The sequence below is a fragment of the Polaromonas sp. CG_23.6 genome, from assembly GCF_029892315.1.
GTDB lineage: Bacteria > Pseudomonadota > Gammaproteobacteria > Burkholderiales > Burkholderiaceae_C > Polaromonas.
In genome coordinates this window covers 1,309,137-1,364,005 of record NZ_JARXUY010000001.1, presented here as the reverse complement: position 1 = coordinate 1,364,005, position 54,869 = coordinate 1,309,137, and the positions used below count along the sequence as shown (strand labels likewise).

At 59.5% G+C, this 54,869-nt stretch carries 59 protein-coding genes and 2 tRNA genes (2 of these 61 cut by a window edge); 27 read left to right on the top strand and 34 right to left on the bottom strand.

Annotated elements, in window-relative coordinates; genetic code table 11:
• The 4 genes from clsB to hrcA form a co-directional block, all read right to left on the bottom strand.
• Positions 1-546 carry the 5' end (the start) of a cardiolipin synthase ClsB gene (gene clsB / locus H4V98_RS06465; protein ID WP_280757351.1) on the bottom strand. Its footprint begins 690 nt before the window's first position, so only the first 546 of its 1,236 coding nucleotides appear in the window; the start codon lies at positions 544-546; its stop codon lies beyond the left edge, outside the window.
• Positions 547-690: 144 nt separating this feature from the next.
• On the bottom strand, positions 691-1,158 hold the full coding sequence (gene nudB, locus H4V98_RS06460) for a dihydroneopterin triphosphate diphosphatase (RefSeq protein WP_196861474.1): 468 nt from the start codon (positions 1,156-1,158) through the stop codon (positions 691-693).
• A 269-nt stretch (positions 1,159-1,427) separates the two neighbouring features.
• Positions 1,428-1,504: transfer RNA gene (locus H4V98_RS06455), tRNA-Ile, on the bottom strand.
• 24 nt (positions 1,505-1,528) lie between these two features.
• On the bottom strand, positions 1,529-2,542 hold the full coding sequence (hrcA, locus tag H4V98_RS06450; protein ID WP_196863107.1) for a heat-inducible transcriptional repressor HrcA: 1,014 nt from the start codon (positions 2,540-2,542) through the stop codon (positions 1,529-1,531).
• 48 nt (positions 2,543-2,590) lie between these two features.
• Here hrcA and H4V98_RS06445 point away from each other — a divergent pair, with 48 nt between their 5' ends.
• The 3 genes from H4V98_RS06445 (at position 2,591) to rapZ (ending at position 6,144) form a co-directional block, all read left to right on the top strand.
• Entirely contained in the window at positions 2,591-3,469 is an 879-nt protein-coding gene (locus tag H4V98_RS06445) for an NAD kinase (RefSeq protein ID WP_196863106.1), read from the top strand.
• A 34-nt stretch (positions 3,470-3,503) separates the two neighbouring features.
• Positions 3,504-5,165 (top strand): DNA repair protein RecN, encoded by a 1,662-nt coding sequence (gene recN / locus H4V98_RS06440; protein WP_196863105.1) that lies wholly within the window; start codon positions 3,504-3,506, stop codon positions 5,163-5,165.
• Positions 5,166-5,286: 121 nt separating this feature from the next.
• Positions 5,287-6,144: an RNase adapter RapZ gene (rapZ, locus tag H4V98_RS06435; protein ID WP_196863104.1), complete on the top strand. Its 858-nt coding sequence runs from the start codon at positions 5,287-5,289 to the stop codon at positions 6,142-6,144.
• Positions 6,145-6,292: 148 nt separating this feature from the next.
• On the opposite strand, the gene mutY is transcribed toward rapZ, so the two are convergent.
• The 3 genes from mutY to mutM form a co-directional block, all read right to left on the bottom strand.
• Entirely contained in the window at positions 6,293-7,450 is a 1,158-nt protein-coding gene (gene mutY / locus H4V98_RS06430) for an A/G-specific adenine glycosylase (protein ID WP_196863103.1), read from the bottom strand.
• Positions 7,447-9,435: a dynamin family protein gene (locus H4V98_RS06425; protein WP_196863102.1), complete on the bottom strand. Its 1,989-nt coding sequence runs from the start codon at positions 9,433-9,435 to the stop codon at positions 7,447-7,449. Before H4V98_RS06425 ends, mutY begins: the two co-directional genes overlap by 4 nt.
• Before the next feature lie 67 nt (positions 9,436-9,502).
• A complete protein-coding gene (gene mutM, locus H4V98_RS06420) occupies positions 9,503-10,318 on the bottom strand; it encodes a bifunctional DNA-formamidopyrimidine glycosylase/DNA-(apurinic or apyrimidinic site) lyase (protein ID WP_280757350.1) in 816 nt (271 codons plus the stop codon).
• Between the two features lie 122 nt (positions 10,319-10,440).
• Between mutM and H4V98_RS06415 the strand changes: the two genes are divergently transcribed.
• The 7 genes from H4V98_RS06415 to pth all read left to right on the top strand — a co-directional run bounded on the left by H4V98_RS06415 (position 10,441) and on the right by pth (position 16,610).
• Entirely contained in the window at positions 10,441-12,237 is a 1,797-nt protein-coding gene (locus tag H4V98_RS06415; RefSeq protein ID WP_196863100.1) for a tetratricopeptide repeat protein, read from the top strand.
• A gap of 15 nt (positions 12,238-12,252) precedes the next feature.
• On the top strand, positions 12,253-12,765 hold the full coding sequence (locus tag H4V98_RS06410; RefSeq protein WP_196863099.1) for a lipoprotein insertase outer membrane protein LolB: 513 nt from the start codon (positions 12,253-12,255) through the stop codon (positions 12,763-12,765).
• A gap of 43 nt (positions 12,766-12,808) precedes the next feature.
• Positions 12,809-13,702, top strand: a complete 894-nt coding sequence (gene ispE, locus H4V98_RS06405) for a 4-(cytidine 5'-diphospho)-2-C-methyl-D-erythritol kinase (RefSeq protein ID WP_196863127.1) — start codon at positions 12,809-12,811, stop codon at positions 13,700-13,702.
• Between the two features lie 75 nt (positions 13,703-13,777).
• Positions 13,778-13,854 (top strand) — tRNA-Gln (locus H4V98_RS06400).
• Positions 13,855-14,069: 215 nt separating this feature from the next.
• Positions 14,070-15,044: a ribose-phosphate pyrophosphokinase gene (locus H4V98_RS06395; protein ID WP_196863098.1), complete on the top strand. Its 975-nt coding sequence runs from the start codon at positions 14,070-14,072 to the stop codon at positions 15,042-15,044.
• Between the two features lie 109 nt (positions 15,045-15,153).
• Positions 15,154-15,810 carry a 50S ribosomal protein L25/general stress protein Ctc gene (locus tag H4V98_RS06390; RefSeq protein ID WP_196863097.1) on the top strand — a complete coding sequence of 219 codons (657 nt, stop codon included), beginning with the start codon at positions 15,154-15,156 and terminating at the stop codon, positions 15,808-15,810.
• Positions 15,811-15,950: 140 nt separating this feature from the next.
• Positions 15,951-16,610 (top strand): aminoacyl-tRNA hydrolase, encoded by a 660-nt coding sequence (gene pth / locus H4V98_RS06385; protein ID WP_196863096.1) that lies wholly within the window; start codon positions 15,951-15,953, stop codon positions 16,608-16,610.
• Positions 16,611-16,693: 83 nt separating this feature from the next.
• On the opposite strand, the gene H4V98_RS06380 is transcribed toward pth, so the two are convergent.
• The 5 genes from H4V98_RS06380 to H4V98_RS06360 form a co-directional block, all read right to left on the bottom strand.
• Positions 16,694-16,963, bottom strand: a complete 270-nt coding sequence (locus H4V98_RS06380) for a YfhL family 4Fe-4S dicluster ferredoxin (RefSeq protein WP_196863095.1) — start codon at positions 16,961-16,963, stop codon at positions 16,694-16,696.
• A gap of 4 nt (positions 16,964-16,967) precedes the next feature.
• Entirely contained in the window at positions 16,968-17,465 is a 498-nt protein-coding gene (gene coaD / locus H4V98_RS06375; RefSeq protein ID WP_196863094.1) for a pantetheine-phosphate adenylyltransferase, read from the bottom strand.
• 99 nt (positions 17,466-17,564) lie between these two features.
• Entirely contained in the window at positions 17,565-18,239 is a 675-nt protein-coding gene (gene rsmD, locus H4V98_RS06370) for a 16S rRNA (guanine(966)-N(2))-methyltransferase RsmD (RefSeq protein WP_196863093.1), read from the bottom strand.
• Entirely contained in the window at positions 18,236-19,591 is a 1,356-nt protein-coding gene (locus tag H4V98_RS06365; RefSeq protein ID WP_196863092.1) for a pitrilysin family protein, read from the bottom strand. The genes rsmD and H4V98_RS06365 overlap by 4 nt, the downstream gene beginning before the upstream one ends.
• Positions 19,592-19,620: 29 nt before the next feature.
• The gene (locus H4V98_RS06360; protein ID WP_196863091.1) at positions 19,621-21,123 is read right to left on the bottom strand and encodes a pitrilysin family protein; all 1,503 of its coding nucleotides are present in this window, start codon (positions 21,121-21,123) and stop codon (positions 19,621-19,623) included.
• A 28-nt stretch (positions 21,124-21,151) separates the two neighbouring features.
• On the opposite strand from H4V98_RS06360, the gene ftsY reads away from it, so the two are divergent.
• From ftsY to rpoH, 3 genes are all read left to right on the top strand, one after another.
• Complete coding sequence (gene ftsY, locus H4V98_RS06355) at positions 21,152-22,339, top strand: signal recognition particle-docking protein FtsY (protein WP_196863090.1); 1,188 nt, start codon at positions 21,152-21,154, stop codon at positions 22,337-22,339.
• 86 nt (positions 22,340-22,425) lie between these two features.
• Positions 22,426-22,728, top strand: coding sequence for a hypothetical protein (locus tag H4V98_RS06350; protein WP_280757349.1), 303 nt, complete (start codon positions 22,426-22,428; stop codon positions 22,726-22,728).
• A 557-nt stretch (positions 22,729-23,285) separates the two neighbouring features.
• Complete coding sequence (rpoH, locus tag H4V98_RS06345) at positions 23,286-24,224, top strand: RNA polymerase sigma factor RpoH (protein WP_196863125.1); 939 nt, start codon at positions 23,286-23,288, stop codon at positions 24,222-24,224.
• Positions 24,225-24,301: 77 nt separating this feature from the next.
• Here the strand turns inward: rpoH and H4V98_RS06340 are convergent, their stop codons facing one another.
• From H4V98_RS06340 to H4V98_RS06320, 5 genes are all read right to left on the bottom strand, one after another.
• Positions 24,302-24,934, bottom strand: a complete 633-nt coding sequence (locus tag H4V98_RS06340) for an SCO family protein (protein WP_196863089.1) — start codon at positions 24,932-24,934, stop codon at positions 24,302-24,304.
• Positions 24,931-25,848 (bottom strand): heme o synthase, encoded by a 918-nt coding sequence (cyoE, locus tag H4V98_RS06335; RefSeq protein WP_196863088.1) that lies wholly within the window; start codon positions 25,846-25,848, stop codon positions 24,931-24,933. Before cyoE ends, H4V98_RS06340 begins: the two co-directional genes overlap by 4 nt.
• Positions 25,845-27,029, bottom strand: coding sequence for a COX15/CtaA family protein (locus H4V98_RS06330; protein WP_196863087.1), 1,185 nt, complete (start codon positions 27,027-27,029; stop codon positions 25,845-25,847). The genes cyoE and H4V98_RS06330 overlap by 4 nt, the downstream gene beginning before the upstream one ends.
• A gap of 142 nt (positions 27,030-27,171) precedes the next feature.
• Entirely contained in the window at positions 27,172-27,804 is a 633-nt protein-coding gene (locus H4V98_RS06325; RefSeq protein WP_196863124.1) for a hypothetical protein, read from the bottom strand.
• Between the two features lie 99 nt (positions 27,805-27,903).
• Entirely contained in the window at positions 27,904-28,650 is a 747-nt protein-coding gene (locus H4V98_RS06320; protein ID WP_196863086.1) for an SURF1 family protein, read from the bottom strand.
• A gap of 18 nt (positions 28,651-28,668) precedes the next feature.
• Between H4V98_RS06320 and H4V98_RS06315 the strand changes: the two genes are divergently transcribed.
• Positions 28,669-28,890, top strand: a complete 222-nt coding sequence (locus H4V98_RS06315) for a twin transmembrane helix small protein (protein ID WP_196863085.1) — start codon at positions 28,669-28,671, stop codon at positions 28,888-28,890.
• A 90-nt stretch (positions 28,891-28,980) separates the two neighbouring features.
• Here H4V98_RS06315 and H4V98_RS06310 read toward each other — a convergent pair whose 3' ends face one another.
• From H4V98_RS06310 to H4V98_RS06275, 8 genes are all read right to left on the bottom strand, one after another.
• Entirely contained in the window at positions 28,981-29,865 is an 885-nt protein-coding gene (locus H4V98_RS06310) for a cytochrome c oxidase subunit 3 (RefSeq protein WP_196863084.1), read from the bottom strand.
• A gap of 56 nt (positions 29,866-29,921) precedes the next feature.
• Positions 29,922-30,128: a DUF2970 domain-containing protein gene (locus H4V98_RS06305; protein WP_196863083.1), complete on the bottom strand. Its 207-nt coding sequence runs from the start codon at positions 30,126-30,128 to the stop codon at positions 29,922-29,924.
• A gap of 2 nt (positions 30,129-30,130) precedes the next feature.
• Positions 30,131-30,709, bottom strand: coding sequence for a cytochrome c oxidase assembly protein (locus H4V98_RS06300; protein ID WP_196863082.1), 579 nt, complete (start codon positions 30,707-30,709; stop codon positions 30,131-30,133).
• A 33-nt stretch (positions 30,710-30,742) separates the two neighbouring features.
• Positions 30,743-30,853, bottom strand: a complete 111-nt coding sequence (locus H4V98_RS06295) for a cytochrome oxidase small assembly protein (RefSeq protein WP_231374682.1) — start codon at positions 30,851-30,853, stop codon at positions 30,743-30,745.
• Positions 30,854-30,870: 17 nt separating this feature from the next.
• On the bottom strand, positions 30,871-32,505 hold the full coding sequence (ctaD, locus tag H4V98_RS06290) for a cytochrome c oxidase subunit I (protein WP_196863081.1): 1,635 nt from the start codon (positions 32,503-32,505) through the stop codon (positions 30,871-30,873).
• Between the two features lie 94 nt (positions 32,506-32,599).
• Positions 32,600-33,787 (bottom strand): cytochrome c oxidase subunit II, encoded by a 1,188-nt coding sequence (gene coxB, locus H4V98_RS06285; RefSeq protein WP_196863080.1) that lies wholly within the window; start codon positions 33,785-33,787, stop codon positions 32,600-32,602.
• 132 nt (positions 33,788-33,919) lie between these two features.
• Entirely contained in the window at positions 33,920-34,414 is a 495-nt protein-coding gene (locus H4V98_RS06280) for a DUF2244 domain-containing protein (protein ID WP_196863123.1), read from the bottom strand.
• 194 nt (positions 34,415-34,608) lie between these two features.
• A complete protein-coding gene (locus H4V98_RS06275; RefSeq protein ID WP_196863079.1) occupies positions 34,609-35,511 on the bottom strand; it encodes a methyltransferase domain-containing protein in 903 nt (300 codons plus the stop codon).
• Positions 35,512-35,668: 157 nt separating this feature from the next.
• Here H4V98_RS06275 and H4V98_RS06270 point away from each other — a divergent pair, with 157 nt between their 5' ends.
• Both H4V98_RS06270 and H4V98_RS06265 read left to right on the top strand, forming a co-directional pair.
• Positions 35,669-36,313 carry a ComF family protein gene (locus H4V98_RS06270; protein ID WP_348535219.1) on the top strand — a complete coding sequence of 215 codons (645 nt, stop codon included), beginning with the start codon at positions 35,669-35,671 and terminating at the stop codon, positions 36,311-36,313.
• Positions 36,314-36,415: 102 nt separating this feature from the next.
• Positions 36,416-36,895: a tRNA (cytidine(34)-2'-O)-methyltransferase gene (locus tag H4V98_RS06265; RefSeq protein ID WP_196863078.1), complete on the top strand. Its 480-nt coding sequence runs from the start codon at positions 36,416-36,418 to the stop codon at positions 36,893-36,895.
• Between the two features lie 25 nt (positions 36,896-36,920).
• On the opposite strand, the gene H4V98_RS06260 is transcribed toward H4V98_RS06265, so the two are convergent.
• Entirely contained in the window at positions 36,921-37,376 is a 456-nt protein-coding gene (locus tag H4V98_RS06260) for a MaoC family dehydratase (RefSeq protein ID WP_196863077.1), read from the bottom strand.
• A gap of 206 nt (positions 37,377-37,582) precedes the next feature.
• Here H4V98_RS06260 and kefC point away from each other — a divergent pair, with 206 nt between their 5' ends.
• Positions 37,583-39,421 (top strand): glutathione-regulated potassium-efflux system protein KefC, encoded by a 1,839-nt coding sequence (kefC, locus tag H4V98_RS06255; protein ID WP_196863076.1) that lies wholly within the window; start codon positions 37,583-37,585, stop codon positions 39,419-39,421.
• A 101-nt stretch (positions 39,422-39,522) separates the two neighbouring features.
• Positions 39,523-40,467: a delta(1)-pyrroline-2-carboxylate reductase family protein gene (locus tag H4V98_RS06250; RefSeq protein ID WP_196863075.1), complete on the top strand. Its 945-nt coding sequence runs from the start codon at positions 39,523-39,525 to the stop codon at positions 40,465-40,467.
• A 55-nt stretch (positions 40,468-40,522) separates the two neighbouring features.
• On the opposite strand, the gene H4V98_RS06245 is transcribed toward H4V98_RS06250, so the two are convergent.
• A complete protein-coding gene (locus H4V98_RS06245; RefSeq protein WP_196863074.1) occupies positions 40,523-41,278 on the bottom strand; it encodes a sulfite exporter TauE/SafE family protein in 756 nt (251 codons plus the stop codon).
• A gap of 110 nt (positions 41,279-41,388) precedes the next feature.
• Here H4V98_RS06245 and H4V98_RS06240 point away from each other — a divergent pair, with 110 nt between their 5' ends.
• Positions 41,389-42,030 (top strand): trimeric intracellular cation channel family protein, encoded by a 642-nt coding sequence (locus H4V98_RS06240; protein WP_196863121.1) that lies wholly within the window; start codon positions 41,389-41,391, stop codon positions 42,028-42,030.
• An 80-nt stretch (positions 42,031-42,110) separates the two neighbouring features.
• Here H4V98_RS06240 and H4V98_RS06235 read toward each other — a convergent pair whose 3' ends face one another.
• The 5 genes from H4V98_RS06235 to H4V98_RS06215 form a co-directional block, all read right to left on the bottom strand.
• Positions 42,111-43,130 (bottom strand): tripartite tricarboxylate transporter substrate binding protein, encoded by a 1,020-nt coding sequence (locus H4V98_RS06235; protein WP_196863073.1) that lies wholly within the window; start codon positions 43,128-43,130, stop codon positions 42,111-42,113.
• A gap of 141 nt (positions 43,131-43,271) precedes the next feature.
• On the bottom strand, positions 43,272-44,006 hold the full coding sequence (locus H4V98_RS06230; RefSeq protein WP_196863072.1) for an SDR family oxidoreductase: 735 nt from the start codon (positions 44,004-44,006) through the stop codon (positions 43,272-43,274).
• Positions 44,007-44,011: 5 nt separating this feature from the next.
• Positions 44,012-45,214, bottom strand: a complete 1,203-nt coding sequence (gene pcaF, locus H4V98_RS06225; protein WP_196863120.1) for a 3-oxoadipyl-CoA thiolase — start codon at positions 45,212-45,214, stop codon at positions 44,012-44,014.
• Positions 45,215-45,269: 55 nt separating this feature from the next.
• Positions 45,270-45,923, bottom strand: a complete 654-nt coding sequence (locus H4V98_RS06220; RefSeq protein WP_196863071.1) for a 3-oxoacid CoA-transferase subunit B — start codon at positions 45,921-45,923, stop codon at positions 45,270-45,272.
• A 9-nt stretch (positions 45,924-45,932) separates the two neighbouring features.
• A complete protein-coding gene (locus tag H4V98_RS06215) occupies positions 45,933-46,652 on the bottom strand; it encodes a 3-oxoacid CoA-transferase subunit A (RefSeq protein ID WP_196863070.1) in 720 nt (239 codons plus the stop codon).
• 137 nt (positions 46,653-46,789) lie between these two features.
• On the opposite strand from H4V98_RS06215, the gene H4V98_RS06210 reads away from it, so the two are divergent.
• The gene (locus H4V98_RS06210) at positions 46,790-47,626 is read left to right on the top strand and encodes an IclR family transcriptional regulator C-terminal domain-containing protein (RefSeq protein WP_196863069.1); all 837 of its coding nucleotides are present in this window, start codon (positions 46,790-46,792) and stop codon (positions 47,624-47,626) included.
• 51 nt (positions 47,627-47,677) lie between these two features.
• Here H4V98_RS06210 and H4V98_RS06205 read toward each other — a convergent pair whose 3' ends face one another.
• Positions 47,678-47,899, bottom strand: coding sequence for a hypothetical protein (locus tag H4V98_RS06205; protein ID WP_196863068.1), 222 nt, complete (start codon positions 47,897-47,899; stop codon positions 47,678-47,680).
• Positions 47,900-48,094: 195 nt separating this feature from the next.
• Between H4V98_RS06205 and H4V98_RS06200 the strand changes: the two genes are divergently transcribed.
• Entirely contained in the window at positions 48,095-48,529 is a 435-nt protein-coding gene (locus tag H4V98_RS06200; RefSeq protein ID WP_196863067.1) for a DUF1841 family protein, read from the top strand.
• 89 nt (positions 48,530-48,618) lie between these two features.
• Here H4V98_RS06200 and H4V98_RS06195 read toward each other — a convergent pair whose 3' ends face one another.
• A complete protein-coding gene (locus H4V98_RS06195; RefSeq protein ID WP_196863066.1) occupies positions 48,619-49,296 on the bottom strand; it encodes a c-type cytochrome in 678 nt (225 codons plus the stop codon).
• 133 nt (positions 49,297-49,429) lie between these two features.
• Here H4V98_RS06195 and H4V98_RS06190 point away from each other — a divergent pair, with 133 nt between their 5' ends.
• The 6 genes from H4V98_RS06190 to H4V98_RS06165 form a co-directional block, all read left to right on the top strand.
• Complete coding sequence (locus tag H4V98_RS06190; protein WP_196863065.1) at positions 49,430-50,272, top strand: MoxR family ATPase; 843 nt, start codon at positions 49,430-49,432, stop codon at positions 50,270-50,272.
• Between the two features lie 16 nt (positions 50,273-50,288).
• Complete coding sequence (locus H4V98_RS06185) at positions 50,289-50,522, top strand: hypothetical protein (protein ID WP_196863064.1); 234 nt, start codon at positions 50,289-50,291, stop codon at positions 50,520-50,522.
• Positions 50,523-50,626: 104 nt separating this feature from the next.
• Positions 50,627-51,226, top strand: a complete 600-nt coding sequence (locus H4V98_RS06180) for a GNAT family protein (RefSeq protein WP_196863063.1) — start codon at positions 50,627-50,629, stop codon at positions 51,224-51,226.
• 14 nt (positions 51,227-51,240) lie between these two features.
• Positions 51,241-52,464 (top strand): VWA domain-containing protein, encoded by a 1,224-nt coding sequence (locus H4V98_RS06175; protein WP_196863062.1) that lies wholly within the window; start codon positions 51,241-51,243, stop codon positions 52,462-52,464.
• A gap of 155 nt (positions 52,465-52,619) precedes the next feature.
• Positions 52,620-54,488 (top strand): BamA/TamA family outer membrane protein, encoded by a 1,869-nt coding sequence (locus H4V98_RS06170; protein ID WP_280757348.1) that lies wholly within the window; start codon positions 52,620-52,622, stop codon positions 54,486-54,488.
• Between the two features lie 98 nt (positions 54,489-54,586).
• On the top strand, positions 54,587-54,869 hold the beginning of the coding sequence (locus H4V98_RS06165; protein WP_231374679.1) for a translocation/assembly module TamB domain-containing protein. It continues 3,695 nt past the right edge of the window; only the first 283 of its 3,978 coding nucleotides appear in the window; it begins with the start codon at positions 54,587-54,589; its stop codon lies beyond the right edge, outside the window.

Here is a 54,869-nt window from a genome sequence, read left to right as displayed (position 1 = left end):
TCTTTGTCGCGCGCTGTAGCCAGCTTGCACACGCCACCATAAAAGGGCCATGGCATCAGTCGCTTCAACCGCCAGGGGGCCCGTCAGGATCACGGCAAAATCAAACCGTGGCGCCTGCAGTTCGCCGTGATTAGGATCATAAAAATCGTCCAGCACGTTAATGCCGCCGCAAAAAACAATCCGCTCATCCACCACGCACAGCTTGCGGTGCAGCCTGCGCCAGCGTTCGGGCAACAAAAATCCCAGACTTGACCCTACAGGAGAGTATCTACACCATTGAACGCCTGAACTGGAAAATTTTCGCAGCCAGTCATCCGGCAATGGTCCACTACCGACCGCATCAACCAGAACCTGAACCGTTACACCGCGTTTGGCCGCCCGCACGAGGGCATCGGCCACAACGGCGCCAGCCCCATGAAAATCAAAAATATAGGTTTCAAGCTGTATCCATTTCACGGCACCGTCGAAGGCCTGAACAAGTGCCGGAAACAATGCCTGACCACCTTGAAGCAATTGAAATGTTTCGGATTGGATCGAAGTCGCCATCAGTGTATGAAAAAAGTTTCGGGAAAAACTTCATGTCCCTGGGAGAACGGAAAATCAATTGACATTGCGGTATTGGAAGCGAGAAACATGAGGGTTGTCTGCAACGTTAACGCCGTGAAAATTCGTGGATGCTGCCGCACCTGATCAATCGATTGAATCCCTGAATCTCGGCAACATCAAGATGGCCTCGGCATTGGAGGGAGAAAAGCATTGTTCCGCAGCATTGCGATGCGCCAGCCATTGCGAAGCTGTATGTTCGCGGGGACTGAGTCTGACTGTACAGCTTTGAGGCAGGTGCAAACCAAAGACATGCTCGGTATTGCGCGTGATGCCGGGTGCATAACGATGGCGCCAAGCGGGATAAATGTCGTACACATTTGAAAGGCCCCAGTTTCGAATTTGGGATGGCGCGGCAATAATACCGGTTTCTTCTTCGACCTCACGCAGCGCTGTTTCCAGCAACGGCTCGTCTGGCGTGTCTTTTGAGCCGGTCACGCTCTGCCAGAAACCCGGATGGTCAGCACGTTCGATCAAAAGCACATCAAGTCGAGACGTGAAAATGATGACCAGAACCGACTCTGGAATTTTGAATGAGGAAATTTTTGAATCCATGATCGATTATTGCGGCTTGGCAGAGGCTTGCCTGGCTTGCTACTGGTCAAGGATTAACAGAATTGAATCGGCAGGTTCAACAATTCACGGTAAATCAGATCGCCAGCATATTGTGCTGGCAGCGACTGTTGCTGCTGGGGCTTGTTTACTGAATTGCAGGTGCCAGTATGGAACACTGCACAAAAAACATATTGATCGCCAGTCAGGCTTTGAGCATCAAAAACAAAAAAGCCCGCTATTTTTAAATAGCAGGCTTTCCATATTTGGCGTGGTGGGGCGTCACGGACTTGAACCGTGGACCAAAGGATTATGAGTCCTCTGCTCTAACCAACTGAGCTAACGCCCCTTCCACTGGCAGATTGTAGTGTCTCTATTTGCTGTGACTGAGCGCTGTACTGACCAGTTTGGACGTGATATCAACAATCTGGATCATTTTTTCATAGGGCATGCGCATTGGCCCGATTACCCCCAGTGTGCCGACAACCTGACCATCGACTTCGTACGGTGCGGTCACCACCGACAATTCATGGAAGGGAATGACCTGGCTTTCGCCGCCGATGTAGATGCGTACCCCCTCGGCGCGGCTGGAAACATCAAGCAGGCGCATCAGTTGCGCCTTTTGCTCAAACAGGTCGAACAGCTTGCGAAGGTTGTCCATGTCGCCTGAAAAATCACTGACCGCCAGCAGGTTTCGCTCGCCTGAAACGACCACCTCATCACGCGACTCAATGGCTTCTGAGCTAACCACGACCGCTTCCTGCATCAGGGAAGCGATTTCTCCCCTGAGCACTTCCACTTCATTTTTCAGCCGTTCCCGCACTTCTTCGAAAGCCATGCCGGCATAGTGAGAATTCAGAAAATTCGACGCTTCGATCAATTGCGAGGCGGTGTAGTCGGTTTCGGTGAAGATGACGCGGTTCTGCACATCGCCGTCGGGCGACACGATGATCACCAGAAAACGCTTTTCAGACAGGCGCAAAAATTCGATATGCCGGAATACTGAAGTCCGGCGCGGTGCCATCACCACGCCGACAAATTGGGACAGGCTCGACAGCATGTGCGCGGCATTGCTGATCACCTTGAGCGGCTGGTCAGGTGCAATACGTGCCATCTGGCTGGCCACCGTCAGGGGGTCACGCTGCGTGGTCAGCATAGTGTCGACAAAAAGGCGATAGCCCCGTGCCGTCGGAATGCGTCCAGCGGACGTGTGCGGGCTGACGATCAGACCGAGATCTTCCAGGTCGCTCATCACGTTACGGATCGTGGCGGGCGACAACTCCAGGCCTGAAGCCTTGGAAAGCGTGCGCGAACCGACCGGCTGGCCGTCCGCAATATAGCGTTCAACCAGCGCTTTCAACAACAAACGGGCGCGACTATCAAGCATGGGGACATTCTACGAAGCTTGGTTGGCAGGTTGTGATGTAATTTGACGATGAAGTCGCAATTCCGCCATGTCGCACTGATCGGCAAGTACCAGGCCCAAGGCTCCCGTTCAGCCTTGGAACACATTGCGCATTTCTTGGGCTCGCAGGGTTGTGAGGTGGCACTGGAGGAGGACACGGCGCGCAATACCGGCTTGAGCCAGTTCCCGACGCTTGATGCGGCCGGAATTGGCGCGCAGTGCGATTTGGCCTTGGTGGTGGGCGGTGACGGCACCATGCTGGGCATTGGGCGCCTGCTGGCCCAGTTTGGCGTGCCCGTGGTTGGCATCAACCAGGGGCGGCTGGGCTTCATCACCGACATTGCTTTTGAAGATTACCAAGATACCCTGACGCCGATGCTGCGCGGGGAATTCGAGGAAGACCGGCGCTGGATGATGCAAGCCAAGGTCATGCGCGATGGCCATTGCGTTTACAGCGCCACGGCCATGAATGATGTCGTGGTCAACCGGGGAGCGACCTCAGGCATGGTCGAGCTGCGCGTCGAAGTCGATGGTCGGTTCGTTGCCAACCAACGTGCCGACGGCCTGATCATTGCGTCACCTACCGGTTCAACGGCCTACGCGCTTTCAGCGGGCGGTCCTTTGCTGCACCCTTCGATTGGCGGCTGGGTGCTGGTGCCCATTGCCCCGCATAATTTGTCCAATCGGCCTATCGTGCTTTCAGACACCGGGGAAGTTGCTATTGAAATGGTAGCGGGTCGGGACGCAAGTGCCAGCTTTGACATGCAGTCGCTGGCCAGTTTGCTGCATGGTGACCGGATCACCGTCAGGCGTTCAGAGTTCCAGATGCGCTTTTTGCATCCCAAGGGCTGGAGTTACTTTGACACGCTGCGCAAAAAACTTCACTGGAACGAAGGCGTCGTGGGCTGAGCGCTACCGCTTTTGCATTGAACTGCACCAAGATATGAGCATCAAAAGCATTGCCCTGCGGGATTTCGTGATCGTGCGCGAACTCGATCTTGACCTGATGGACGGATTCACCGCACTGACCGGCGAAACCGGCGCCGGCAAGTCGATCCTGGTGGGCGCCCTGCAACTGGTGCTCGGCGCACGTTCCGACGCAGGGGTGGTGCGCGAAGGCGCCGGGCGCTGCGAGATCAGTGCCGAATTCGACAGCCCTGCCCGGCTGGCGCCATGGCTTGAGCAGGCCGGCCTCGAGTCCGGCGACACCCTGCTGCTGCGCCGCACGGTGGATGCGCAGGGCAAGAGCCGGGCGTGGATCAACGGCAGCGCGGTCACCGTCACCCAGCTCAAGGACATCGGCAGCCAGCTGGTGGACATTCATGGCCAGCATGCCTGGCAAAGCCTCACGCGCCCGGACGCCGTTCGCGGCCTGCTGGACTCGTACGCAGGGGTTTCGACCGACCTGCTTTCGTTGCGCTGGCAGGAATGGCGCATGGCGCAAAAAACCCTCGCGCAGGCGAAAGATGCCCAGGAGAGCCTGGAACGTGAACGCGAACGGCTGGCGTGGCAGATTGGGGAACTGGGCAAACTGGCACCCGGCGAGCAGGAATGGGAAGAACTGAACACCCAGCATGGACGGCTGTCAAACATGCAGGACTTGCGAGAAGCCGTGCAAACAGCGGTCGACGCCTTGCGAGAGGCCGATGACAATGCCCTGACGCTGCTGAGCCGCGCCATTCAGGCGCTGGAAAACCAGGCCCAGATAGAGCCGGAATTCAAGGAGCTTGCCGCAGTCTTGCATACGGCCATGGCGCAAATGGACGACACCGTACATTCTTTGCGTGCCTATGCCCGGGACGCCGAACTCGACCCCCTGCGGCTGGCCGAACTGGACGAACGCTTGGCGCAATGGATCAGCCTGGCGCGCCGTTACAAGCGGGCACCTGCCGAACTGCCTGAACTGCTGGCATCTTGGAAGGCTGAGATGCGTGCACTGGACGAGGCCGCTGACCTGGTTCAGCTTGAAAACAAAGAGGGCTTGGCCAAAGCCGGGTACATGAAGGAGGCCGGCGAAGTTTCGCACCTGCGAAGCCTGGCAGCGCCCTTGCTGGCCAACGCCATTACCCAAGCGATGCAAGGCCTTGGCATGCAAGGCGGCAGCTTTGAAGTTGTGCTAGCCCCAGCGGAACAGCCGGCGCAGCATGGGCTGGAGCAAGCCGAGTTCCTGGTTGCCGGACATGGCGGCAGTACCCCCAGGCCGGTGGCCAAGGTGGCTTCGGGAGGCGAGCTGTCCCGCATCGCGCTGGCCATTGCCGTCACCACCAGCCAACTGGGGCAGGCCCAGACCCTTATTTTTGACGAGGTGGATTCCGGCGTGGGCGGCGCAGTCGCTCAAACTGTTGGCCGGCTGATGCGTCAACTCGGCCAGGACCGGCAGGTCATGGCAGTGACGCACTTGCCACAGGTGGCAGCGTTTGCCAACCAGCATCTCGTGGTGTCAAAACGCTCGGAACACGGCACCACGTTGAGCAGCGTCGAGCATGTAACCGGCCAAGTGCGCGTGACCGAAATTGCACGCATGCTGGGAGGGGAACGCCTTTCGGGGACCACGCTTGCACATGCCACCGAAATGCTGGGGCAATCCCCTAAAGAGGGGACATAACGACATGGCTTGATACCATCAGGGCCATGAACATTTGTCTGCTGAATTACCTGGATACGCCCTGCCGCCATGACCGTTTAAAGGCAAAACGCCATTCGTTACGTGCCGAAAGGTTGATGTGATGGAAATGATTCTTATCACCGGCATGTCGGGCTCGGGCAAGTCGGTTGCGCTTCATGCGCTTGAAGATGCCGGTTATTACTGCGTGGACAATCTTCCGCCAGAACTGCTTTCACCCTTTGTAGCCTTGAAGCGGCCGCACAATGCCTCAAAGCTGGCCATCGCCATGGATGTCAGGAGCGCAACGTCGCTGCCGCTGGTGCCGCAGCAGCTCAGGGAGTTGAAAGCCCAGGGGGTGCAAGTCCAGTCGCTCTTCCTTGATGCCAACACCGACACGCTGGTGCGGCGATTTTCAGAGACCAGACGCTTGCATCCGCTGTCAAGAATCGACGCCACCGACCAGCATCGGGCACTGGTCGATGCCATCGAACTTGAAAGAACGCTGCTGGCTGAGATGCGCGAACAGGCGCATGTGATTGACACCAGCATGATCCGGTCGGCCCAGTTGCAAGGCTATGTGAAATCGCTGCTTCAGCATCCTGGACGTCAACTGACCCTGGTGTTTGAGTCGTTTGCCTTCAAGCGCGGCGTGCCGCTGGATGCCGATTACGTGTTTGATGTCCGCATGCTTCCCAACCCTCACTACGAGGCAGGGCTGCGGCACCAGACGGGCCGTGACAAACCAGTGGCAGATTTTTTGAGGTCGCATTCGGAGGTGGACGACATGTTCCGCCACATCGAGCAATTCCTCAGTCACTGGCTGCAGGCCCTGGTGCGCGACCACCGGAGCTACGTCACGGTGGCGGTAGGCTGCACGGGCGGCCAGCACCGTTCGGTTTACCTGGTGGAGACGCTGGCAGCGGCCTTTGGCAAGGATTGGCCAACGCTGAAACGGCATCGCGAACTTGAAGCGGGTTGATCCGCCGGGCTCAACCTTTGCGCGATATCTCCCTGTCATTGTCTGACGGCGCTCGGTATGCCTGATTTCTTATTGCTACATAATTCATAGCTGTAAAAACATACTGGTATTGCGCAAAAATCTTTCTCTTCTTAAAAAAACTTACTGGTTAAGCCTTGATCGCTCCAAACGACGGGTCGGCGCTATCTTGCGACAGCAGCTTGCGAATGGGCGCGGGCAGACCCAGCGCAGGCCATGCCTGCGGACTGAACCAGGCGGCCGGACGGCTCTCGGACACCATCGACGCAGGCATGGGCTGATCGGCCTGAAAACCTGCAATCCACGGCGACAAATACAGATCCTTGTGCGTCAGGACATGGACAAAGGCCGGCAGGGCCTCGACACGGCCCTCAAGGCTTTCAGGCAGAAGCGACTTGAACGCGTCATCGCTGTCAAACACCGGCAGGCAATATAACCCGCTCCAGATACCGGTCGCAGGACGCTTTTCAAGCCACACTGAACCGTCGGGTCGTTGGGCCCACAACAGGCTGAACGACTGGGCGCTGCGCTTGAGCTTGCGGGTCTTGACCGGGTATTTTTCAGGCTTTCCCTGTGCGCGTCCAAGACACAGCGCCTGCACCGGACACAGCAGGCACTTGGGCTGCCGGCCGGTGCAGATGGTGGCACCCAGGTCCATCAGTGCTTGGGTGTAGCGCGGCATGGCCTGCGCCAGGTCTTCATGCGGGAGCAACTCGGTGGCCAGGTTCCAGAGCGCTCGTTCCTGGGCAGCCTGCGCCATATCACCAGAAAATCCCAGTACCCGCGTGAGCACCCGCTTGACGTTCCCGTCCAGAATGGCGACCCTTTCTCCAAAGCAGAATGAGGCGATGGCAGCGGCAGTCGAACGGCCGATGCCCGGCAAGGTCTGCAGTTGCCCGGCCGACGCTGGAAACTGCCCGTTGTGCAGCGACATCACATCCTGCGCACACCGATGCAGGTTGCGCGCGCGGCTGTAATACCCCAGCCCGCTCCACAAGCTCATCACCTCGTCGTCAGAAGCAGCAGCCAGATCGCCCACAGTGGGAAAACGCTGCAAAAACCGGTCGTAATACGTCAGCACCGTGACGACCTGGGTCTGCTGCAGCATGATTTCGGACAGCCAGACCCGGTAGGGATCGCGTGTGTTTTGCCATGGCAGGCTGTTGCGACCATGGGTTTTCTGCCAATTCACGATGTCATTGGCGAACGAAGACGGAAGGCTTGCGCCAGCCTCAAAAGGTTTGCCGGTTGGAAGCCGTCCAGCGCTATCTGATGTACTTTGCGTCATGCCAATTCAGCCAAAGGTGTGTGCGCAGCATGACCTGCACAGTCTGGGAGTGGTTGCAGCGCAAATGGCAAAGGCTCCATATTTAGAAGCTGCGAGGTCAAGTCTCCAAGCATGGTTTCCATGGCTCGAAGCCGGATTAGCTGCTGATTTATTTCGGAAATTCGTTCATCCAGCATTAACGCGGCCTGATCAATGCGCGCGATGGCATCGAGGCGCTTGTCAAAACTCTGGCGCCTTTCGCGCATTTGTGCATCGAGTTGTGCAGATGCTGACTGGTTCCACAGTTCAACTTCGCCCAGAGCGGACTCAAAAACCATGCGCATGCGGCCGCTCAGTGCACGCACAAGTCTGTCTGAAAACCCGGCCTGCGCCATCCGCATCACATTGCCCAAACTGATGTATTGCAAATGGCTGCGCTCGATCAGTTCGAGGTCCTGCACAGACTGCTTCATGTCGGGCGCCCGCCCTGCCTTTAGTGAAAAACCAAACTCTGCGTTGATCTGCCCGAAGGACGAATCCAGCATTGCCTGTATTTCAGCCATGGTCGTTTGCGCCTGGTGCAACGTTTTGCGCAAGCCTGAAAACGTTTCTGAATAGGTTTTTTTCAGGCGCAGCTTGATGCCGGGCTGCTTGAGCGCAGCGGTCAAGCCGGCAAGTTCTGCCCTGAGCGTCGGCAGGCCCAGCAAATGGACAACATCGCCCAGCAAACTGTTGTGCACTGTACGAATCGCATGCAGCCTGGCACTGCTGCCTGAAAACTCGGCCTGCTCGTGCTCGATCCGCTTGCGCATGCGCTGGATGACCGAGCTGTGTTTCCCCCGCAATCCGCGCAGTTCCAGCATCTGATCGGTCTGGTCACGACGGCGCATGGTTAATGCGCGTGCGGCCTCGTTGTTCAATTCCTGAATACTGGCGGCGACAGCCGTGCGCAGAATGTTCTGCCTCTGTCCTATCAAACTTTTTGCCAGGGCCAATTCAAGCACTGGCAACTGGCTGGCCTGCAACAGCACATCGTCATGCGTGATTTTGGCAACCAGCCCCTTTTGTGCCGATACGGCCAGCACCTGCGAACACTGCAATCCCAGGATCTCGGCCGAGCGTGCACTTTTTCGGTCGATCTGCGCCTGGACCTGTTCAGGCGTGCTCAGCGCATCCCATAAGGTGTCGATCTTGTTGAGCACGACCAGCCGGTTGTCACTGCCAGTTGCGCCGTTGTCCAGATGCTCCTGCCAGATGGACAGGTCAGACCGGGTCACACCCGTGTCGGCCGCCAATACGAATACCACGGCATGCGCCTGCGGAATCAGGCTGACGGTCAGTTCAGGCTCCGCGCCGATGGCATTGAGCCCCGGGGTGTCAAGAATTACCAGCCCCTGCTTGAGCAGGGGATGCGCAATATTGACCAGTGCATGGCGCCATTTCGGCACCTCGACCCGGCCATCGGCCGCTATTGGCGGATGGTCTTCAGACCGGTCGTCATTCCAGAAGCCGAGGGCGCGTGCCTTTTCAAGCGTCACATGCTGCACTTCGGCGGCTTTCTCGAATGCCTCTGCCAACTGGGCGGGATTGTCCACCTGAAGCTCAATCTGAAACCATTTTTGAGGCATCAGACGCCACGCCATCAGGGCCTGCGGCTGCATTCGCGTTTCGATGGGCAACAAGCGCAGGCAAGGCACCATTTCAGGGTCATAGCCCAGTTCGATCGTACACATGGTGGTCCGCCCGGCACTGGCCGGCATGATGCGGCGACCATAGCCAGCGAAGAAAATGGCGTTGATCAGCTCGGACTTTCCACGGGAGAACTCTGCCACAAATGCCACCATGACCTTGTCGGAGCGCACCTGCGCCTGCAGTCTGAGCATCCGGTCTTCCATCGCAGCGTTGAGCAGGCCCTGCTCTTTCACCCACTCGGCAAACCGTTTGAGGCGCAAGGCGAAATCACGCCGCCAAGCGCCTTGCTGGTCAAATTGTTCGTTGAAAGACATGCGCTGTGGTCATAAAAATGGTCGAGGCAATATAGCACCCGGGTCCCAGCCGACCACGTTTAAAAACTCAGGCTTTTTGACAGATGGCGCAATAAAAAGTGGAGCGCTGGCCCTGCCGAATACTCTTGATCGGCGCAGCGCAAACCTTGCACGGCAAGCCGGCCCGGTCATAAACCATGGCGTCAAGCTGAAAATGGCCCGCCTCGCCATCGGCGTTGGAAAAATCCCTGAGGGTGCTGCCGCCCTTGGCCACAGCATTTGTCAACACCGTCTGAATGGCGTGATGCAAAAGGGCAGCGCGCGGCTTGCTGATCCGCGATGCACGGGTGGTGGGGCGGATGCCCGCCAGAAACAAGGCTTCGGAGGCATAGATGTTTCCGACACCCACCACCGCATGGCCCGCCAGCAACAAGGGCTTGATGGCGGTATTGCGCACGTTGAGCCACTGATGAAAAACCAGCGCGTCAAACGCCTCGCTGAGCGGCTCGGCACCCAGCCGACCCAGCAGCTTTTGCGCCGCAGCATCAGCTTCACCCGCCGCATAGACCACGGCCCCAAAGCGGCGTGAATCGTGCAACCGCAAGGTGCCCAGGCTGGTCACCAGGTCAAAATGATCATGCTTGCCCGGCGCCGGCAAATTGGCGCCAAAGCTGAGGCTGCCCGACATGCCCAGGTGCATCAGCAGCAGGCCTTCGCTCAAGTCCAGCAGAAGGTACTTGCCCCGGCGGCGCACGGCCAGCACCTGCTGGCCATGCAGCTGCGCGCCCTCGCAGCCCAAAGGCCAGCGCAAGGGTTTTCCCACCATCACGAATTCGATGCGGGCGCCTGCAATGCGACTGGCAAAACTCAGGCGGGTGACTTCGACTTCGGGCAGTTCAGGCATGTGTTTAAAACTCTTCGGAAAAACATGAGGCTTGCAAAGCCGGGCACAAGAGGCGTCACTTTTGGTATCTGGGTGCATGACCAGCGCAAAGCGCCAGCAGAAGCCTTCAATTATCATGGGCGATGAAGAAAAAATCCGGCTTTGCTTTTGCCTGTCTGTGCCTTGTTGCCCCGTTGGTGCTGGCGCAGGCCAGAACGCCCGAGACCCCTACACCTGCCAAACCTGCCACCGTAGCGGGTCTTTCGGAAGACAAGGCGGCGCAAGCATCGGCAAGCGTGTCTTCGCTGGACGGCGAGTTGTTCTATCAGGTATTGGTTGGCGAGCTGACGGCGCAGGAGGGCGAAGCTGCCGCAGGCTTTGCCCTGCTGCTCGACGCAGCCCGGAAAACCGGCGATGCCCAGCTTTACCAGCGGGCCAGCGACATTGCGCTGCAGGCTCGCTCGGGCGATGCAGCGTTGCAGGCCGCGACGGCATGGAAGCAGGCGTTGCCTGCGTCCCGGGAGGCCAATCGCTATGTCCTGCAGATCCTGGTTGCGCTGAACCGCGTTGCCGACACCGTCGAGCCACTGAAAACCGAGATCAGGATGGTGCCCGATGCCGAACGTCTGGCCATGCTGGCGGCCATACCGCGCATTTATGTCCGCGCCAGCGATCGCAAGCTGGCGGCCAGCGTGGTCGAAACCGCTCTGGCCGACTACCTGACGCCTACCGCTTCGGCAAGCGCCGCCTGGACCACGGTCGGACGGATGCGACTGGCAGCGGACGACCAGCCTGGCGCCTTTGAAGCGGCTCAACGCGGCCAGGCAGCCGATCCACGTGCCGAAGGCCCGGTGGTGGTAGCGCTCGAACTGTTTGACCCAAAGCGGCCCGAAGCCGAAGCACTCGTCAGAAATTACCTGGCCGGTGGCCAAAGCCCGTCCACGGCGCTGCCTGAAATCCGCATGGCCTATGCCCGCGTGCTGCTTGATGCGCAGCGCTATGCCGAAGCGACTGCGCAGTTGCAGATCGTCACGCAAGAAAAATCTGACTATCCCGAAGGCTGGCTGGTGCTCGGTTCGTTGCAGTTGCAGGACAACCAGCTGGAAGCCGCCCAGGCTTCGCTGGAGCGTTATGTTGCGCTGGCCGCACAGGCCCCCCAGATCGAACGTAACCCCGGCCTGGCACAGGCTTATCTCTTGCTGTCGCAACTGGCCGAAAAGCGCAAGGACTATGCGGCGGCCGAAAGCTGGCTCGTCAAGATTGAAAACGCCGCCGACCTGGTGCAAGCACAAATTCGCCGGGCCTCCATTTTGGCCAGACAGGGCAAGATGGAAGAAGGCCGCAGCCTGATTCGTACGCTGCCCGAACGAACGGATGAAGAAGCCAGGCTGAAACTCAATGCAGAAGTAGGCCTGCTGCGCGAGTTCAAGCAGTACCGTCAGGCCCGCGAACTTCTGGCGCAGGCACTGGTCAAAACCCCCGAAGATACCGACCTGCTGTACGAGCAGTCGATGGTGGCTGAAAAGCTCGGGCTGGCCGACGAAATGGAGCGGCTGCTGCGCCAGGTGATCCAGCTCAAGCCAGACCACCATCATGCCTACAACGCGCTGGGTTATTCACTGGCCGATCGCAATGTCCGGCTCTCCGAAGCGCGCGATCTGATACGAAAGGCCATCGAGTTCGCGCCAGCCGACCCTTTCATCAAGGACAGCCTGGGTTGGGTTGAATTTCGCCTCGGCAACTCTCTTGAAGCCGCGCAAATTTTCGAAGCCGCTTTCAAAGCCAAGCCCGACGCTGAAATTGCCGCGCACTACGGCGAAGTGCTTTGGAGTCTGGGGCAGCGAGACCGCGCGCTGGCCATCTGGAAAGAAGGCCAGCTCATCAACGCCGACAACGAAACGCTGCTTGAAACGCTTAAACGCTTCAAGGTGACGCCATAAAAACAGGGATCCGCCTTGCACTTTACCCACCGGCTGCGCGCCCTGCTTCTTCCCGGATTTCTTTTTGCTATCATTTTAATAGCTGGCTGCGCACGTCCAGTAAGCGGCACAGCCTTAAATTACTCAAAAATCGAGTTCTGGACAGGTCGTATCAGCCTGAATATCAAAAGCGAGCCTGAGCAGTATTTCTCTGCAGGCTTTGAACTCAAGGGCAAGTCCGAGCGCGGTGAACTGACGCTGATCAGCCCGCTGGGCAATGTGCTTGGCGTGCTGCGCTGGGCACCCGGGGAAGCCGAACTGGATTCGGGCAACAGCAACATCCAGCGCTTTGACTCGGTCGATGCCCTCATGGCGCAGACCACGGGCGCAGCTGTTCCACTGGCTGCGCTGTTCGCCTGGCTGCAGGGCGACAACGCCACAGCCAGTGGCTGGTCAGCCGATCTTTCGAGGCAAAGTGAAGGCCGCATCGCCGCCACCCGTATGCAGCCCCTGCCCCAGGCGGATCTTCGTGTGGTGCTCGACCAATAGCACCTCGCCTGACTGCCCAACCCCTGTTCTGAAGGTTTCCCGCGTGACGCGTTTTCCACTTTCCTCGCGACCGCTTAAGGCCCTGTATGACGTGCCGGCGCCGGCCAAGCTCAATTTATTCCTGCACATCACCGGCCGTCGGCCCGACGGCTACCATCTGCTGCAATCGGTTTTCATGCTGATCGACTGGTGCGACACACTGCATTTTGAACTGCGCACTGACGGGAAGATCAGCCGTACTGACCTGAAAAGCGACCATGGCGCTGAATCCGACGCACTACCAGACGAAGATTTGGCTGTGCGCGCCGCCCGCTCCTTGCAGGCAGCTTGCGGCACATCGCTGGGCGTTCATATAGGCTTGGAAAAAAATATTCCGTCGCAAGCTGGCATGGGCGGCGGTTCGTCGGATGCGGCCAGTTGCCTGCTCGCGCTGCAGCGGCTGTGGGGCGTTCGTCTGCCCGAAAAAGACCTACAAACTTTGGCGCTTTCATTGGGCGCAGACGTTCCTTTCTTCCTTTCGGGCGGCCATGCCTGGGTCGAGGGAATTGGCGAGAAAATCACGCCGCTTGCTTTGCCATCTGCGCGGTTTTTGGTGGTTAAAACACCTGCGGGGGTGTCAACGCCAGAAATTTTTAAGGCTTCAAGCCTGAAACGTGACACAGCGACTGCTACAATGCTAGGCTTTGCTGCATATGCTGACGGACAGGGTTTTAACTTTGGCCATAACGACTTGCAGCCGGTAGCGCAAAAGCTTTGCCCGCAGATTGGCCAGTCACTTGAGTGGTTAGAATCGCAGCAGCTTTCAGGACGCATGACCGGCTCGGGAAGTGCTGTATTTGCACAGATTTTTGAAGAGACTGACTTGTTAGATGCCCCTGGCGGCTGGCTGGTTCGCAAGTGCAAAAATCTGGAGATGCATCCTCTGGCGAGTTGGTAAACTACCGGCTTTCTGGAATGCGACTCGCAAGCAACGGTTATAGGTCGGTTGTTGGCAACAACAACTGTCCTGTGTAGGGGTGTCGCCAAGTTGGTTAAGGCACTGGATTTTGATTCCAGCATTCGCAGGTTCGAATCCTTCCACCCCTGCCAAATTTCCAGACCTGCCAGTTGCAGGTCTGAGTTGATCCAGGCGCTGCATGGTTGCAGCGCTTCCAGACCCGCAAGTGGCGGGTCTGTGTGTTTAGAAAGACTGCAACGCAACTCACTGCCAAGTCCGCGTTGCACATTGCTTTCAGTGCGTATTTTGCTTCGATAAATAGTTCACTCCACTTTCAAGTCCGTCCGCAGCCGGACTTCATACGCAAATGCATCACCCCGACTTCATGGTTTTCACCGGCAATGCCAATCCTGACCTGGCCGCAGAAATTGCCCATAACCTGGGCATTTCACTGGGCACCGCCCATGTGGGACGATTTTCAGATGGCGAAGTCACTGTCGAAATTCAGCAAAATGTCCGTGCCCGCGACGTGTTCGTGGTGCAGTCGACCTGCTCGCCGACCAATGACAACCTGATGGAACTGCTCATCATGGTGGACGCGCTCAAGCGCTCATCGGCTGACCAGATCGCCGCCGTGATCCCTTATTTTGGCTATGCCCGGCAAGACCGCCGTCCGCGTTCGGCGCGCGTTCCCATCACCGCCAAGGTGGTGGCCAACATGCTGCAGGCTGTTGGCGTCACCCGCGTCCTGACCATGGACTTGCATGCCGACCAGATTCAGGGGTTCTTCGATATTCCGGTGGACAACATCTATGCTTCGCCCGTGCTGCTGGGTGATCTGCGGCAGAAAAACTACACCGACCTGATGGTCGTGTCGCCCGACGTTGGCGGCGTGGTGCGTGCCCGTGCCCTGGCCAAGCAACTCGGTTGCGATATGGCGATTATCGACAAGCGCCGCCCCAAGGCCAATGTGTCCGAAGTCATGCACGTGATCGGCGACATTGAAGGCCGCAACTGCGTGATCATGGACGACATGATCGACACCGCCGGCACCCTGGTGAAAGCGGCCGAGGTGCTGAAAGAGCGCGGTGCCAAGAAAGTCTATGCCTATTGCACCCACCCGATCTTCTCGGGACCGGCCATTCAGCGCATCACGGAGGGCGATGCACTCGATGAAGTCGTGGTCACCAACACCATTCCGCTAAACGCCAACGCGTTGGCCTGCAAAAAAATTCGCCAGCTCTCCGTGGCGCCGCTGATTGCTGAAACCATGCAGCGCATCGCCAAGGGAGAGTCCGTCATGAGTTTGTTCTCGGATCAAGACCAGCCTGATCTGATCTGAAGCAAAAAAGCCGGCTGCTCAGCCACAGAACCTTTCGAGGCTTGAAATTTGAGCAGTCTTTTGAAGTCAGGGTGAGACTGGTCGCGGTCCGCCCATTTTGGAGAAGATTATGAAATTCGTCGCTTTTGAGCGCGCAAAGCAGGGCACGGGTGCGAGCCGCCGTCTCCGCATCACCGGCCGCACGCCCGGTATTGTTTATGGCGGAACCGCCGAGCCGATCCTGATCGAAATCGATCACAACGCCTTATGGCACGCCATCAAGAAGGAAGCTTTCCACGGCGCCATTCTTGAGATGGAACTGGCCGGCACGGAACACAAGGTTCTGCTGCGTGACCTGCAAATGCACCCGTACAAGCAGCAAGTCCAGCACATCGACTTCCAGCGCGTTGAAGCCCGCACCCGCATGACCGTCAAAGTACCCGTGCATTACAGCGGCGAAGAAGAATCCCCAGCCGTCAAAACGGAAAACTGCATCGTCAACCATGTGTTGACCGAAATGACTGTTTCCTGCTTCCCGGCCGACATTCCTGAATTCATCGCCGTTGACCTGAGCGCACTGACCAAGAGCAGTTCGCTGCGCGTCAAGGACGTTTCGCTGCCAAAGGGTGTGAAAGCTGTTGCCAAAGGCCAGGTCAACCCTGTCATGGTCTCGGTGACGCCGATTGTCGAAGAAGTCGAAGCCGCACCTGTCGAGGCTGTGGATCCAAAAGCCAAGCCTGGCGCAAAGGGCGGCAAGCCTGCAGCAAAACCTGCAGCCAAGAAGTAATTCCCGGCTTGCGGCATCAGCCTGAAAAAGGCTGTGCCCAGGAAAGTGGCCCTTACCCTTTCACAAGGCTAAGGGCTTTTTTTATGCGCGGGTGCTTCTGCTACGCTGTACCGCCCTCCCCTTTCTTTATTGCATACCCCATGATCAAGTTGTTTGTCGGCTTGGGCAACCCAGGCCCGGATTACGAAGCGACGCGCCACAACGCCGGCTTCTGGTGGATCGACGCGCTCTCGCAAGAACTGAAGGCGCCACTCGGCCTCGACAAAAACTACCACGGCCAGGTTGCACGCACCACGGTCAATGGCCAGACCGTCTGGCTGCTCAAGCCACTGACCTTCATGAACCTGTCGGGCAAGTCAGTGGCGGCATTGGCGCGATTTTTCAAGGTCTTGCCCGGCGAGGTGCTGGTCGCGCATGACGAACTCGACATCGTTCCCGGCCAGGTCAAGCTCAAGTTTGGCGGCAGCCATGCCGGGCACAACGGCCTGCGCGACATTCATGCACAACTGGGTTCGGCCGATTACTGGCGCCTGCGCATCGGCGTGGGACACCCGGGCGTGAAGGCTGAAGTCATCAACTGGGTGCTGAAAAAGCCTTCGCAGGAACACCGCGTGGCCATCGAGGACTGCATCGTGCGCAGCCTCAAAGCCGTTCCCGACCTGCTCAGGGGCGAAATGGAAAAGGCCACGATGCTGATTCATACCAGCCAGCCGCCGCGCCCGAAACCGCCCAGGATGACGACGCTGCCGGAGGGTGCGGCCAGCGACACTGCTGCAAACGTATCAAAGCCGACGTCATGATTACTATTATTTTGATAGCTTCTTGAGCTTACTGAATGTGCGCAAAGTGCCTATTTGATGCATAAAATGCAGCACCAGCGGCCTCAGCGTACCAACACCACCGGGATCACCGCTTGAAGCCGGTTGTATTTTTCCCAAAGCGTTTCCCGGGTTTCGCGGTGCTGCGGGTCCACAGGAATGCATGCCACCGGGCAGACCTGCACACACTGCGGCTCGTCGAAGTGGCCGACGCATTCGGTGCATTTGTTCGGGTCGATCTCGTAGATCTCGGCACCCAGGAAAATCGCCTCGTTCGGGCATTCGGGCTCGCACACGTCGCAGTTGATGCATTCGTCGGTGATCAAGAGGGCCATTGCATCAATCTCCCTGTTTCGCGTGAACGGATGCCAGCGCGGCTGCAACGGACGGGCTCACCATCGGGCCGACATCGCCACCGAGCTTGCTGATCTCGCGCACCAGTGTGCTGCTGATGCAGGCCAGCGGCGCCTCGGGCAGCAGGAACACGGTTTCGACCTGTGGACGCAGCTTGCGGTTCATGGCGGCCATCTGGGCCTCGTAGTCAAAGTCGGTAAGGTTGCGAATGCCGCGCACCACGGCACAGGCGTCTTGCACGGCGCAGAAATCCATGATCAGGCCGTCAAATGGCAGCACCCGGATTCCCGCTATGCTTTCAGTAGCATCTCGCACTTGCTGGACACGCGTATCCAGTGAAAATAGTGTCTTTTTGTGATGGGCAACGGCCACCGCGATGACCAGCTGGTCAAACAGCCCGGCGGCGCGGCGCACCACGTCGCCATGGCCGAGAGTGAACGGATCAAAAGTGCCGGAATAAACAGCAATGCGGGGGGTGGACATGGGCCGAATTATGCCCTTGCCCCGCGCCTGGGCCACCCCGGCACCGGGTGCAACCCTGCAGCCCATGCGGACGCTTGAGGCGCTTGCACCCGACCCGGCTCAGCCCGGCACGGGCTCGGCCGGCAGATCGCTTTTGACCAGCAAATGAAAATGCACAGCACCGGCCTTGGCGCTTCGGTGGACCTTGAGCCCCAGCGGCAGCAGCTCGTCGTCCTGCCAGGCACGGGGCGCCTCCAGGTACACCAGGCCGGTCGGGCTGATCGCCTGGGCTGCGGCCTTGAGCGCCGACTCGAACACGCTGGAGTCGAAAGGCGGATCGATCAACACCAGCTGCATGCTGCCGGCGTCCAGCCGCTTGAGCGCGCTCAAGCCGTCGCCGCGCTCAATGCGCACCGCGTCGGTCTTGAGCCTGGCCTGCACCGCCTTGAGCTGCACCACCAGGCCGGGGTCCTGCTCGCACAGCAGCACGTCGGCCGCGCCGCGCGAGGCGGCTTCAAAGCCCAGTACGCCGGTGCCGGCGAACACGTCGGCGCAGCGCCAGCCGGTCAGGTCCTGGCCCAGCCAGTTAAACAGCGTTTCCCGCACGCGGTCGGGCGTGGGACGCAGGCCGGGATGGTTCGGCACGGTGAGTTTGGTGCGCCGATACTGTCCGCCAATGATGCGGATTTCGCCGGACGGCTTGAGGTGGGCCGTGCCCTTGGGCTTGACGGTGTGAGCCTTGGCCGAAGGCTTGGCGGCGGGCTCGGGGGCGATGGGTTTGGGTGTGTATTTCATTTTGCGGCTCCGAGAATAACAGTCACCATTTTGTCGGGCTGGACTTTGCGCGCAAAAGCCGCCTTGATATCGGCCACGCTGACTTTTTCGACCTGCTGCGTCCAGGTGTCGAGGTAGTCGAGCGGCAAGTCGTTCCAGGCAATGCCGGCCAGGTTGGCCAGCAGCTTGCGGTTGCTGTCAATGCGCAGCGCAAAGCCGCCCACCAGATTGTCCTTGGCCGCCTTCAGTTCGGCCTCGGTCGGGCCGCTGGCGACAAAATCACCTACCACCTGGCGCGCGATCTGGACCGCCTGCGCCGCCTGGTCGGGCCGGGTCTGCAGGCCGACGGTGAAGCTGCCGGCATGCAGGCCGGGCGAGAATGCGCTGGAAATGCCATAGGTCAAGCCGCGTTTTTCGCGCACTTCGTTGGTCAGGCGCGAGACGAAACCGCCGCCGCCCAGAATATAGTTGCCGACCGTCATCGGGAAGTAATCAAGGTCGGCACGCTTGAAACCGGGCTGACCGATCAGCACCTGCGCCTGCGCCGAATCAAAGGGAATGGTGATGTTTTCTGCTTGCGCGAGTGGCGCCACGTCGGGCACGGCCGGCAACGGCGGCAGGCTGGCGCAGGACACCGAAGGCAAGCGTGACAGCAAGCGCGCCGCCATGGCATCGGCCTGCGCCCGGGTCACGGCACCCACCAGGCTGACGCGGGCGCGGCAGGCGACCACGCCGACGGCATGCGCGGCCTGCAAATCTGCAACGCTGATGTTCGCCAGCGTCGCCTCGGTCATTTCATAGCCATACGGATGGTTGCCATACACCGCCTTGGCGTAGGCCCGGCCCACAACGCTGGCCGGACGGGTGTAGGACTCCTTGAGCGCGGCATCCAGGCGCTGGCGTTCGCGTTGCCAGACCGCATCGGGATAGGCCGGCTCGGCAATCTGGCGCGCTGCCAGCGCCACGGCCTGGTCAAGCAGGGCCGGGTCGGTCAGCGAGCGCAGTGAAAAGCTCATGCGGTCGGCCGAAGCACCGGCGCCAAAGTTAGCACCCAGATCGGCCCAGGCCTCGCCCAGGGCGTTTTCATCCAGCGCCGGAGCGCCGTCTTTTTCGCGCACGCCTTTTTCCAGCATGTTTGCGGTCAAGCTCGCCAGTCCGGCCTGGCCGGGAGGGTCGCGACGGCTGCCGGCGTCAAAGTCAAGCTGCACGTCGACCATCGCAATGGCCGGGCTTTCCACCAGATAGACCTGCGCGCCGCTGGCCTGCGTCCAATGCTGGACAGGAATCGCCGCCTGTGCAGAATTATGAACAAAAAGGCCTGTTGCGCATACTGCCATTGCACAAGCAGCTATTTTTTTAGTAGCAATCGTCATAAAGATATTCTTTCGATTCAGGAAACCGTTCAACGCATCTCGGCACTGGCCGCCGCGTTGGCAGGGCGCGGCTTGGGCTTGGACGCCAGCGGCTGGGGCAACAAGGTGGACACGGTCATCTGGTCGTCGCCAAAGTACTTGCCGGCCACGGCCTGCACTTCGGCAGACGTCACCGTGCGCAGCTGGGCAATCAGGCGCGTGCCAGCGTCGAGCGGCAGGCCCTGGACCCAGTTGGAGCCCAGTTCTCGCGCCTGGCTGAACACCGAGTCGAGCTTGTAGGTCTCGCTGGCCACCCACTGCGTCTTGACGCGCTGGAGTTCGGCCTCACTCACGCCGTCACGCGCCACCACGGCGACCTGCTGGCGCAGGGCGTCGGCCACTTGCTGCGTGGTTTTGCCATCGGCGGGCACGCCGTTCAATGTGAACAGCTGCGGCCCCCGGCCAATCAGGCCGCTGGAAGCGCCGGCGCTGTCGGCCACGCGGCCGTCTTGCTGGCCCCGTCCCTGCACCAGCGCGCGCTCCAGCCGTGCGCCGCTGTAGCCGTCCAGCACGGCCGACAGCACCGTCAGCGCCAGCGCCTCGCGGCTGGCGGCGGCGGTGGGCGATGCGGCACCCACCGCAACGGCCAGATCGGCCGGCTGCACCTTGGGCACCTTGAACGCCATGCTCACATAGGCCTGGCTGGCGGGCGCCTTGAGATCGATGCGGCGCATGCCCGCCTGCTCGGGCTCGGTGCGCGGCTTGCGCACGGGCACGGGACGCGCAGGAATGGCACCATAGTATTTTTCGGCCAGTTTCCTGACCTGCGCCACGTTGACATCGCCGGCCACCACCAGCGCCGCGTTGGCCGGAACATACCAGCGCTGGTAGAAGCTGCGTACATCGTCCGGCGTCATGGCGACCAGGTCGCTCATCCAGCCGACGATGGGGCGGCGGTATGGAGACGCCAGAAAGGTGATGGCGCTGGCCTGTTCATGGAGCATCGCGTGTGGCGACTCCTCGGTGCGCATGCGGCGCTCTTCCTTCACCACCTCGATCTCGCGCTTGAATTCTTCGTCAGGCCACTGGCTGTGGCCAAAACGGTCGGACTCCAGACGCATCACATCTTCAAGCTTCGCCGCCGGAATTTGCTGGTAGTAGCCAGTGCTGTCGCTGCTGGTAAAGGCATTCTCCTGACCGCCCAGGGCCGCCACGCGCCTGGAAAACTCGCCCGCCTTGACCTTGGGTGTGCCCTTGAACATCATGTGTTCGAGCGCGTGGGCGACGCCTGACGTGCCGTCAACCTCGTCCATGGCACCCACCCGCACCCAGAGCATATGCGCCACCGTCGGCGCGCGGTGGTCGGGCTTGACGATGACCGTCAGGCCGTTGGCCAGCGTGAACTGCTCGACTGTCGCGGGCGCCTGGGCAAAAGCTGCCTGACCCAGGCCGGCGGTCAGGGCAGCCGACAGCAGCAGCCCTGTAAAACCGCTCGCCGGGCGTTGAAAAAACAATACGGGGGGCTTTACGCCCATCTGCTTGAGGTGTTTCATAGAATGGTGGACTCTACAAGATCAACCAATGTTCAGTTTCTTCAAAAAAAAATTACGCCCTGCCCCGCCGCCTTCGACTGTCGAGGTGCCTGCGCCATCGGTACGACCCGAACCCGGTGGTGACCCTGTTGCTTCCAGCACGCCGCCTGCGCCTTCAACTTCAGTCCCTGCAACAGCGCCAGTTACAGTAAAAAGGCCTGTCGGGAACGGTGGCTCAATGATTGGCAGCGCGCTGGTCACACCGATTGACATTCCCCAGGCGCTGGAACTGGCCATGTCGCCCGAGCGCCAGCGCTGGTTGAGCAAGCTGCAACAGGGCCTGCGCAAGACCGGCTCCAGCATCTCGAGCGTCTTCACCGGCAGCCAGATCAATGAGCAGCTTTACGAAGACCTGGAAACCGCGCTGTTGATGGCCGACACCGGCGTGAGCGCAACGGAGCATTTGCTGGCTGATGTCAGGCGCCGCGTCAAGGAAGGCGGCATGACGCACCCGGTGGCGGTCAGGAATGCGCTGATCGAATCCATCACGGTGCTGCTCAAGCCGTTGGAACGGCCGCTGGTGATTGGCGAATTCACGCCCACCGTTATCATGGTGACTGGCGTCAACGGCGCGGGCAAGACCACCTCGATCGGCAAGTTGACGCGCCACCTGGCCCATGAAGGCGCTTCGGTCCTGCTGGCGGCAGCCGACACTTTCCGCGCCGCCGCGCGTGAACAACTGAGCGTCTGGGCCGACCGCAACACAGTCGAAATCGTCAGCCAGGAAAACGGCGATCCGGCGGCTGTCAGCTTTGACGCCGTCACGGCCGGCAAAGCGCGCGGCAAGGATGTGGTGCTGGTTGATACCGCCGGCCGGTTGCCAACGCAATTGCACCTGATGGAAGAGCTGCGCAAGATCAAGCGCGTGGTGCAAAAGGCCGACGCCACCGCGCCGCATGAAGTGCTGCTGGTGATTGACGGCAACACCGGCCAGAACGCTCTGGCGCAGGTCAAGGCTTTTGACGACACGCTGCAACTGACCGGCCTGATCGTCACCAAACTCGACGGTACGGCCAAGGGCGGCGTGCTGGCGGCGATTGCGCTGTGGGTGCGCGAACGGGCCAAGGCGTCACCAGGCGTGCGTCCCGTGGCAGTTTATTTTATTGGCGTCGGCGAAAAGCTCGAAGACCTCGAAACCTTCAATGCCCGCGAATTTGCCCAGGCGCTGCTTGGCTGATGCGCCCTGCATGCTGGCTTCAGCCTTTGGCAGGCATTGAAAACCACGAGATCGTCGCCATTTCGGATTTTTAAAGGATTGCCTGAGTGAACAACCCTCTGAGTCAGATTTTTCGTTTTATTTTGAAATTGATTTTTGTCTTGTCTGCGGCCGTGATTGCTGTCGGGCTGCTGTTCGTTGCCCTGACGGTGTTTGCCTTGAGTTTGCTCAAGTCATTGATCACAGGCCGTAAATCCGCGCCCCTTGCGGCCTTTGCACATTTTCAGAAATTTTCGCAGTCGGGCACGTGGACCAGCGGATCACCGCGTCAGCCTTCGTCCAAAACCGCCTCAGGCCAGGTCATCGATGTCGAAGCGCGCGAGCTGCAGGATGAGCGTCGCGAGCCCTGAACGCCGGCCTCATTCACTGTATCCGGCCCATTTGACTGCTATATTTTAAATAGCTGCAAATGCATGCTGGCATTGCGCAAAATACACTTTTATTACTAATTTCGTAACTACTCAGGTCACTTTTCAGTTTAAAGCGCAATGAAATGAGCCTCTGTCATCCCGGCCCCGGATCAAGCCCGGGGTTTCAGCACCCGGGAACCATGACTTCTCCCCAAACGGGGTCATGGATTGCCCCGGATCAAGTCCGCAATGACAAAAGAGATTACGGAGAGCTTCGAAGGAGCTGAGTAGTTACCTAATTTCTGAAAATAATCCGCCAATCCTGGGCTGGAATTCTTTTCTTAAAGCACATTCCTTGCAGCTTTACAAGGCTGAAACCAAGTTTGCTGAACCAATAGCACAAACTTCTGTCTGACAGGCAGGGTTAACACCAATTAGTGTTTGGCTATTGGACCCATTAAACAGCTTGTCTGGCACTCTAGGTAGCGGAGTGCTAATATTTAGCATTAGTGAAAAGGAGTGTTGAAATGTCTTATGCCCTTTCCCCCAAGTCGATGATGTCTGCTGCTGTTGCACCGGCTGTATCCGCCAACAGCGTGGCTGCTCTGAATCCTTGGTCGATGGTGCCTCCGCTGGGCAATATTGATGCCTATATTTCGGCGGCGAACCGCCTGCCCATGCTGACACTGGAGCAGGAACAGGAATTCTCAAGAAATCTCAAGGAAAACAACGATCTCGATTCGGCCGGCAAACTGGTGCTGTCGCACCTCCGGCTGGTGGTGTCGATTTCCCGCAAGTACCTGGGCTACGGCCTGCCGCACAGCGACCTGATCCAGGAAGGCAATATCGGCCTGATGAAGGCGGTCAAGCGCTTTGATCCTGACCAGAATGTTCGCCTGGTGAGCTACGCCATGCACTGGATCAAGGCCGAGATTCATGAATACATTTTGAAGAACTGGCGCATGGTCAAGGTGGCGACCACCAAGGCCCAGCGCAAGCTGTTCTTCAACCTGCGCTCAATGAAGCAGGGCTATAAGGACGATGCCGATGTCGCCACGCACCGCGATACGCTGACCGAGGGCCAGATCGACTCGATGGCGCAAACGCTCAATGTCAAGCGCGAGGAAGTCATCGAGATGGAACAGCGCATGTCCGGCGGGGACATCCTGCTCGATCCCAGCCCGGGCGACGATGGTGACGATGCCTTTGGCCCGATTGCCTACCTGGCCGATAGCGCACAGGAGCCAACAGCGCTGATGGAGTCACGCGAGCGTGATGACCTGATGACGGGCGGATTGAGCACCGCACTGGAGGAACTTGATCCGCGTGCCCGGCGCATTGTCGAAGAGCGCTGGCTTAATGTGAATGATGACGGTTCAGGCGGCATGACGCTGCATGACCTGGCAGCTGAATACAAGGTCAGCGCGGAACGCATTCGCCAGATCGAGGTGGCATCGATGAAGAAAATGAAAAAAGTTCTGGCCACTTACGCCTGAGTGCAGCAGCCGGAAAATTCCGGTTTCTTGCAACGCACGTGATTGAAAGCCTGCACTGAAAAGTAGCAGGCTTTTTGTCAACTGCTCTTGATCAGCAGGCGGATATCGGACGCAAGGACTTGCGCGCCTGAGCCATAGCGGTTGTACAGACGGATGCGGCCTTTCTGATCGAACACATAGCTGCCTGCTGAATGGTCCATGGTGTAGCTGCCCTTGGTCTTGCCATCGACCTTCTTGTAATAGATCTTGAAATCCTTGGCAACTTGCGGAAGTTGTTCTGGTGTTGGGCGAAGGGCAAGAAAGCCTGGATCAAAATTGCCCATGTAAGCCTTGAGCAACTCGGCGGTGTCACGCTCCGGGTCCACCGTGATGAAAATCGCCTGCAGCTTGTCGCCATCGGCGCCCAGCAATTGCTTGACTTCGGCCAGTTCGGCCATCGAGGTCGGGCAAACGTCAGGGCACTGGGTAAAACCGAAAAATACCACCACGACCTTGCCGGCGAAATCCTTGACGGTACGCAACTGGCCGTTATGGTCCAGCAGGGAAAAGCCCTGCGCATAGTCAGCGCCGGTCAGGTCGATGCTCTTGAACTGGGGCTTGTCAGGCGCGCAACCTGTCAGCCAGGTGGAGGTCAGAGACAGCGCGGCAAGGCTCGCCAGAATTTTGACGCTACGCCTTCGGGAGGGTTGCATGGGCGTGATGGTTTTCATAACAGATAGTGGTCCAGCAGCAAGGCGGCAAACAGGACAGACAGGTGGATCAGTGAAAAGCGAAAAGTCTTGCGTGCCAGAGCATCGGAATAATTTCTCCAGAGCAGCCAGGCATAAGCGCTAAAACCAATACTCAGCACCACCGCAGCCACCAGGTAAAGCCAGCCACTCATCTTGAAGATAAAAGGCATCATGCAGGCGGCGAACAACACCAATGTGTAAAGAAAAATCTGCAGCCGGGTGAACTCATTGCCGTGCGTGACCGGCAGCATCGGCAGTCCCGCCTTGCGGTAGTCTTCGACGCGGTAAAGGGCGAGCGCCCAAAAATGCGGGGGTGTCCATAAGAAGATGATCAGGAAAAGAATCAGTGCTTCAGGGCCAACCGAGCCGGTCATGGCGGCCCAGCCCAGCACGGGCGGCATGGCACCCGAAGCGCCACCGATGACAATGTTCTGCGGCGTCAGCGGCTTGAGGATGACGGTGTACACCACGGCATAGCCGACAAAGGTCGCAAATGTCAGCCACATGGTGAGCGGATTGACCCAGACATACAAAATCCACGACCCCAAGGCGCACAGGCCGGCGGAAAAAGCCAGTGTCAGCGGGTTGCTCAACTGCCCCTGGGCGGTCGGCCGCCAGGCGGTACGCCGCATCTTGGCATCAATCTGCTGCTCCACCAGGCAGTTGAAAGCCGCAGCCGCGCCGGCGACCAGCCAGATACCAGCACAGGCAATCGCAGCAAGCTGGATATCGGACCCGCTGGGAAGTCCCGGAACCGCAAGCACCATGCCGATCAGCGCACAAAACACGATCAGCTGCACCACACGCGGCTTGGTCAGCGCGTAAAACTGGCTAATACGTGACAAAGCACGCACGTCTGGAGACGTGACAGCGGACGGAGGTGGGGAATTCATGCAGACATTCTCGAAGCATTCAGGGAAGAAACACGCAAAGGCGCAGGCGATGTCTTGCTGGAAAAAACAATACCCGTCAGGACCACCACCAGCGCCGCAGCACCGCCAGTGTGACCAACGGCCGCCAGCAGTGGCCAACCCAGCACCACATTGCTCAATCCGGTAGCTACCTGCAGCAGCATCAGGCCGGCAAGCCAGCGCGCCTGAAGTCGAAACGCCGGCAGCTTGTGCAGGCGCAGCGCCAGCAGCATCAACACGGCAAACACCACATACGCCGCCAGCCGATGGACATAGTGAATGGCCGTCAGTGCCTGAAAGCTGATGTAGCCGCCCTCATGGCTTACGCCCAGTTCGCGCCACAGCGTGAACCCCTGACTAAAATCCATGGCGGGCCAGAATGAACCCTGGCAAGACGGAAAATCAGTGCACGCCAGCACGGCGTAATTGGTGCTGACCCAGCCACCGAGCGCAATCTGCATCCACAGCAGGGCAAACGCAGCAAGTACGAAGCGGCGATTGCCGTTGCTTAAAAGGCTCGGTTTTTCCTGTTCATGCACTTGAGCGTAGCGTACCGACTGCGCGCGCAGCAAGGTCAGCAGGATCAATCCTCCCAGCAGGTGCATCGTCACAATGGCTGGAAACAGCTTCATCGTCACTGTGAGCGCGCCAAATGCGCCTTGCAGGCAGACCCATACCAAGGTGGCAGTAGGCCACCACGGCGAAAGCACAGACGCCGGTGTAGAAATTCCGGCGCTTCGCTTTTGCTCCCGGTACGCCATCCAGGTGACCAGCGTCAGCGTCAGGATCAGCACACCCACGCCCGTAGCAAGGTAGCGATGAATCATTTCAATCCAGGCCTTGGCATGTGTGACCGGGCCTGTGGGCATCACACTCTGAGCGGCCTCGATATGCAATTGAGCACCTACCGGGCTGGCGCTGCCGTAGCAGCCAGGCCAGTCCGGGCAACCCAAACCTGAATCCGTTAACCGGGTAAAAGCGCCAAAAATCACCAAATCGAAAGTCAGGAACAGGGTGACCAGCGTCAGCACACGCAGCCGCTGGGCCACCGGTGCATTCTTGTTGCGCACCCAGACCCAGGCCAGCGGCCCGAGCGCCACCACGAGTCCCATGAGCATCAGCCGCACGGCCGGACTAAGGTTGTAAAGGTCTTGCGTGTTCATGTCAAAAAGCGTCGGGCATTGCCAAGCGCAATGAGTTTTTCCACCAGCAGGGGCCGCGGAACCGGCTTCGCCGGACCGCAGGCGCATCGGCTCCCTCGGGGGGGCAGCGCAGTACGCGAAGCGACAAGCGTGGGGGCCATACTCACCTGCCTTCCTTGTCCCAGCTGCTGGAAGCCCGCAGCAGGCGGTCAAGGTCACGCTTGGCCTTGGCACCAGCTTCAGCATCCATGTCAGCAGGAAAACGCATCATCAGGTTCCCCAGCGGGTCCACCAGATAAAGATGGTCTTCAAGACGTTTTCCCGGTGCCGGCTCAAGCCACTGCGCCACAGCACCTGGCTGCACTCGCAGCACGGTGGCAGCCGCCAAGGCTGGCAGCAGTGCCGGGCGTACAGGAATGTTGTCATCCACCAGCCAGACGCGATCCAGCCGGTCCTTTTCCCGGCCCAGCGATTCGCGCAACTGGCGTTGGAAATACAGGTTCTGTTCGCAGCGCATGTCGCAGGCTCCGCCGGCCACGCTCAGCAGCAGCCACTGGTTTTTCAGTGCGGTCAGTTCGCCAGCCTTGCCGTCCAGCGTCTGCGTGGCCAGTGGCGGCAAGGGACGCTGGGGACTGATCAACTCGCCAAAGTTTCGTCTCCCCTCGGGCCTGACCACGTAATACATGAAATAGGAAGCCACCACCGGGCTGGCGCACACCAGCAAAACAAGAATCATTTTCCAGCGACCGGAGGGGGTATTGGCCGAACGCACTTCGGTCGAGTTGATTGCTGGCATGGCGTGGACGGTCATGCCCAGCGGCTGATCATGGGCTGTGGAAGCAGAAGGCAAGGAGGAAGCGTCAGGGGAATCTTTTGTCACGGTACTTGGAGCCAGTTAATCGCCACGTTGGGCGCGCAAGGAAGCACGAAAAGGAAGAAAGATCTGATACCAGCCATACAAAACAACCACCAACACGCACAAGCCAAACCATTGGAAGGCATAGCCATAGTGCTTGTCGACCCCCAGATTGGGAGCAGCCCATTCGCGCAGCAACCCTTCACTGGGAGCACCGGTCTGCAGCAGGGATGCCTGTTCGAACAGCGGCAAACCGGTTTCTGTCCGGAAAGCCGCCATGTCAAGATTTTGCCGTATCGGCCCCGTATCGGCACCTTTGAATTCATAAAGCTTGGAGGTTGGCGGGGCAATCCGGCCCTGGACCGTGACCACGCCTTCGGGAGTGGTCACAGGTGGCAAACGGGAACGATCGGCGAAGTCACGAGGAGCCCATCCGCGCTGCACCAAAATCGCCTGGCCGGTGCCTTCAAGCACCAGTGGTGTCATGACCCAGAAACCACTTCGTCCATCCATCGGTCTGTTGTCAAGGTAAACCGTATTCGCCGCTTGCCAGACACCCTGAAGTACAGCTTGGCGGTAAATTTCATCCGCTATATTTTTGGTAGCTAAAAGTGACCGTCCATCCAGCGCAGAGAGGCTGTTTTTGTCATTGATTGCGGTTTGGACGGCCTCCTTTTGGGCTGCACGGCGCAATTGCCACTCTCCCAGCGAAAAGGTACCGCCGGCTGTAACCAATGCCGCCAACGTGAGAATCCAGAAATTACGGGATCGCAAAACAGATGTCATAAGCTGATAATCGGATTCATGACTTATCTTGTTGCACTGGCATTTATCGCCATTCTCGCCAGCCTGGGTGCCGCCCTTTTCTTCATGATGAAGGACGGGACTGACGGCAAACGAAAAACCAGCAATATGGCGCGCGCCTTGGCGTTTCGCGTTGGTTTTTCAATCTTTCTATTTGTCTGCATTCTGATTTCATGGAAACTGGGTTATCTCCAGCCGACCGGTATTCCGGCAGGAAAATAACAGGACAGGGCAATAAAAAAAGCCGCTTCAAGCGGCCTTTTTTTGAAGAAACCCAGCGTTGAATGGCAACTGGTTGGAACCGCCAGCAGATTACATCCAGTACACAAGTATATAAAGACCCAGCCACACCACGTCCACAAAGTGCCAGTACCAGGCTGCACCTTCAAAGCCAAAGTGCTTGTCAGCGGTAAAGTGACCTTTTTGCAAACGCAAGGTGATGAACAACAGCATCAGCATGCCGACGAAAACGTGAAAACCGTGAAAACCCGTCAACATGTAAAAGGTCGAGCCATAGATACCTGAACTCATTTTCAGGTTGAGTTCAGAATAGGCATGGAAGTATTCATAACCCTGAACGCACAGGAACACGATACCAAGCAGCACCGTCATCCACATGAAGGCAATCGTGCGGCCCCTGTGGTTTTCACGCAGTGCGTGGTGGGCAATCGTCAAGGTAACGCCCGAGCTGAGGAGCAACGCAGTATTGATCGTGGGCAACCAGAACGGTCCTACCGTCGAAAATGGTTCCACGATGTCGGCAGGCGAGGCAGTTGCGCCGACCGCCGCCAGGCTGGGCCAGACAGCTTTGAAATCAGGCCATAGCAAGGCGTTGTCAAGGCTTCCCAAGGTGGGAATCGCATGACCTCGCGCCCACCAAAGCGCCGTGAAAAAAGCACCAAAGAACATCACTTCGGAAAAAATGAACCAACTCATGCTCCAGCGGTAGGACAAATCGATCCTGTGTCCATACAGGCCGCCTTCGCTTTCGGCAATCGAGTCGCGAAACCACTGAAACAAGGTACCCAGCCAGATCAACATGCCAAAAGCCAGGCACCAAGCACCCCAGCCGGCGCCATTGATCCACTGGCTGGCGCCCACGATCACAAAAAGCAGGCCGATGGCGGACATGACCGGACGACTTGAAGGTCCGGGTACAAAATAATAAGGGGTAGCCCCGTGGGTTGCTGCTGACATCGCTCGACTCCTGTTTTCTCTCGAATTTTCTCTGATCTTTTAATTATCCGTGGTGACTAGCGCGCAACCGCCCAGTTCACCAGCAGCACCAAAACCGCCACAAATACAAAAATACCGACAAGCCCGACAGCAATGATGTGAAGCGGGCTTAAATTTTTAACATCTTCTTCATAGTCACCCTTGGCGCGCAAGCCGACAAAAGACCAGGCCACCGCCTTGATGGTCCGCCAAAGCGACGGCTTGCGTGAAGGCTTTTCTGCCATCTTCAGGCACCAGCCGATTTGGTGACATCTGGAACCGGGGGCGTCTTGCCGCCTACTTCAAAGAAGGTATAGGACAAAGTAATGGTTTTCACATCTTTAGACAGCTTCGTGTCAATCACAAAGGCAACCGGCCACTGTTTCTTTTCACCGGGCGCCAGGGTGTATTGGCTAAAACAAAAGCACTCCAGCTTGTTGAAATGCGCTCCAGCCTGCGCTGGCGCATAACTGGGAATGGCCTGAGCCGACATGGTACGGTTTTGTACATTCTGGAATTCGTACATGACGGTTGTGAGTTCCCCGGGATGTACCTGCAGAGAGCTCTGAGCCGGCTTGAAATGCCACGGTCCACGTGAATTTGCATCGAACTCCACTGTGATGGTGCGTGTGCGATCAACCTGCGTATTGGCCGGAAGCGTGGCAGTGGCACCGGGAATCAGCCTGTCACCCAAGGCCAGCACGTTGATACCGGTCATCTCGCAAATGGCCTTGTAGATCGGCACCAGTGCATAACCGAAGCAAAACATGCCAAGCACGATCACACCCAACTTTTTCAGCATGTTGAAGTTTTCGCGCTTGATCATGGGAATTTTTCAGAATTTAAAAGTTTGACTGGCTTAACGGCCCAGAAAAATCATCTTGGCCATGAAACCAAAAAAGAAAACGATAACTACCGATACCAGGATCAGTGCAAGGCGGAGATTGCTTTTTTTCTGTTCGGGTTTCATGAAATGGTTCGTCAATTTCAGGCAATTACGCGAGTGGCCGTGGCGTCAAGCTTCGGTGGTGTTTCGAAAGTATGGAAAGGTGCAGGCGACGGAACTTCCCATTCCAGGCCTTCTGCACCCTTGCCGCCTTCGTCCAGCCAAGGGTTTGCCTTGGCTGGCACGCCTTTGCCACGCATGGCCGGCAGCACCACGAAAAAGAAGAAATACACCTGTGCAAATCCAAAGAAGAAAGCGCCCACGCTGGCAATCGCGTTGAAGTCGGCGAACTGCATGGGATAGTCAGCATAGCGGCGCGGCATACCGGCAAGGCCCAGAAAATGCATAGGGAAAAATGTGACGTTGAAGGAAATCAACGACCACCAGAAATGGATCTGGCCACGACGTTCGCTGTACATGACACCGGTCCACTTGGGGCTCCAGTAGTAGTAACCGGCAAACATGGCATAAAGCGATCCAGCCACCAGCACATAGTGGAAGTGGGCAACCACGTAGTAGGTGTCCTGCAGCTGAGTGTCAATTGGCGCCACTGCCAGGATCACGCCAGTCAGACCGCCAATGGTGAACACAAAGATGAAGCCGACCGCAAACAGCATCGGCGTCTCGAAGGTCATCGAACCCTTCCACATGGTGGCGATCCAGTTGAACACCTTCACCCCGGTCGGCACGGCGATCAGCATGGTCGAGTACATAAAGAACAGCTGTCCGGTGATCGGCATGCCGGTGGTGAACATGTGGTGAGCCCACACAACAAAGCTAAGGATGGCGATCGAGCCTGTGGCGTACACCATCGAGGCATAGCCAAACAGGCGCTTGCGTGAGAACGCTGGAATGATCTGGCTGATGATGCCGAAGGCCGGCAAGATCATGATGTAGACCTCGGGATGGCCGAAGAACCAGAAGATGTGCTGAAACATTACCGGATCGCCGCCACCGCCTGGATTGAAGAAACTGGTGCCGAAATGGCGGTCAGTCAGCGTCATGGTGATGGCGCCAGCGAGCACCGGCATCACGGCGATCAGCAGGTAGGCCGTGATCAGCCAGGTCCAGCAGAACATCGGCATTTTCATCAAGGTCATGCCGGGTGCGCGCATGTTCAGGATGGTCACAATGATATTGATCGAACCCATGATGGACGAAGCGCCCAACAGGTGAATCGCGAAGATACCCGCATCCATCGCAGGCCCCATCTGCAGCGACAGCGGGGCATACATGGTCCAGCCGCCAGCCATCGCGCCGCCTGGCAGCAGGAAGGACGTGGTGAGCATCAAGGCCGCCGGAATCATCAGCCAGAAGCTGAAGTTGTTCATGCGGGCAAACGCCATGTCCGAAGCGCCAATCTGCAATGGAATCATCCAGTTTGCAAATCCAACGAACGCCGGCATGATGGCGCCAAACACCATGATCAGACCGTGCATGGTCGTGAGCTGGTTGAACAGTTCCGGATTCACAAGCTGCAAGCCGGGCTGGAATAACTCGGCCCGGATCAGGAGGGCCAGGACACCACCGAACATCAGCATCGTGAAGCTGAACAGCAGGTAAAGCGTGCCAATGTCCTTGTGGTTGGTGGCAAATACCCAGCGGCGCCAGCCTGTAGGGACATGGTGATCGTGGTCATCATGCGCGTGATCTGGATGGTCTAGAACTGCACTCATCTTGGCTTCCTTTGGTGGCTTGTGCCTGTAGCTTTTTTGTCTTTTAAGGCTGGGAACGAATCGCTCTACAGCCCGTCATTTATCAGTGATGGAGTTACTTGCGTGCAGCCTGGACTTCGGCGGGCTGAACGATCTGACCGGTCTGGTTGGACCAGTTGTTCTTGGTGTAGCTTGCTACTGCAGCCAGGTCGGTATCGCTCAGCGCTTTCCAGGAAGGCATGGCACCACCGGCAGCGCCGTTCAGAAGAATCTGGATTTGCTTGTTGTGGTCAGCATCCATCACGATGGCCGATCCATCCAGCGGCTTGATGGGACCGGCGCCCTTGCCGTTGGCCTGATGGCAGGCTGCGCAATTGGCGGTGTACACCTTTTCACCACGCGCCTTGAGGTCAACCAGCGTCCAGACTTTGGACGGATCATCAGCCAGGGCAGCAGCCTCCTTGGCCTTGACGGCAACCCAGGCGGTGTAATCCTGAGCAGACACTACCTTGACGTGGATAGGCATGTACGCATGCTCCTTGCCGCAAAGTTCCTGGCATTGGCCATAGAAATCGCCAATCTTTTCTGCACGGAACCAGGTGTCGCGAACAAAGCCGGGAATCGCATCCTGCTTGATGCCAAAGGCGGGCACGGCAAATGCATGAATCACGTCATTGGCAGTGGTAATAATGCGGATTTTCTTGTCGACCGGAACCACTAGCGGGTTGTCTACCTTGAGCAAGTAATTGTCAGGTGCCACTTCGCCAGCTTTGGGGCCGCCATTGTTGGACATTTGACGATGCGCGGTATCCAGCGTCGAGACAAAGCCGATGCCTTCGCCCTCGCCCTTGATGTAGTCGTAACCCCATTTCCACTGGATGCCGGTTGCCTTGATGGTCAGGTCGGCACTGGTGGTGTCTTTTTGGGCAACCAGCACCTTGGTGGCGGGCAGGGCCATGCCGATGACGATGACGAAAGGAACGATGGTCCAGGCAATCTCCACAACGGTTGATTCGTGGAAATTGGCCGCCTTGTGTCCGACCGATTTACGGTGCTTGAGGATGGAATAGAACATCACTCCGAAAACAGCCACGAAGATCAGCACGCAGATGATCATCATGAACCAGTGGAGCCAATGCTGCTCTTCGGCGATGCGGGTGACGGCAGGATGAAGATTGAGCTGATTGACCGCCGGGCCGCCAGGCAGATCGTTGACGGCATAGGCAGCGGTGCTCAGCCAGGCTGCTGCAAAAACGCTTGCTGAGCCGGCATGCTCAAAGCCAAGCCGTGTCAATTTGCTCATGGTGTTGCTCAAGTTCATCGTGATCACTTTTTTTCCGCTTCAATTACCGATTGAATTAACCTGCGATTATAAAGTTTGCGACAGGTCAAATTTCCAAAATTGAAAATGAGGCAGCAACATGCCGGCCACGGTTCAGCAGGCGCGCAAGGCAAAGCGTATTTCGCGCGCCAGCAGGGGCCGCAATTCGGGCCGGACATGGCGACCTACCCGCACCAACCGGCCTTGGCCCGACACTTCGATCAGGGAGCCGTCTTCATTCTTGGGCTCGATGCGAACCCACTGCCGGTTGAAAGCAGCACGCACGGTCCGGCCAGCGGTTTCTGATTCCACGACCAGTTGCCCATCCTGTAAAAATATTTTTTCAGTATCGCCTGCATGACGCGCATAAACAACAAATAAGGTGCCAATGGCCAGCAAGGCAAACGTCATCACGGCCGATGCACTCTGTGACGCCATAAAAGCAGCCGCACCAAGACAGGCAAGGCAAAGCGACAGATAAAACCATCCGAGCTGTGCAGGAGAGATCAGGCTGCTTCGCTTGTGGCGCCAAAGCACGACCGACCCTTGGGAGGAAACATGGTTTTCCGAAACACGGGAAAATTGAAAAGCCGGGGCTAAGTGCAACATATGACGACCCTTACAAAGCAAAAGACAGCGCCGCAAAAAACGGCAAACCAAACCTGAACAGTGTCACAAGCAGTCAAGCCTGATCGTATATGGCCAGATTTAAACAGAAACTGACTCAATCCTTTTTAGGGAAAACCGCAAAGGCCTAAACACAATCCGTCAAGACAATTTGCCACACTTAGGAAGCAAATAACTCAACCTGAGTTGCCTGAACCACTCTGCAGCATCCGGCGCATGTCTTCAACCGACACTGCGCTCAGCGCACTTACCTTGAATTTTGGCTTGGCTTTCAGCGCATGTCCATAAATGACTTCGAACGTCAGCGACAGCCGGCCGTCGCTGCCGGTCAATTGCGCTGCCAGTTCACGCTCAAGTCTTGCCTTCCATGCCTTGCCGCGCAAGCCGGCAAACCGGGCGGGATGAAAATTTCGGCCAAGTTCGGCCAATTCCTGCAGCAGGCGTTGCGGGGTTTCATAGGTGAGCGTGATGCGCTCCATGTCCATCACCGGCTCGGCGAAGCCGGTTTGCACCAGCATGTCGCCCCAATCGTGCATGTCGGTCAGTTCATGCCCTGCGGGTGGCCAGCCCAGGCGGGCGTACAGCGAACGCAACTCTCTGGCTGTATCGGGTCCCAGGCAGGAAAACATCAGGAATCCATCGACCTTCAAGGCGCGATGCCACCGGGCAAGCAATGCCTGCGGATCGGCGGATTCGTGCAGCGCCATGTTGGCCCACAGCATGTCCACGCTGTCCGGCGGCGGCATCTCGAAACGCATCGGCGCAGCGCGCCACTGGCTTGGATTCCACCAGGGCTTAGCCATGTTTTTAATAGCTACTTGTGCCCGTCCTTCCTGCGCTTCAGCAACAAAACATGCTGAACCCGGATAAATTTTCGCGAGCTCGGAATGCGCCTTGAGCCCACCGCGCAAGGCGCCCCAGTGTGCCCAGGCCTGCGGTTTGAGCTTGATCCACTCCAGCCGGCCCTGCATGCGGCTGGCCACTTCCTCATGCAGCCAGGGAGAAGTCAGCGGTGCCGTTCGCTGCCAGCGATTGACGGCGTTCGGATCGAGCGTGGGGGGACGCGAGGTGGTGGTCATGGGGGCAATGGTGGCACAAGGTCGGCCAGAGTATATTGACACGGTGTTACAAAACCTGCTTGCCCTTCGCCGATTCATGCCCCGCACGGTCAGCCAATGCGCCGTCTGCCACAGCTGGCCGGCAACACAGGTATGCCCGCCCTGCCTGGCGCGCTTCATGCCTTGCCAGTCCTGCTGCGCGATGTGCGCGCTGCCGTTGCTCACGCTGCTGCCAAGTGAACCACCGCAAACATCCTTTCGCCTGTGTGCGGCTTGCATGCGCCAGCGCCCACCAACGGATGCGACGCTGGCCGCTGTGCCTTATGCCTATCCCTGGTCAGCGCTGATTTCACGCTACAAGTTTGGCGAGCAGCCTGGCTGGGCTGGTTTCTTTGCCGGCCTGCTTCTGCAGACACCCGGGGTGGCGCAGGCGCTGGGCGAGCTGGGCGCACAGGACTGGCTGCTTCCCCTGCCGCTGTCGGCCGAGCGGCTGCAAACGCGCGGCTTCAACCAGGCGTGGGAGCTGGCCAGCGCCCTGGCACGCCAGTCCGGCACAGTGGCTCGTGCCGACACGCGGCTGCTGCTGCGGCTGAAACACACGCGCCCGCAAAGCCAGCTCGGGCGGGAAGCCCGCCTGGCCAATGTCAAGGACGCTTTCCAGGTCGATCCGCTGCGCGCCAGCGAACTGGTCGGCCGGCGCGTGGTGCTGGTGGATGATGTGATGACCAGCGGCGCGTCGCTCTTTTCGGCGGCGCAGGCGCTGCGGGATGCCGGCGCGGCGCAGATCACGGCGGTGGTGCTGGCGCGCACGGCGCCCGCCTAGAATCGCCGCTTCGTTCAGCACATCTTCATTCACCACTGCCGCCTTGATCGGCATTGCTCCGCCGTCAAGACACGGCCTTTTCCCTTCTGTACTTGTCAACCCATGTTCAACATCGTCCTGGTCGAGCCCGAGATTCCGCCCAACACCGGCAACGTGATTCGCCTGGCAGCCAACACGGGGTGCAGGCTGCACCTGGTCGAGCCGCTGGGTTTTTCGATGGATGACAAGCACATGCGGCGCGCCGGGCTGGACTACCACGAGTACGCCCAGGTGCTGCGCCATGCCAGCTGGCCGGCCTTCCTGGCCAGCCAGCAGCCGCTCACTGACCGGCTGTTTGCCCTGACCACGCAAGGCTCAAGCACGATGTACGGCGCGCATTTTTTGCCGGGCGACTGGCTGGTATTCGGCTCTGAAACCAAAGGACTGGCGCCGGAAGTACGCGCCTCATTCGGCCCGGGCCAGCGTTTGAAGGTGCCGATGCTCGCCGGCCAGCGCAGCCTGAACCTGTCCAACAGCGTGGCGGTCACCGTGTTCGAGGCCTGGCGGCAAAACGGTTTTGCGGGCGCCGCCCTGCCCGCCTGAGCCCGACAGCGTCAAACCAGTCGTTTCACGGGTAGCGCCGCACCAGCGATTCGGCCACGCACACCGGCTTGTCCGCGCCTTCACGCTCCACCGTCACGTTCCACGCCATCTGCAAACCGTTTCCCTCGATCGGCTCGGCGCTTAGCAGCGTCATCCGGGCGCGCAAACGGCTGCCAACCGGCACGGGCGCCGTGAAACGCACCTTGTTCAGGCCATAGTTCACGCCCATGCGGCAGTCGATGATTTCCATCGACGACTCAAAAAACTTCGGCAGCAGCGACAGCGTCAGAAAGCCGTGCGCAATCGTCGTGCCGAACGGACCGGCGGCGGCTTTTTCAGGTTCGACATGAATCCACTGGTGGTCGCCGGTGGCCTCGGCAAACAGGTTGACCTGTTGCTGCGTGATGGTGAGCCAGTCGCTGACGGCGACTTCCTGGCCGGTGCAGGCGGCCAGGTCAGACAGAGTTTGAAAGGTTTTCATCAAGCCACTGTAGCCGGATGGCTGGCACAGCAAGCTGGCCGGGTGTCGGTTGGGTGACAGTCCGGTTGCAAAAACACCGCCGACAAAAATCTTCTCCGACGCAAGCGGCGCCCGACTTTTCCGCTATCGTTGCCGGATGCATGCCATTCATGAAAGAATTTCCCGCTCTGGCGACTGGCCCGCACCACTGCAGTTGTGAGACCTGAATGAACCACGCACCCGACTGGCTGATCAACAGCTTCATCTACCTGTCCGCCGCCGTGGTCGCCGTGCCGCTGGCCAAGAAGTTTGGCCTGGGCTCGATCATCGGCTACCTGGCGGCCGGCATCGCCATCGGGCCGTGGGGACTCGGGCTGGTCACCAATGTGCAGGACATCCTTCATTTTGCCGAATTCGGCGTGGTGTTGATGCTTTTCCTGATCGGCATGGAGCTGGAGCCCAAGCGGCTGTGGAGCCTGCGCCGCCCCATCTTTGGCTGGGGCAGCGCCCAGATGCTGAGCTGCGCGGCGCTGCTGACCGGCACGGCGATGGCGTTTGGCATTGCCTGGCAGACCGCGCTGGTGGCCGGCCTGGGGCTGGCGCTGTCATCCACGGCCATTGCTTTGCAATCGATCCATGAACGCAACCTGATGCGCACCTCCAGCGGGCAAGCTGGGTTTTCGATCCTGCTGTTCCAGGACGTGGCGGCCATCCCGATTTTGGCGCTGATGCCGCTGCTGGCGACGATTGAGGGGTCAAATGAGGCGCTGGCGCAACCGCACCGGGCGCTTGAAGCTCTGAAAATCATAGCGGTCATTGCCGGTATCATCCTCGGCGGCCGGTTGCTGCTGCGCCCGGTGCTGCGCTGGATCGCCAACAGCGGCACACCCGAAATCTTCACCGCTGCGTCGCTGCTGCTGGTGGTCGGCATTGCCGCCCTTATGCAACTGGTCGGGCTTTCAATGGCGCTGGGGGCTTTTCTGGCCGGTGTGCTGCTGGCGGAAAGTGAATACCGGCGCGAGTTGCAAACCGACATCGAGCCATTCAAGGCCTTGCTGCTGGGCCTGTTTTTCATCGCCGTCGGCATGAGCATCGACTTTGGCGTGCTGTGGAAATTTCCGGGCCAGATGCTCGCCATCCTGGCCGGCTTTCTGGGCCTGAAACTGCTCGCCATCTACGCTCTGGCGACGGCGATGAAGCTGCCTTGGCAGGAGCGGCCGGTGTTTGCGCTGCTGCTGGCGCAGGGCGGCGAATTTGCCTTCGTGGTGTTCCAGGCGGCGGCCGGCGCCCGGGTGTTTTCTTCGGAAACTGCCTCGCTGCTGATTGGCGCCGTGGCGCTGTCGATGCTCATCAGTCCACTGCTGCTGGTGGCCATCGACAAGCTGCTGCTGCCGCGCTATGCCAAGGGCAAGAAACCAACGCTTGAAGAAATCTCCGAGCCGCAGGAAGCGCCGGTCATCATTGCCGGCTTTGGCCGCTACGGCCAGATCGTCGGCCGCATGCTGCTGGCGCAGGGCATTTCGGCGACGGTGCTGGACCATGATGCCGACATGATCGAGACCATTCGCACCTTTGGCTACCGCGTGTTCTACGGTGACGCCACGCGGCTGGACCTGCTGCGCACGGCGGGCGCGGCGCAGGCCAAAATCCTGGTGCTGTCGGTGGACAACGTGGAGCAGTCGCTGAAAATCGTCGATATCGTCCATGCGCATTTTCCGCAGTTGCAAATCGTCGCCCGCGCCCGGGACGTGCCGCACTGGAACGCGTTGCGCGACCGGGGCGTGATGCGCGTCGAGCGCGAACTGTTCGACTCCAGCCTGCGCAGCGCCCGCACCGTGCTCGAACTGCTGGGCCAGCCAGCCCCTGCCGCACAGCAGGCCGCCGAACGCTTTCGCCAGCACAACCTGGCGCTGTTCGAGCAGATGTACCCGCACCGCAACGACCGCGAGCAGTTCATCGCCGTGGCCAAACAGGGGCGCATGCAGCTCGAAGCGCAGATGAAGCTGGAGCGCGAGCAACTGGTGCGGCAGGCGCAGGATGCGCGGGCTGAAATAGTAATCAAATAGGCTTCTTGCGCAATACTGGTGGACGTAATCAGCTATTATTTAAATAGCATAATTTCACAACGTAGCCGCTGCCTGCCCTGTAAAACTCCAAGGATTCGCCCATGACCCACCCGACCCCGACTGTTCTGAGCGCTGCCGAAACCGCCCTTGCCTTGCCCTACCCGGCGTTGGCGCGGCAGATTGAAGCCGTGCTGCGCGACCCGGCTGTGGTCGTTCCGGCGCGCATCGTGCAGCCATTGCCGGGTGGTGGCAGCCTGTTCGTCATGCCGGCAACCGACGCCCGCGTTGCCATCACCAAGCTCATCACCTTCACGCCGGGCAACGCCAGCCGCGGCTTGCCCAGCATCCAGGGCGACATCGTGGTGTTCGACGTGGTGACCGGCAGACGGATGGCGATTCTGGATGGCCCGACCGTGACCGCGCGCCGCACGGCGGCCGTGTCGCTGCTGGCCGCGCAAAAGCTGGCCAGGCGCCCCGACGGTCCTTTGCTGATCGTCGGGGCGGGCGTGCAGGGGCGCTCTCACCTGGAGGCCTTTCAAGCCGGCCTGGGCCTGCAGGAAGTGTGGGTGGCTTCGCGCAACCCGGCCAGTGCGGATGCGCTGGTGCAACACGCCCGGACACTGGGCCTGCGCGCCCGGCGGGTCGATGACGCCGATGCCGCCATGGCCGACTGCCCGCTGGTCGTCAGCACCACGCCGGCCCAGCAGGTCGTCTTGCGCGCCATGCCGCGGCCGGATGCGTTTGTTGCAGCCGTGGGCGCCTTCACGCCTGCGATGGTTGAGTGGGATGCCGAAATTTGCCGCCGTCTGGCCACACAAGGCACGCTGGTGGTCGATACCCGCGACGCCGACCATGAAGCCGGCGACCTGCTGCAGGCAGGCATCGACGTGACCGCCCTGCCGACACTGGCCGACGTGGTGAGCAATACCCCAGCCTGGACGCGTCAGGCCGGCCGGCTGGCCAGCGGCCCGGTGTTTTTCAAAAGCTGCGGCTGGGGCGGCTGGGACCTGGCCGCTGCCCGCTGCATGGCCGACCCGTCCGCCTGAAAACCAGCGGGTTTTCTGCCGTTTCCCGCTTGCTGCCCTGATAAATCAGCGGCGCCTAATGAAATCCGTCCCACAGCAGCTTGACCCCCGTCAAAAACATGCCGCCATACAAAATCCGGTAAAACCACAGCGGGCTGATGGTTCGGGCCATGCGCACGCCGACCCACACGCCAACAGGCGCCAGCGGCAGCAGCACCAGCGAGGTCGCCATGTTGCGCCAGTCGAGCAAGCCCAGCCAGGCGTAGGGAATCCACTTGGACAGGTTGATGACAAAGAAGAAAAACGCCATGGTGGCGGTGAACTTGACCGGGCTCAGGCGCAGTGGAATGACATAGGCGCTGATCGGCGGGCCGCCGGCATGGGCGACAAAACTGGTGAATCCCGAGGTGATGGTCAGCAGCGCGCCCAGCCATTTTGGCGGCGGCGCACTGTCAGGCCGGGGCGGAAACAGCAGGCGCTGCGCCAGGAACAGCAGCGTGAAAGCGCCCACGAGGGCCGCGACCGTCTGGGCATCAAGCACCCGGAACAGCAGTGCGCCCACCACCGTTCCCGCCAGCCCAAAAGGCACCAGAAACTTCAGGAGCTGGAAATCAAAATCCTTGCGGAAAGCGGCGATGCCGAGCAGGTCCATGAGCAGCAGCAGCGGCATCAGGATCGCCGCGGCCTGCGGCACGGTGATGGCCAGCGCCATCATGGGCACCGCCAGCGAACCAAAGCCGGCGCCAAAGCCGCTTTTGCTGATGCCCAGCAGCAGCACGGCCGGCACGGCAACGGCGTAAAAGAAGGGGTCGGTGATCAGCGGGAAGTCCACGGCGGCAGGTCTTTCTGGCCCGCATCGTGTGGCAAGGCGGGGATGGCAAGAACAAAAATCTTCCATATTACCTGCCGCATGGCAAGTGCTGGACGCACGACAATGGCCGCATGCTGGTGGACATTCAATCCTGGGGAGAAACGCTGCGCCTGCTGGTCGAACTGGCGGGCACGGCCGCTTTTGCCGTGTCGGGCCTGCTGGAAGCGGCGCGCAAAAAGCTCGATGCCGTCGGCGTGTGCGTGGTCGCCTTTCTGGCGGCCTTTGGCGGCGGCACACTGCGCGACCTGCTGCTCGACCAGCGGCCGTTTTTCTGGGTCCTGCATGTCGAACTGCTGTGGGGCGTGATGGCGCTGTGCGTGCTGGCGATGCTGTTCTTGCGCCAGCACCATTTTGAAGTGACTGAAAAGTCCATCCAGTGGCCTGACGCGCTGGGGCTGGGCCTGTTCACGGCAACTGGCGTTCATCTGGCGCTGGATGCGCAAATGCCGATGCTGGTGGCGGTGCTGATGGGTCTGACCACCGGCGTGTTCGGTGGCGTGCTGCGCGACATGGTCTGCAATGAAGTGCCCACCGCATTCAGGGACCACCGGCCGTATGCCGTCTGCGCCTTTGCCGGCGGCTGGGCCTATGTGGGCCTGGAGATGCTCGACGCGCCCGGCTGGCTGGCGCTGGTGGCCTGCGTCGCCGTGACCGCCGGGCTGCGCCTAGTGGCACTTTGGCGCAACTGGGAACTGCCCGCCTGGCAGGTCTGAAGCGATGCGGTTCCGGTGGCATCCAGGCTGCGGTCAAGCAGCGCACCGGGCCCAAGCGGCACGAGCGCTGCAACCACCGTTCAGTCCATGCTGGCGCCTGAATCCTTCACCACCTTGCTCCACTTGAGCGACTCCTTCTGGATAAAGTCGGCAAACTGCGCCGGCGTTTCGGTGTGGACCTCGGCGCCCTGGTCATTGATCTGCTTTTTGACGTCCGGCTTGGCCAGCACCTTGACGATGGCCGCGTTGAGCGTGGTGATGACGGCGGGCGGCGTGGCAGCCGGCACAAACATGCCGAACCACGACGTTGCTTCATAGCCGGGCACGCCGGCTTCGGCGATGGTCGGCACGTCAGGCAATTCCGGCGAACGCTTGGCCGTGGTGACGGCAATGGCGCGCAGCTTGCCCGAACGCACATGCTGGATCGCCGAGGGCATGTTGTCAAACATGATGCCGACCTGGTTGCCCAGCAAATCGGTCACGGCCGGCGCGCTGCCCTTGTAGGGAACGTGCTGCATGTCGACGTTGGTCATTGACTTGAACAACTCGCCCGACAGGTGGATGGAACTGCCGTTGCCCGCCGATGCAAAGTTCACCTGGCCTGGATTCGCCTTGGCATAGGCAATCAGTTCCTTGACGGTCTTGAAGGGCTGCTTCGGGTTGGCGACCAGCAGGTTGGGCACATTGGCCACGCGGGTCAGGGGCGCAAAGTCCTTGACCGGATCGAAGGGCATCTTTTTGTACAGCGCCGCATTGATGGCATGCGTGCCGACCGTTCCCATGAACAGCGTGTAGCCGTCCGCTGCCGCCCGGGACGCCGCCTGGGCGCCGATGTTGCCGCCCGCGCCGGCGCGGTTGTCAACGATGACGGTCTGGCCGAGTTCGGCCGTCAAGCCCTGGGCGACGATGCGCGCCAGGATGTCGGTGGTGCCACCGGCCGCAAACGGCACGATGATGGTGACGGTCTTGTTCGGGTAGGCCGCCTGCGCCGCTGCGGGCACAGCAGCCAGCAGGCCGGCGCCCAGCAAAGCCGCAGACGCCAGCGCGCCAAGGCTGAACTGACGGCGTGAAGATTGGGTGAAATCAGATAAATGCGACATTGAAAGAGTCCTCGATAAATGGGATTGGTGGAAAGTTGGTGGCTGGAACGCATTGGCTCAGGCCAATAAACAAATTTTTAGTCAAATTGACCATTTGCGCATGATGCATATACGCTTTCAGCTATTAATTCAGTAGCAAAATCAGAGGGGCGCCGTGCCCAGCGTGGTGCCGCCGCAGACGTACAGCACCTGCCCGGTGACAAAACCGTTGTCGGGCGACAAAAAGAACATCGCCGCGCGCGCCACGTCGCCCGCCGTGCCCATGCGGCCCACGGCAATGCTGTCCAGGATGCGCTGCGTCTGCGGCGCACCCTCGGGGTTGCTCTTGCGGAACAGCTCGGTGGCAATCGGTCCCGGGCCGATGGCATTGACGGTGATGCCGTCGCGGCCGAGTTCCATCGCCAGCGTGCGCGTCATGCCGATCATCCCGGCCTTGGTGGCCGAATACACGATGCGGTCCCCTTTGCCGAGCGCAGCGCGCGACGACATGTTGACGATGCGGCCGTGGCCGCAGGCGCGCAAGCTCGGCAAAAAGGCCTGCGTCAGCAGCATGGGCGCACGCAGGTGCAAGCCGACCACGTCGTCGAGCGCGGCCGTCGTCGCCGAGTCGATGGTGCCGGGTCGCGTGGCACCGGCATTGTTGACCAGCGCGGTGACGTTGTGAAGGGCAGCAATCTCGGCGGCGCGCTCGCGCGTGGGCGCTTCTTGCGTCAGGTCGACCTGGTAGGACTTCAGTTGCGGATGACTCCAGTCCGGCATCACGTAGTCAAGGTTGACCACCGTGCAGCCCTGGGCCAGCAGGGCTTCGGCAATGGCGCGGCCAATGCCCGAGCTGGCGCCGGTGACGACCGTGACGTCATCCGTGGCTGCACGCATGGTGTTCAAACCTTTTCCAGGATCACGGCAATGCCCTGCCCCACGCCGATGCACATGGTGCACAGCGCATAGCGCCCGCCCGTGGCATGCAGGCGATTGACCGCGGTGGTGGCCAGGCGCGCACCGCTGGCGCCCAGTGGATGGCCCAGCGCAATCGCGCCACCCCAGGCGTTGACCCGGGCGTCGTCGTCTTGCAGGCCCAAGGCGCGCAGCACGGCCAGGCCCTGCGCGGCAAAGGCTTCGTTGAGTTCGATCACGTCGATCTGGTCAAGGGTCAATCCGGTCAGCGCCAGCACCTTGAGCGTCGCAGGCGTTGGCCCAAAGCCCATGATGCGCGGCGCCACGCCGGCTGTTGCCATGCCGACCACGCGGGCACGCGGCACCAGGCCGTTTTTGGCGGCGGTGGCTTCATCGGCCAGCAGCAGGGCGCAGGCGCCATCGTTCACGCCCGACGCATTGCCGGCGGTCACGCTGCCGTCGGGGCGCACCACGCCCTTGAGCCTGGCCAGCGCTTCGAGGCTGGTCTCGCGCGGGTGTTCGTCCTGGCTGACGATGACCGGGTCGCCCTTGCGCTGCGCCACACTCACCGGCACGATTTCGCGTGCCAGGTGGCCGGCCTTTTGCGCGGCCACGGCCCGGAGCTGGCTGTTCATGGCCATGCGGTCCTGGGCTTCGCGCTCAATGCCGAACTCGGTGGCGACGTTCTCGGCGGTTTCGGGCATGGAATCGATGCCGTATTGCGCTTTCATCAGCTTGTTGACAAAACGCCAGCCGATGGTCGTGTCGTACACGGTATTGGCGCGGGAAAAAGCGCTTTCGGCCTTGGGCATGACGAACGGTGCGCGGCTCATGCTTTCAACGCCGCCGGCAATCATCAAACCCGCTTCGCCGGACTTGATGGCGCGCGCGGCAGTTCCCAGCGCGTCCAGGCTGGAGCCGCACAGGCGGTTCAGGGTGGCGCCCGGCACTTCAACCGGCAAGCCGGCCAGCAGGCTGGACATGCGGGCGACGTTGCGGTTGTCCTCGCCGGCCTGGTTGGCGCAGCCGTAGATCACGTCGGTCACGGCCTGCCAGTCGACGTTCGGGTTGCGCGCCATCAGCGCCCGGATGGGAATTGCGCCCAGGTCGTCGGTGCGGATGCTGCTCAAGGCACCGCCGTAGCGGCCAAAGGGGGTACGGATGGCGTCGCAGATGAAGGCTTGGTTCATGGTCATTTGGCTTGTCTCCTGATGAAAGGTCGGTACAGTGAAAAGGGTTGTCAGCTCAGGCGGCGATTGCCAGAATCGGCAGGCCCACCAGCTTTTCAAGTTCGGCATGCGCCAGCCCATCGACCCTGTCGATGAGTTGCAATCCCTGCGGTGTGCATTGCAAGGTGGCCAGTTCGGTGTAAATGCGCTTGACGCAGCCGATGCCGGTCAGCGGATAACTGCACTGCGCCACCACCTTGCTTTCGCCTTGTTTGGTCAGCAAATCCATCATGACCCAGGTTTGCCGGGCACCGATGGCCAGGTCCATCGCGCCGCCCACAGCCGGAATCGCGCCCGGCTCGCCGGTGCTCCAGTTGGCCAGGTCGCCTGTGCTGGACACCTGAAACGCGCCCAGCACGCAGATGTCAATGTGGCCGCCGCGCATCATCGCGAAGCTGTCGGCATGGTGAAAATAAGCGCCGCCCGGCAGCAGCGTGACGGGCTGCTTGCTGGCGTTGATGAGGTCGTAATCTTCATGGCCCGCAGCAGGCGCCGGCCCCATGCCGAGAATGCCGTTTTCGCTCTGCAGGATGACCTCGCGGCCGGCCGGAATGTGGTTGGCCACCAGCGTCGGCATGCCGATGCCAAGGTTGACACAAGCGCCGTCATGAATGTCCAGCGCCACGCGTTTGGCCAACTCGTCTTTGCTTCTTTTTTGATAGCTACTCATGCTTTCTCCTTATGCGCCAGAGGCCAATTTGGCACTTATTTTTATGCCGCCGGCCTGGGTGGCGACACGCGCGATGCGCACCACATGCCTGACATGAATGCCCGGCGTCACGATGGCTTCGGGGTCGAGCGCGCCGAGTTCGACGGTCTCATGCACGGTGGCCACCGTGTAGCGTGACGCCATCGCCATGACCGGTCCGAAATTGCGCGCCGACATGCGGTAGGTCAGGTTGCCCCAGCGGTCACCCTGCTCGGCCTTGATCAGCGCCACATCGCCATAAATCGGGTATTCGAGCACGTAATGCTTGCCGTTGATCTCGCGCGTTTCCTTGCCCTTGGCCAATTCGGTTCCGTAGGCGGTCGGGCAGAAAAAGGCGCCAATGCCGGCACCCGCTGCACGAATGCGTTCGGCCAGATTGCCTTGCGCCACCAGTTCGAGCTCGATGCGGCCGCTGCGGTACAGGCCATCGAACACATGGCTGTCGACCTGGCGCGGAAAGCTGCAGATGATCTTGCGCACGCGCCCGGCCTTGAGCAAGGCGGCCAGCCCGGCCTCGCCATTGCCGGCGTTGTTGTTGACAACGGTCAGGTCTTTGGCGCCCTGCGCAATCAGGCCGTCAATCAGTTCGGTCGGGTTGCCGGCCGTGCCGAAGCCGCCAATCAATACTGTCGAGCCGTCTTTGACATCGGCCAGGGCATCGGCCACCGACAGGGCAATCTTGTTGATCATTGAGGGGGGCTCCAAAATTCAGGAATATTTGGCAACGTCATGGCAAACGCCATGAAACGACAAAGCGAACCTTGATTTAATTTGTTCGCAATAAGAACAATTGTTCGTATAATGAATTCTAGGAGATTTAAACCGCGATGGCAACCACCACAACCCCACCCTTTGCCAGCACGGTTGTCTCGTTTGCGACAAAGCGCACGTCACCCGCCCCCGGCGACAGCTATGTGCAGTCTTTTGCACGCGGCCTGGAGGTGATCCGCTCCTTCAGTGCGCAGTCGCCCCGGCAAACGCTGTCCGAAGTGGCGGGGCGAACCGGCCTGACGCGCGCCGGCGCACGGCGCATCTTGCTGACGCTGCAAACGCTGGGGTATGTTGAAAGCGACGGCAAGCTGTTTCGCCTGACAGCGCGCATGCTGGACCTGGGCTTTGCTTACCTGTCGTCGCTGCCGATCTGGAACCTGGCCGAGCCGCTGATGGAAACGCTGGCTGGCCAGGTGAAGGAATCGTGTTCGGCAGCGGTGCTGGACGGCACCGACATTGTTTATGTCATGCGCGTATCGACCCACAAGATCATGAGCATCGGCCTGGGCGTCGGTTCGCGGCTGCCGGCTTACTGCACCTCGATGGGCCGCATGTTGCTGTCGGCCTTACCGCCGGATCAAATGACGCGGGTGCTGCAGGCGTCGGAACGCAGCGCCCGTACCCGCTACACGGTGACCGACCTCGACGAGTTGGCCGCCAAAATCGCGCTGGTTCGCAAGCAGGGCTGGTCACTGGTCAATCAGGAACTGGAAGAGGGTCTGGTGTCGATGGCGGCAGCGATCACCGACCGAAACGGCCAGACGGTGGCCGCGCTCAATATCAGTGGCCAGGCCAACCGGACCAGCACGAGGGTCATGCAGGACACCATGCTGCCCGCACTACTGGGAACAGCGCGGAGCATCTCCCAAAGACTCAGCTTGCAGCGCAGCTGACAGCTTGCGCAAAACAGGGAGCGCAAGCCCGTTTGAAAAAGGAAACCTGACTCAGGATTTACGCGACCCCATCACCAGGACAACGGCACCCAGGACGATGGCGCCAAGGCTGAGCCACTGGGGAATGTTGACGGCTTTCTTTTCGGTGACGGTCAGTTCCATGGTACCGATTTTTGCAGCGGTCGTGTCCTGACTGAAACTGAAACCACCGGTAAAAAATCCGGCCAAACCGGCCACGATCAAAATAATGCCTGCAATGCGTGCTGCGTTCATCGAAATTTCCTTGCCGGGCTTGTGGTTCTTTAGGCGGTACCGCCCCGGAACTGCGCCACCCTTCGAGTAATGTAAGGACTTGCACTGAATTTGTCTGTAGGACGTTACCAGCGGTAAATTTCCAATGGACCGGTAACTTCAGCGCAGGAAAAACCCGCAAATTCACGGAAAAAGACCCCGTGATACGCTACGGCCATGTTTACGCCCTCCCAAGCCGATGTTCGCCGGTTTTTTTGCTCTGTTTATGCCAAATCGTTGACTGTTCAACCACTGGAAGCTATCGAAACCATAGCAAGTCAATGGATGGACGAGCATCCCGAATACCACGCGGACTTCAAGGACGCAGACGCAGCGCTGGAAAAAACGTATGACGTGGAAGGCGGCAAAACCAATCCCTTCCTGCATTTGTCGATGCACCTTTCGATCAGCGAGCAATGCTCCATTGACCAGCCCCGCGGCATTCGACAGGCGGTCGAGCTGCTGACAGCCCGGCGCGATTCCCTGCATGCAGCGCACCATGAAACCATGGAATGTCTGGGCAGCATGGTTTGGGAAAGCCAGCGTTCAGGCCGTCCGCCCGATGGCGCCGCCTATATCGAGTGTGTCCAGCGACACGCCACGCGAGACTGATTACGGGCAGGCCATTGCCGGTTTGCCACACACCCATAAAAAAAGCCGCTTGTTCAGCGGCTTTTTAACGTACTGGCGGGTTCGCCAAATCAGCGAAAACGGCTCTCGGGAACCACTTTCAGGTCACCTGGCACAGAGGACAGGTAGCTGGCCATGGCCTTGAGTTCGGCATTGGTGTACTGCTTGGCCATGACACCCATGATGGGATGGGCGCGGCCAACCTTGGCGTTGGGATTGGTGCCGTTGTCTGACTTGTAGGCCTTCAGCGCCACGTACAAATAGTCGGCATGCTGGCCAGCAATCTTGGGGTAGGAAGGATCGATGGGCTTGTTGAAATTGGCGCCGTGGCAGGAGGCGCAATTGGCCTTGTTCAGCAACGCCTGAACTTCTGCGCCGGCCTCTTTGGCGGGCTTGTCAGGCAACTGGGCATCGGCTACCAGGCCATGCACACTGTAATAGGCTGACAGGTCGGCAATGTCCTGGTCCGTCAGGGTGGCAGTAATGGCGCGCATGGTGGGGTGCTTGCGGCTGCCTTTTTTGTACTCATACAGCGCAGAAGAGAGATAGGCGGCACTCTGGCCCGAGATCATGGGCACTTTGTAAACCTCGGGAAAGGAGGCCTGATAGCCCTTGATACCGTGGCAACCAATGCACATCGCGTTCTTGGTTTGGCCGGCGTTGGCATCGCCCTTGATGTCCTGGGCAAAGCTCGCGACCGTCACTGAAGAGAGGGCCAAGGCAATTATCGAGGTGAACAGCTTATTCATTTTGCGCGCACAATCCGGTGAAAAGTCATCGTTTAAACAACGGTGGATTATATCTGGGCCTGTCTGCATCCAGACCGTTGCCGATAATCTCACCGAACACCCCATCCATGTCAATACGTTCATCGCAAAACCCATGAAATTTCAAGGCTCAAAAAACTACGTCGCCACGCCCGACCTGATGCTCGCGGTGAATGCCGCATCGACGCTGACCCGGCCACTGCTGGTGAAAGGCGAGCCGGGCACTGGCAAGACCATGCTGGCCGAGGAAGTGGCCCAGGCCCTGAACCTTCCGCTGCTCCAGTGGCACATCAAGTCCACCACCAAGGCACAGCAGGGCCTGTATGAATACGACGCTGTGTCTCGCCTGCGCGATTCGCAACTCGGCGACGAAAAGGTCAAGGACATCCACAACTACATTGTCAAGGGTGTGCTGTGGCAGGCGTTTACCGCCGACGAGCCGGTGGCCCTGCTGATTGATGAAATCGACAAAGCCGACATCGAGTTCCCGAACGACCTTTTGCGCGAAATCGACCGCATGGAGTTTTACGTCTATGAAACGCGCGAGCTGATCAAGGCCAAACACCGGCCGCTGGTGTTCATCACGTCGAACAATGAAAAGGAATTGCCGGACGCTTTTTTGCGCCGTTGCTTTTTTCACTACATCAAGTTCCCCGATGCCGACACCATGAAGCAAATCGTGGACGTGCACTTCCCGACGCTCAAGAAAGAACTGCTTGCCGCAGCGATGAAAACGTTTTACGACGTACGCAACCTGCCCGGCCTGAAAAAGAAACCGTCCACCAGCGAACTGCTCGACTGGCTCAAGTTGCTGGTGGCCGAAGACATTTCGCTTGAAGCGCTGCAAAGCACCGACCAGAAGGTTGCCGTGCCACCGCTGATCGGCGCACTGCTCAAAAATGAACAGGACGTGACTTTGTTTGAAAAGCTGGTGTTCATGCAGCGCAACAACCGTTAATCCCGAAAGCTACGGCATGAACCAGCGGTCGTTGTGGATAGAAGGCGTGTCAGATGCCATTGGTTTTCTGGGCGGCGCGCTGCTGGGTTTCTGGGCCGGTCATCTGCTGGGACTGGAGATCTTTGCGCCGGGCTACGGCAACCGCACCATTGGCGCCATCTTGCTGGTCGGGCTGGGCGGAGGTCTGGGTCTGCAGCTCGCGCGGCGCTGGCGTTGCACACTGGCAAGAAAACGCGATGAAAACCAGTGACCTCGTGAACATGACGTCCCCGCCCTGTTCATGGCAAGTCAGCCTTGTTCAATATCTGTCGGTTGGTGAGCAAAACAATCGCCTGGCAAAAGGATGCACACTGAATGCGATTCATTGAACCCATTACCCTGACAGGCCACGAGTGGGTGATCCTGGAGCCGCTGGAAAGCAGGCACGAGTCCGAACTGCTGGATGCAGCCAGGGACGGCGAACTCTGGAAGCTCTGGTACACCGCAATTGCCAGCCCTGACGCCGTGATCAACTACATGAACGACGCCCTGAAAATGCGCGATGCATCCGGCGCCATGCCGTTCGTCGTGCGCCGCAAGCCGGACGGGAAAATTGTCGGCGCCACCCGTTTCTTCAATGTCGACCCTAAAAATCGCCGGCTGGAAATTGGCCACACCTGGTACAGCAAAAGCGTTCAGCGCACCGGATTGAACACCGAGGCCAAGCTGCTTTTGCTGAAGCACGCATTTGAGAAACTGAACTGCATTGCGGTGGAATTCCGCACCCACTGGTTCAATTTCGACAGTCGGGCAGCCATTGCCCGACTGGGCGCCAAACAAGACGGCGTACTGCGCAACCACCAAATCTCGCCCAATGGCACGCTGCGCGACACGGTTGTGTTCAGCATCATTGCCAGTGAGTGGCCCACGGTCAAGGTGCACCTGTTGCATCAACTTGGCAAACCCCGCGACTGATTGTTAAATACACCATGCTGATCGATTTTTTCTACACCTTGCGTTCGGCCAAGCTGCCGGTTTCCGTCAAGGAATTCCTGATGCTGCTCGAAGCGTTGCAGGCCGGCGTGGTCGGTCCCAACAGCGGCCAGGCTGACGGCCTCGATGGCGACATCAGCGAAGGCGCTTACAAGATTGACGACTTCTATTACCTGAGCCGCACGGTCCTGGTGAAGGACGAAAAACACTACGACAAGTTTGATCGCGCCTTTGCCAGCTATTTCAAGGGCGTGGAAATGGTGGCCGACTTCACCAAGGACATTCCGCTCGAATGGCTGCGCAAGAACCTGGAGCTCGAACTCAGCCCCGAGGACAAGGCGAAGATTGAAAAAATGGGTTGGGACGAGCTGATGGAAACGTTGAAAAAGCGTTTTGAAGAGCAAAAAGAGCGCCACGAGGGCGGCAGCAAATGGATTGGCACCGGCGGCACCTCTCCCTTTGGCGCCAACGGCTTCAACCCGCAAGGCATTCGCATCGGCCAGGAAAAAAGCCGAAACCGCAGCGCGGTCAAGGTGTGGGACCAGCGCGCCTACAAGGATTACGACGACACGCAGGAACTCGGCACGCGCAATATCAAGGTTGCTTTGCGTCGACTGCGCAAGTTCGCCCGACAGGGCAACCAGGAAGAGCTGGACCTGGACGACACCATCCGCTCGACCGCCGCCAATGCGGGCTGGCTCGACATCAAGATGGTGCCCGAGCGCCACAACAACGTGAAGGTGCTGCTGCTGATGGACGTGGGCGGCACCATGGACGACCACATCCACCGTGTTGAAGAAATGTTTTCCGCTGTCAAGGCCGAGTTCAAGCACCTGGAGTTCTATTACTTCCACAACTGCGTGTATGACTTCATGTGGAAGAACAACCGCCGCCGTTTTGCCGAGAAGTTTCCGACCTGGGACATCATCCGCAAGTACAACAAGGACTACAAACTGATCTTTGTCGGCGATGCGACCATGAGTCCCTACGAAATCCTGCAGGCGGGCGGCAGCGTCGAATACAACAACGAGGAAGCCGGCGCCGAATGGCTGCAGCGGCTCACCAACGCGTTTCCAAAATTTGCCTGGATCAACCCCGAGCCGCAGGGCATCTGGCAATACCGCCAGAGCATCAGCGTGATCCAGCAGCTGATGGGCCAGCGCATGTATCCCCTGACCCTGAAAGGGCTTGAAGAAGCCATTCGGCTGCTTTCGAAATAATGTCAAAGTAAACTGGCGCCGTGATTCACAACAGTACCCACTGCCTGCGGACAGCCTTTGGTACATTTCCAACCTCTGCCCGTTCTGCGCTCTCCTCTTTTGCACTGACAGCGTTGTTTATCGTTTCGGCGGCCAATGCACAAACGGCCGCGTCTGTGGCTCCGCCAGCAGATCCGTCGATATCGTCTATTTCCACACCCCCTTCCAGCGTCCAGCAAACAGCACCCGCGCCTGAACCTCCGCCCGAACAAGTCGAACCCGAAAATACACCGCAAGGCGCTGTCGGCCCGACCAGCGCCGAGCCCGAAGTGACTGCTTTTGACATAGTGGTTCGCGCGCCGTCAGAAGTTCGTGAAATGCTCGAAAAGCACCTTGAACTGCAGCGCTACCGCGCCGTCACCGATCTGGACGCTGCCGAGTTGGCGCGCCTGATCGTGCTGGCCGAACGCAATGTGCGCAATCTGGTGGGCACGTTGGGCTACTTCAGCCCCGAAATCCGCATCACGCGCGAAGGCAGTGCTGATGAGCGAGCCGTCATCGTGGTCGCAGTCGAGCCGGGTCAAGCCACGACCATCGGCCCGGTGGCCATAACCTTTGCCGGTGAGATTGCCGAATCATCTGACGCCGACGCGATGGCGCAACGCACTGAAATTCAGCGCGACTGGCGCTTGCCAACAGGCCAGTCTTTCACCCAGGACGCCTGGAGCAGCGCCAAGACCCAGGCTTTACGTCAGCTGGTCGCCCGCCGCTATCCAGCGGGCAAGTTAGCGGGAAGCCTGGCCGACGTGGACGCTCCGAGCCACACGGCCAGTTTGCGGGTGGATCTGGATTCCGGCCCGCTGTACCGGTTGGGCCCGATGCAGGTCAGCGGCGTCGAGCGTTTCGCTCCGGTGCTGGTGCCCCGCCTGGCGCGGTTGAATGAGGGCGAGGTCTACGACCTGAACCGGCTGGTCCAGGCACAGTTGCGACTGGCGTCCAGTGGCTACTTTGACTCGGCCTATGTTTTCATCAATCCCGACAACGACCCGCTGGCGGTTCCCGTGCAAGTACAGGTGCGTGAAGCAAAGCTTCAAAAAATCATTCTTGGCGTTGGCGTGACCACCGACAGCGGGCCACGCGCCTCGGTGGAGCACACGCATCTCCGGGTACCCGGCACTGACTGGCGCGCTGTGACCAAGCTCCAGCTGGAGAAAAATTCGCCGTTTGTCCAGACCGAATGGACCTCCATTCCAGACGAAGCCAACTGGCGCTGGGGCGTCCTGGCGCGTGCCGAGCGGATCAATGACAACGAGTTGATCACTCAGGCGCAGCGCCTGCGATTTGGCCGATCGCAAGTTGGCGACCGGATTGACCGCAATATTTATCTTCAATACGACCGGGCCAACGTGCAAGGCGCGGGGCTTCTGGGCAATTCAGCGGCTGCTACCGGCGACGGCTCGGCACTGACGGCCAATTACGTCTGGACCGGTCGGTACTTTGACAGCCTGCCTTTTCCCAGCCGTGGCTATGCCTTGGGCGTTGAACTGGGAGCCGGCACCACATTGGGCCAGGACCGCCAGCCCTTTACCCGCACAGTCGGCCGCTGGCTGGGGATCAAGCCCCTGGAAAACGGCCGGATTGCGATGCGCGCCGAAGCCGGCGCAGTACTCGCCAAGGACACGGCGAATATTCCGGCCACCCAGCTGTTTCGCACCGGAGGCGACAACACGGTGCGGGGCTATGGCTACCGCGACATCGGCATTGCGCTGGCCAACGGCGTGATTGGTCCCGGCCGGTACCTGGCCATTGGCAGTGTCGAGTGGCAGCGTCCCATCACCCTTCGTGGCCAATCCAACGAATTCGAACACACGGTGTTCGTCGACGCCGGCGCAGTGGCTGACAAGCCGCAAGACCTGCGGCCGTCCTTCGGCGTCGGAACCGGCCTGCGATGGAAAAGCCCGATCGGTCCCCTGCAGATTGACCTGGCCTATGGCCTGAAGGTCAAGCAGGCACGCTTGCATATCAGCGTCGGCTTCGTTTTCTGATGGTTGCCCCCAATACTTCCCATAACCAGCCCGCTGTTGCTGCCAAGCCATCAAGGCCATGGCTGAAAGCGGCTGCATGGACAGCCGCCGGCCTTGTCATGCTGGCTGTTGGCACGACGGGCGGGCTGTGGTGGTGGGCTGGCACTGAAGGCTCGCTGGCCAAGGGTCTGCGCTGGGTCGGCCAGTCCCAGCCGCTGACCTTTGAATCGGCAACGGGCTCCTTGCGGTCTGGCGGGCATATCGACCAGTTGCGCTGGCAACAGGACGGCATCTCTGTCGATGCCCGCGACGTCAGCCTGGCCTGGCAGCCCTGGTCGCTGCTTCAGGGAACGCTCAAGCTCGACCGCTTTGCCGCTGCCAGCATTGACGTGACCGACGTGC

Coding starts and splice junctions, on each gene's coding strand:
- nudB (WP_196861474.1), bottom strand. CDS start 1,158: ATGGATTCAAAAATTTCCTCATTCAAAATTCCAGAGTCGGTTCTGGTC.
- hrcA (WP_196863107.1), bottom strand. CDS start 2,542: ATGCTTGATAGTCGCGCCCGTTTGTTGTTGAAAGCGCTGGTTGAACGC.
- H4V98_RS06445 (WP_196863106.1), top strand. CDS start 2,591: ATGAAGTCGCAATTCCGCCATGTCGCACTGATCGGCAAGTACCAGGCC.
- recN (WP_196863105.1), top strand. CDS start 3,504: ATGAGCATCAAAAGCATTGCCCTGCGGGATTTCGTGATCGTGCGCGAA.
- rapZ (WP_196863104.1), top strand. CDS start 5,287: ATGGAAATGATTCTTATCACCGGCATGTCGGGCTCGGGCAAGTCGGTT.
- mutY (WP_196863103.1), bottom strand. CDS start 7,450: ATGACGCAAAGTACATCAGATAGCGCTGGACGGCTTCCAACCGGCAAA.
- H4V98_RS06425 (WP_196863102.1), bottom strand. CDS start 9,435: ATGTCTTTCAACGAACAATTTGACCAGCAAGGCGCTTGGCGGCGTGAT.
- mutM (WP_280757350.1), bottom strand. CDS start 10,318: ATGCCTGAACTGCCCGAAGTCGAAGTCACCCGCCTGAGTTTTGCCAGT.
- H4V98_RS06415 (WP_196863100.1), top strand. CDS start 10,441: ATGAAGAAAAAATCCGGCTTTGCTTTTGCCTGTCTGTGCCTTGTTGCC.
- H4V98_RS06395 (WP_196863098.1), top strand. CDS start 14,070: ATGCATCACCCCGACTTCATGGTTTTCACCGGCAATGCCAATCCTGAC.
- H4V98_RS06390 (WP_196863097.1), top strand. CDS start 15,154: ATGAAATTCGTCGCTTTTGAGCGCGCAAAGCAGGGCACGGGTGCGAGC.
- pth (WP_196863096.1), top strand. CDS start 15,951: ATGATCAAGTTGTTTGTCGGCTTGGGCAACCCAGGCCCGGATTACGAA.
- H4V98_RS06380 (WP_196863095.1), bottom strand. CDS start 16,963: ATGGCCCTCTTGATCACCGACGAATGCATCAACTGCGACGTGTGCGAG.
- coaD (WP_196863094.1), bottom strand. CDS start 17,465: ATGTCCACCCCCCGCATTGCTGTTTATTCCGGCACTTTTGATCCGTTC.
- rsmD (WP_196863093.1), bottom strand. CDS start 18,239: ATGAAATACACACCCAAACCCATCGCCCCCGAGCCCGCCGCCAAGCCT.
- H4V98_RS06365 (WP_196863092.1), bottom strand. CDS start 19,591: ATGACGATTGCTACTAAAAAAATAGCTGCTTGTGCAATGGCAGTATGC.
- H4V98_RS06360 (WP_196863091.1), bottom strand. CDS start 21,123: ATGAAACACCTCAAGCAGATGGGCGTAAAGCCCCCCGTATTGTTTTTT.
- ftsY (WP_196863090.1), top strand. CDS start 21,152: ATGTTCAGTTTCTTCAAAAAAAAATTACGCCCTGCCCCGCCGCCTTCG.
- rpoH (WP_196863125.1), top strand. CDS start 23,286: ATGTCTGCTGCTGTTGCACCGGCTGTATCCGCCAACAGCGTGGCTGCT.
- H4V98_RS06340 (WP_196863089.1), bottom strand. CDS start 24,934: ATGAAAACCATCACGCCCATGCAACCCTCCCGAAGGCGTAGCGTCAAA.
- cyoE (WP_196863088.1), bottom strand. CDS start 25,848: ATGAATTCCCCACCTCCGTCCGCTGTCACGTCTCCAGACGTGCGTGCT.
- H4V98_RS06330 (WP_196863087.1), bottom strand. CDS start 27,029: ATGAACACGCAAGACCTTTACAACCTTAGTCCGGCCGTGCGGCTGATG.
- H4V98_RS06325 (WP_196863124.1), bottom strand. CDS start 27,804: ATGCCAGCAATCAACTCGACCGAAGTGCGTTCGGCCAATACCCCCTCC.
- H4V98_RS06320 (WP_196863086.1), bottom strand. CDS start 28,650: ATGACATCTGTTTTGCGATCCCGTAATTTCTGGATTCTCACGTTGGCG.
- H4V98_RS06315 (WP_196863085.1), top strand. CDS start 28,669: ATGACTTATCTTGTTGCACTGGCATTTATCGCCATTCTCGCCAGCCTG.
- H4V98_RS06310 (WP_196863084.1), bottom strand. CDS start 29,865: ATGTCAGCAGCAACCCACGGGGCTACCCCTTATTATTTTGTACCCGGA.
- H4V98_RS06305 (WP_196863083.1), bottom strand. CDS start 30,128: ATGGCAGAAAAGCCTTCACGCAAGCCGTCGCTTTGGCGGACCATCAAG.
- H4V98_RS06300 (WP_196863082.1), bottom strand. CDS start 30,709: ATGATCAAGCGCGAAAACTTCAACATGCTGAAAAAGTTGGGTGTGATC.
- H4V98_RS06295 (WP_231374682.1), bottom strand. CDS start 30,853: ATGAAACCCGAACAGAAAAAAAGCAATCTCCGCCTTGCACTGATCCTG.
- ctaD (WP_196863081.1), bottom strand. CDS start 32,505: ATGAGTGCAGTTCTAGACCATCCAGATCACGCGCATGATGACCACGAT.
- coxB (WP_196863080.1), bottom strand. CDS start 33,787: ATGAGCAAATTGACACGGCTTGGCTTTGAGCATGCCGGCTCAGCAAGC.
- H4V98_RS06280 (WP_196863123.1), bottom strand. CDS start 34,414: ATGTTGCACTTAGCCCCGGCTTTTCAATTTTCCCGTGTTTCGGAAAAC.
- H4V98_RS06275 (WP_196863079.1), bottom strand. CDS start 35,511: ATGACCACCACCTCGCGTCCCCCCACGCTCGATCCGAACGCCGTCAAT.
- H4V98_RS06270 (WP_348535219.1), top strand. CDS start 35,669: ATGCCTTGCCAGTCCTGCTGCGCGATGTGCGCGCTGCCGTTGCTCACG.
- H4V98_RS06265 (WP_196863078.1), top strand. CDS start 36,416: ATGTTCAACATCGTCCTGGTCGAGCCCGAGATTCCGCCCAACACCGGC.
- H4V98_RS06260 (WP_196863077.1), bottom strand. CDS start 37,376: ATGAAAACCTTTCAAACTCTGTCTGACCTGGCCGCCTGCACCGGCCAG.
- kefC (WP_196863076.1), top strand. CDS start 37,583: ATGAACCACGCACCCGACTGGCTGATCAACAGCTTCATCTACCTGTCC.
- H4V98_RS06250 (WP_196863075.1), top strand. CDS start 39,523: ATGACCCACCCGACCCCGACTGTTCTGAGCGCTGCCGAAACCGCCCTT.
- H4V98_RS06240 (WP_196863121.1), top strand. CDS start 41,389: ATGCTGGTGGACATTCAATCCTGGGGAGAAACGCTGCGCCTGCTGGTC.
- H4V98_RS06235 (WP_196863073.1), bottom strand. CDS start 43,130: ATGTCGCATTTATCTGATTTCACCCAATCTTCACGCCGTCAGTTCAGC.
- H4V98_RS06230 (WP_196863072.1), bottom strand. CDS start 44,006: ATGCGTGCAGCCACGGATGACGTCACGGTCGTCACCGGCGCCAGCTCG.
- pcaF (WP_196863120.1), bottom strand. CDS start 45,214: ATGAACCAAGCCTTCATCTGCGACGCCATCCGTACCCCCTTTGGCCGC.
- H4V98_RS06220 (WP_196863071.1), bottom strand. CDS start 45,923: ATGAGTAGCTATCAAAAAAGAAGCAAAGACGAGTTGGCCAAACGCGTG.
- H4V98_RS06215 (WP_196863070.1), bottom strand. CDS start 46,652: ATGATCAACAAGATTGCCCTGTCGGTGGCCGATGCCCTGGCCGATGTC.
- H4V98_RS06210 (WP_196863069.1), top strand. CDS start 46,790: ATGGCAACCACCACAACCCCACCCTTTGCCAGCACGGTTGTCTCGTTT.
- H4V98_RS06205 (WP_196863068.1), bottom strand. CDS start 47,899: ATGAACGCAGCACGCATTGCAGGCATTATTTTGATCGTGGCCGGTTTG.
- H4V98_RS06200 (WP_196863067.1), top strand. CDS start 48,095: ATGTTTACGCCCTCCCAAGCCGATGTTCGCCGGTTTTTTTGCTCTGTT.
- H4V98_RS06195 (WP_196863066.1), bottom strand. CDS start 49,296: ATGAATAAGCTGTTCACCTCGATAATTGCCTTGGCCCTCTCTTCAGTG.
- H4V98_RS06190 (WP_196863065.1), top strand. CDS start 49,430: ATGAAATTTCAAGGCTCAAAAAACTACGTCGCCACGCCCGACCTGATG.
- H4V98_RS06185 (WP_196863064.1), top strand. CDS start 50,289: ATGAACCAGCGGTCGTTGTGGATAGAAGGCGTGTCAGATGCCATTGGT.
- H4V98_RS06180 (WP_196863063.1), top strand. CDS start 50,627: ATGCGATTCATTGAACCCATTACCCTGACAGGCCACGAGTGGGTGATC.
- H4V98_RS06175 (WP_196863062.1), top strand. CDS start 51,241: ATGCTGATCGATTTTTTCTACACCTTGCGTTCGGCCAAGCTGCCGGTT.